At 68.2% G+C, this 53,297-nt stretch carries 56 protein-coding genes, 1 tRNA gene and 2 riboswitches; of the genes, 26 read left to right on the top strand and 31 right to left on the bottom strand.

Annotated elements, in window-relative coordinates:
• The coding region (locus N416_RS0120690) for an MBL fold metallo-hydrolase (RefSeq protein ID WP_024444000.1) at positions 1-1,072 on the bottom strand (1,072 nt) is incomplete at its 3' end.
• Between the two features lie 39 nt (positions 1,073-1,111).
• Positions 1,112-1,843 (bottom strand): enoyl-CoA hydratase, encoded by a 732-nt coding sequence (locus N416_RS0120685; RefSeq protein WP_024443999.1) that lies wholly within the window; start codon positions 1,841-1,843, stop codon positions 1,112-1,114.
• Between the two features lie 209 nt (positions 1,844-2,052).
• Between N416_RS0120685 and N416_RS0120680 the strand changes: the two genes are divergently transcribed.
• Positions 2,053-2,799 carry an SDR family oxidoreductase gene (locus N416_RS0120680; RefSeq protein ID WP_024443998.1) on the top strand — a complete coding sequence of 249 codons (747 nt, stop codon included), beginning with the start codon at positions 2,053-2,055 and terminating at the stop codon, positions 2,797-2,799.
• Between the two features lie 16 nt (positions 2,800-2,815).
• The gene (locus tag N416_RS0120675; RefSeq protein WP_024443997.1) at positions 2,816-4,309 is read left to right on the top strand and encodes a carboxyl transferase domain-containing protein; all 1,494 of its coding nucleotides are present in this window, start codon (positions 2,816-2,818) and stop codon (positions 4,307-4,309) included.
• On the opposite strand, the gene N416_RS0120670 is transcribed toward N416_RS0120675, so the two are convergent.
• The 3 genes from N416_RS0120670 to N416_RS0120660 all read right to left on the bottom strand — a co-directional run bounded on the left by N416_RS0120670 (position 4,306) and on the right by N416_RS0120660 (position 8,839).
• On the bottom strand, positions 4,306-5,160 hold the full coding sequence (locus N416_RS0120670) for a DMT family transporter (RefSeq protein WP_024443996.1): 855 nt from the start codon (positions 5,158-5,160) through the stop codon (positions 4,306-4,308). The genes N416_RS0120675 and N416_RS0120670 overlap by 4 nt on opposite strands.
• Before the next feature lie 194 nt (positions 5,161-5,354).
• Positions 5,355-7,118 (bottom strand): ABC transporter ATP-binding protein, encoded by a 1,764-nt coding sequence (locus tag N416_RS0120665; RefSeq protein WP_024443995.1) that lies wholly within the window; start codon positions 7,116-7,118, stop codon positions 5,355-5,357.
• Positions 7,115-8,839 (bottom strand): ABC transporter ATP-binding protein, encoded by a 1,725-nt coding sequence (locus tag N416_RS0120660; protein ID WP_036458845.1) that lies wholly within the window; start codon positions 8,837-8,839, stop codon positions 7,115-7,117. Before N416_RS0120660 ends, N416_RS0120665 begins: the two co-directional genes overlap by 4 nt.
• A 147-nt stretch (positions 8,840-8,986) precedes the next feature.
• On the opposite strand from N416_RS0120660, the gene N416_RS0120655 reads away from it, so the two are divergent.
• Positions 8,987-9,688, top strand: coding sequence for a response regulator transcription factor (locus N416_RS0120655; RefSeq protein WP_109413587.1), 702 nt, complete (start codon positions 8,987-8,989; stop codon positions 9,686-9,688).
• Positions 9,689-9,705: 17 nt separating this feature from the next.
• Positions 9,706-11,040 carry a HAMP domain-containing sensor histidine kinase gene (locus N416_RS0120650; protein ID WP_024443992.1) on the top strand — a complete coding sequence of 445 codons (1,335 nt, stop codon included), beginning with the start codon at positions 9,706-9,708 and terminating at the stop codon, positions 11,038-11,040.
• 19 nt (positions 11,041-11,059) lie between these two features.
• Here N416_RS0120650 and N416_RS0120645 read toward each other — a convergent pair whose 3' ends face one another.
• The 5 genes from N416_RS0120645 to pdxH form a co-directional block, all read right to left on the bottom strand.
• Positions 11,060-11,566: a BON domain-containing protein gene (locus N416_RS0120645; protein ID WP_024443991.1), complete on the bottom strand. Its 507-nt coding sequence runs from the start codon at positions 11,564-11,566 to the stop codon at positions 11,060-11,062.
• Positions 11,567-11,935 carry an FKBP-type peptidyl-prolyl cis-trans isomerase gene (locus N416_RS0120640; protein WP_024443990.1) on the bottom strand — a complete coding sequence of 123 codons (369 nt, stop codon included), beginning with the start codon at positions 11,933-11,935 and terminating at the stop codon, positions 11,567-11,569.
• A gap of 5 nt (positions 11,936-11,940) precedes the next feature.
• Complete coding sequence (locus tag N416_RS0120635) at positions 11,941-13,239, bottom strand: citrate synthase (RefSeq protein WP_024443989.1); 1,299 nt, start codon at positions 13,237-13,239, stop codon at positions 11,941-11,943.
• A gap of 108 nt (positions 13,240-13,347) precedes the next feature.
• Entirely contained in the window at positions 13,348-14,631 is a 1,284-nt protein-coding gene (locus N416_RS0120630) for an MFS transporter (protein WP_024443988.1), read from the bottom strand.
• A gap of 16 nt (positions 14,632-14,647) precedes the next feature.
• Positions 14,648-15,307 carry a pyridoxamine 5'-phosphate oxidase gene (gene pdxH, locus N416_RS0120625; RefSeq protein WP_024443987.1) on the bottom strand — a complete coding sequence of 220 codons (660 nt, stop codon included), beginning with the start codon at positions 15,305-15,307 and terminating at the stop codon, positions 14,648-14,650.
• 85 nt (positions 15,308-15,392) lie between these two features.
• Here pdxH and N416_RS0120620 point away from each other — a divergent pair, with 85 nt between their 5' ends.
• On the top strand, positions 15,393-16,508 hold the full coding sequence (locus N416_RS0120620; RefSeq protein ID WP_024443986.1) for a citrate synthase 2: 1,116 nt from the start codon (positions 15,393-15,395) through the stop codon (positions 16,506-16,508).
• Positions 16,509-16,516: 8 nt separating this feature from the next.
• On the opposite strand, the gene N416_RS0120615 is transcribed toward N416_RS0120620, so the two are convergent.
• Both N416_RS0120615 and N416_RS0120610 read right to left on the bottom strand, forming a co-directional pair.
• Positions 16,517-18,208 (bottom strand): FAD-dependent oxidoreductase, encoded by a 1,692-nt coding sequence (locus N416_RS0120615; RefSeq protein ID WP_024443985.1) that lies wholly within the window; start codon positions 18,206-18,208, stop codon positions 16,517-16,519.
• Positions 18,209-18,223: 15 nt separating this feature from the next.
• Positions 18,224-19,264 carry a diiron oxygenase gene (locus N416_RS0120610; protein WP_024443984.1) on the bottom strand — a complete coding sequence of 347 codons (1,041 nt, stop codon included), beginning with the start codon at positions 19,262-19,264 and terminating at the stop codon, positions 18,224-18,226.
• Between the two features lie 186 nt (positions 19,265-19,450).
• On the opposite strand from N416_RS0120610, the gene serC reads away from it, so the two are divergent.
• Positions 19,451-20,569, top strand: a complete 1,119-nt coding sequence (gene serC / locus N416_RS0120605) for a phosphoserine transaminase (protein ID WP_024443983.1) — start codon at positions 19,451-19,453, stop codon at positions 20,567-20,569.
• Between the two features lie 113 nt (positions 20,570-20,682).
• Complete coding sequence (sepH, locus tag N416_RS0120600) at positions 20,683-21,459, top strand: septation protein SepH (RefSeq protein ID WP_024443982.1); 777 nt, start codon at positions 20,683-20,685, stop codon at positions 21,457-21,459.
• On the opposite strand, the gene N416_RS0120595 is transcribed toward sepH, so the two are convergent.
• Positions 21,450-21,725: a DUF2537 domain-containing protein gene (locus tag N416_RS0120595; RefSeq protein ID WP_024443981.1), complete on the bottom strand. Its 276-nt coding sequence runs from the start codon at positions 21,723-21,725 to the stop codon at positions 21,450-21,452. The genes sepH and N416_RS0120595 overlap by 10 nt on opposite strands.
• Entirely contained in the window at positions 21,722-22,555 is an 834-nt protein-coding gene (locus tag N416_RS0120590; RefSeq protein ID WP_024443980.1) for an RNA methyltransferase, read from the bottom strand. Before N416_RS0120590 ends, N416_RS0120595 begins: the two co-directional genes overlap by 4 nt.
• Before the next feature lie 39 nt (positions 22,556-22,594).
• On the opposite strand from N416_RS0120590, the gene N416_RS0120585 reads away from it, so the two are divergent.
• Genes N416_RS0120585 through N416_RS0120575 form a run of 3 tightly spaced genes read left to right on the top strand, consistent with a single transcriptional unit; the run spans position 22,595 to position 23,989 of the window.
• Positions 22,595-22,864, top strand: a complete 270-nt coding sequence (locus N416_RS0120585) for a DUF2530 domain-containing protein (RefSeq protein WP_024443979.1) — start codon at positions 22,595-22,597, stop codon at positions 22,862-22,864.
• 32 nt (positions 22,865-22,896) lie between these two features.
• Positions 22,897-23,355, top strand: a complete 459-nt coding sequence (locus N416_RS0120580; protein ID WP_024443978.1) for an SRPBCC family protein — start codon at positions 22,897-22,899, stop codon at positions 23,353-23,355.
• Between the two features lie 58 nt (positions 23,356-23,413).
• Positions 23,414-23,989, top strand: coding sequence for a hypothetical protein (locus N416_RS0120575; protein WP_024443977.1), 576 nt, complete (start codon positions 23,414-23,416; stop codon positions 23,987-23,989).
• Here N416_RS0120575 and N416_RS22005 read toward each other — a convergent pair.
• Positions 23,986-25,095 carry a DUF3027 domain-containing protein gene (locus N416_RS22005; RefSeq protein WP_024443976.1) on the bottom strand — a complete coding sequence of 370 codons (1,110 nt, stop codon included), beginning with the start codon at positions 25,093-25,095 and terminating at the stop codon, positions 23,986-23,988. The genes N416_RS0120575 and N416_RS22005 overlap by 4 nt on opposite strands.
• A 223-nt stretch (positions 25,096-25,318) precedes the next feature.
• On the opposite strand from N416_RS22005, the gene N416_RS0120565 reads away from it, so the two are divergent.
• Positions 25,319-26,905: an MFS transporter gene (locus N416_RS0120565; RefSeq protein WP_036458817.1), complete on the top strand. Its 1,587-nt coding sequence runs from the start codon at positions 25,319-25,321 to the stop codon at positions 26,903-26,905.
• Between the two features lie 7 nt (positions 26,906-26,912).
• Positions 26,913-27,425 carry a DUF2771 domain-containing protein gene (locus N416_RS0120560; RefSeq protein WP_024443974.1) on the top strand — a complete coding sequence of 171 codons (513 nt, stop codon included), beginning with the start codon at positions 26,913-26,915 and terminating at the stop codon, positions 27,423-27,425.
• On the opposite strand, the gene N416_RS0120555 is transcribed toward N416_RS0120560, so the two are convergent.
• The 4 genes from N416_RS0120555 to N416_RS0120540 all read right to left on the bottom strand — a co-directional run bounded on the left by N416_RS0120555 (position 27,407) and on the right by N416_RS0120540 (position 30,478).
• A complete protein-coding gene (locus N416_RS0120555) occupies positions 27,407-28,423 on the bottom strand; it encodes a glutathione S-transferase family protein (RefSeq protein ID WP_024443973.1) in 1,017 nt (338 codons plus the stop codon). The two genes, N416_RS0120560 and N416_RS0120555, sit on opposite strands and share 19 nt — an antisense overlap.
• Positions 28,424-28,553: 130 nt before the next feature.
• Positions 28,554-29,204, bottom strand: a complete 651-nt coding sequence (locus tag N416_RS0120550) for a sterol desaturase family protein (RefSeq protein WP_024443972.1) — start codon at positions 29,202-29,204, stop codon at positions 28,554-28,556.
• Positions 29,201-29,923: a FadR/GntR family transcriptional regulator gene (locus N416_RS0120545; protein ID WP_024443971.1), complete on the bottom strand. Its 723-nt coding sequence runs from the start codon at positions 29,921-29,923 to the stop codon at positions 29,201-29,203. Before N416_RS0120545 ends, N416_RS0120550 begins: the two co-directional genes overlap by 4 nt.
• Positions 29,924-30,064: 141 nt before the next feature.
• Positions 30,065-30,478 (bottom strand): cold-shock protein, encoded by a 414-nt coding sequence (locus tag N416_RS0120540; protein WP_024443970.1) that lies wholly within the window; start codon positions 30,476-30,478, stop codon positions 30,065-30,067.
• 341 nt (positions 30,479-30,819) lie between these two features.
• Here N416_RS0120540 and moaA point away from each other — a divergent pair, with 341 nt between their 5' ends.
• The 3 genes from moaA to N416_RS0120525 all read left to right on the top strand — a co-directional run bounded on the left by moaA (position 30,820) and on the right by N416_RS0120525 (position 33,565).
• Positions 30,820-31,833 (top strand): GTP 3',8-cyclase MoaA, encoded by a 1,014-nt coding sequence (gene moaA / locus N416_RS0120535; RefSeq protein WP_046301185.1) that lies wholly within the window; start codon positions 30,820-30,822, stop codon positions 31,831-31,833.
• A gap of 3 nt (positions 31,834-31,836) precedes the next feature.
• Complete coding sequence (locus tag N416_RS0120530; protein ID WP_024443968.1) at positions 31,837-32,118, top strand: MoaD/ThiS family protein; 282 nt, start codon at positions 31,837-31,839, stop codon at positions 32,116-32,118.
• A gap of 302 nt (positions 32,119-32,420) precedes the next feature.
• A riboswitch (cyclic di-AMP (ydaO/yuaA leader) is annotated at positions 32,421-32,596 on the top strand.
• A gap of 9 nt (positions 32,597-32,605) precedes the next feature.
• A complete protein-coding gene (locus N416_RS0120525) occupies positions 32,606-33,565 on the top strand; it encodes a transglycosylase family protein (protein ID WP_024443967.1) in 960 nt (319 codons plus the stop codon).
• A gap of 62 nt (positions 33,566-33,627) precedes the next feature.
• Here the strand turns inward: N416_RS0120525 and N416_RS0120520 are convergent, their stop codons facing one another.
• Genes N416_RS0120520 through N416_RS0120505 form a run of 4 tightly spaced genes read right to left on the bottom strand, consistent with a single transcriptional unit; the run spans position 33,628 to position 35,210 of the window.
• Complete coding sequence (locus tag N416_RS0120520) at positions 33,628-34,065, bottom strand: molybdenum cofactor biosynthesis protein MoaE (protein ID WP_036458814.1); 438 nt, start codon at positions 34,063-34,065, stop codon at positions 33,628-33,630.
• On the bottom strand, positions 34,062-34,541 hold the full coding sequence (locus N416_RS0120515; RefSeq protein ID WP_024443965.1) for a molybdenum cofactor biosynthesis protein B: 480 nt from the start codon (positions 34,539-34,541) through the stop codon (positions 34,062-34,064). Before N416_RS0120515 ends, N416_RS0120520 begins: the two co-directional genes overlap by 4 nt.
• Positions 34,538-35,011: a cyclic pyranopterin monophosphate synthase MoaC gene (gene moaC, locus N416_RS0120510; protein ID WP_024443964.1), complete on the bottom strand. Its 474-nt coding sequence runs from the start codon at positions 35,009-35,011 to the stop codon at positions 34,538-34,540. The genes N416_RS0120515 and moaC overlap by 4 nt, the downstream gene beginning before the upstream one ends.
• 10 nt (positions 35,012-35,021) lie before the next feature.
• A complete protein-coding gene (locus N416_RS0120505) occupies positions 35,022-35,210 on the bottom strand; it encodes a hypothetical protein (RefSeq protein WP_024443963.1) in 189 nt (62 codons plus the stop codon).
• A gap of 62 nt (positions 35,211-35,272) precedes the next feature.
• On the opposite strand from N416_RS0120505, the gene N416_RS0120500 reads away from it, so the two are divergent.
• The 3 genes from N416_RS0120500 to N416_RS0120490 are packed head-to-tail and all read left to right on the top strand — an operon-like array spanning position 35,273 to position 39,747.
• Entirely contained in the window at positions 35,273-37,594 is a 2,322-nt protein-coding gene (locus tag N416_RS0120500; RefSeq protein ID WP_024443962.1) for a helicase-associated domain-containing protein, read from the top strand.
• Positions 37,595-37,633: 39 nt separating this feature from the next.
• Entirely contained in the window at positions 37,634-39,286 is a 1,653-nt protein-coding gene (locus N416_RS0120495) for a DNA repair helicase XPB (protein WP_024443961.1), read from the top strand.
• 35 nt (positions 39,287-39,321) lie between these two features.
• On the top strand, positions 39,322-39,747 hold the full coding sequence (locus N416_RS0120490; protein WP_024443960.1) for a pyridoxamine 5'-phosphate oxidase family protein: 426 nt from the start codon (positions 39,322-39,324) through the stop codon (positions 39,745-39,747).
• A gap of 15 nt (positions 39,748-39,762) precedes the next feature.
• Here the strand turns inward: N416_RS0120490 and N416_RS0120485 are convergent, their stop codons facing one another.
• Genes N416_RS0120485 through N416_RS0120475 form a run of 3 tightly spaced genes read right to left on the bottom strand, consistent with a single transcriptional unit; the run spans position 39,763 to position 43,419 of the window.
• Entirely contained in the window at positions 39,763-40,047 is a 285-nt protein-coding gene (locus N416_RS0120485; RefSeq protein ID WP_024443959.1) for a hypothetical protein, read from the bottom strand.
• A gap of 12 nt (positions 40,048-40,059) precedes the next feature.
• Entirely contained in the window at positions 40,060-42,192 is a 2,133-nt protein-coding gene (locus N416_RS0120480; RefSeq protein ID WP_024443958.1) for a 3-hydroxyacyl-CoA dehydrogenase NAD-binding domain-containing protein, read from the bottom strand.
• 15 nt (positions 42,193-42,207) lie between these two features.
• Complete coding sequence (locus N416_RS0120475; RefSeq protein WP_024443957.1) at positions 42,208-43,419, bottom strand: acetyl-CoA C-acetyltransferase; 1,212 nt, start codon at positions 43,417-43,419, stop codon at positions 42,208-42,210.
• A gap of 188 nt (positions 43,420-43,607) precedes the next feature.
• Here N416_RS0120475 and N416_RS0120470 point away from each other — a divergent pair, with 188 nt between their 5' ends.
• Positions 43,608-44,798, top strand: a complete 1,191-nt coding sequence (locus tag N416_RS0120470; protein ID WP_036458831.1) for a pyridoxal phosphate-dependent aminotransferase — start codon at positions 43,608-43,610, stop codon at positions 44,796-44,798.
• Here the strand turns inward: N416_RS0120470 and N416_RS0120465 are convergent.
• Positions 44,785-45,237, bottom strand: a complete 453-nt coding sequence (locus tag N416_RS0120465; protein WP_024443955.1) for an SRPBCC family protein — start codon at positions 45,235-45,237, stop codon at positions 44,785-44,787. The two genes, N416_RS0120470 and N416_RS0120465, sit on opposite strands and share 14 nt — an antisense overlap.
• A gap of 55 nt (positions 45,238-45,292) precedes the next feature.
• A complete protein-coding gene (locus N416_RS0120460) occupies positions 45,293-45,736 on the bottom strand; it encodes an SRPBCC family protein (RefSeq protein ID WP_024443954.1) in 444 nt (147 codons plus the stop codon).
• 94 nt (positions 45,737-45,830) lie between these two features.
• Between N416_RS0120460 and N416_RS0120455 the strand changes: the two genes are divergently transcribed.
• The gene (locus N416_RS0120455) at positions 45,831-46,163 is read left to right on the top strand and encodes a DUF732 domain-containing protein (protein ID WP_231384361.1); all 333 of its coding nucleotides are present in this window, start codon (positions 45,831-45,833) and stop codon (positions 46,161-46,163) included.
• A 3-nt stretch (positions 46,164-46,166) separates the two neighbouring features.
• On the opposite strand, the gene N416_RS23400 is transcribed toward N416_RS0120455, so the two are convergent.
• On the bottom strand, positions 46,167-46,973 hold the full coding sequence (locus N416_RS23400; protein ID WP_024443952.1) for a hypothetical protein: 807 nt from the start codon (positions 46,971-46,973) through the stop codon (positions 46,167-46,169).
• Between the two features lie 314 nt (positions 46,974-47,287).
• Here N416_RS23400 and N416_RS0120445 point away from each other — a divergent pair, with 314 nt between their 5' ends.
• Together N416_RS0120445 and N416_RS23635 are read left to right on the top strand one after the other, a co-directional pair.
• Positions 47,288-47,725, top strand: a complete 438-nt coding sequence (locus N416_RS0120445) for a DUF5994 family protein (protein WP_024443951.1) — start codon at positions 47,288-47,290, stop codon at positions 47,723-47,725.
• Between the two features lie 158 nt (positions 47,726-47,883).
• Positions 47,884-47,995, top strand: a riboswitch (SAM riboswitch).
• A gap of 45 nt (positions 47,996-48,040) precedes the next feature.
• Positions 48,041-48,196, top strand: a complete 156-nt coding sequence (locus N416_RS23635) for a hypothetical protein (RefSeq protein WP_164517862.1) — start codon at positions 48,041-48,043, stop codon at positions 48,194-48,196.
• A 63-nt stretch (positions 48,197-48,259) separates the two neighbouring features.
• Here the strand turns inward: N416_RS23635 and N416_RS0120435 are convergent.
• Positions 48,260-48,324, bottom strand: a tRNA-Phe gene (locus N416_RS0120435).
• Between the two features lie 561 nt (positions 48,325-48,885).
• On the opposite strand from N416_RS0120435, the gene N416_RS22290 reads away from it, so the two are divergent.
• The gene (locus tag N416_RS22290) at positions 48,886-49,944 is read left to right on the top strand and encodes a helitron helicase-like domain-containing protein (RefSeq protein WP_231384360.1); all 1,059 of its coding nucleotides are present in this window, start codon (positions 48,886-48,888) and stop codon (positions 49,942-49,944) included.
• A 52-nt stretch (positions 49,945-49,996) separates the two neighbouring features.
• On the opposite strand, the gene N416_RS0120425 is transcribed toward N416_RS22290, so the two are convergent.
• Complete coding sequence (locus tag N416_RS0120425) at positions 49,997-51,118, bottom strand: hypothetical protein (protein WP_155943417.1); 1,122 nt, start codon at positions 51,116-51,118, stop codon at positions 49,997-49,999.
• 111 nt (positions 51,119-51,229) lie between these two features.
• Between N416_RS0120425 and N416_RS0120420 the strand changes: the two genes are divergently transcribed.
• From N416_RS0120420 to N416_RS0120410, 3 genes are all read left to right on the top strand, one after another.
• The gene (locus N416_RS0120420; protein WP_155943416.1) at positions 51,230-52,003 is read left to right on the top strand and encodes a hypothetical protein; all 774 of its coding nucleotides are present in this window, start codon (positions 51,230-51,232) and stop codon (positions 52,001-52,003) included.
• A gap of 213 nt (positions 52,004-52,216) precedes the next feature.
• Complete coding sequence (locus N416_RS0120415) at positions 52,217-52,720, top strand: helix-turn-helix domain-containing protein (protein ID WP_024443947.1); 504 nt, start codon at positions 52,217-52,219, stop codon at positions 52,718-52,720.
• 30 nt (positions 52,721-52,750) lie between these two features.
• The coding region (locus tag N416_RS0120410; RefSeq protein ID WP_024443946.1) for a PIN domain-containing protein at positions 52,751-53,297 on the top strand (547 nt) is incomplete at its 3' end.

The following is a 53,297-nucleotide window of genomic DNA, read 5'->3' as shown; positions in this document are numbered from 1 at the left end:
TCACTGAACCGCCGGGCCGGGGTACTGCCGTTGCTATCCCCGCGGCGTCGGCGGCGACCAGCAACCGTTCCACCGGTTCGGCCCAGCGGTGCGGCGCCAACCGGAAGGTGCCCCAGTGGATCGGCACCAGCAGGCCCGACCCCGAACCATTCAGGTCGAGGTGCGCCTGCACCGCCTCCTCCGGGTTCATGTGGACGTCGGGCCAGGCGGTGTTGTAGGCACCGATCGGCAACAGCGTTGCGTCGAACGGTCCATGCTGGGCGCCGATCGTGCCGAAGCTGCTGGTGTATCCGCTGTCCCCACCGAAGTAGACCCGATGGTCGGGACCGGCGATCACCCACGACGCCCACAAGGTCTGGTTGCGGGTCAGGAATCGTCCGGAGAAATGTCGCGCCGGGGTACAGGTCACGGTGAGATCGCCCACCGTGGTGTTCTCGTCCCAGTCGAGTTCGATCACCCGCTCGGACGGGATGCCCCACGCCCGAAGGTGCGCACCGACGCCCAACGGGACGATGAACGGCGCCCGCTGGCTGCGGGCCAGCGCGGTGATGGTGTCGATGTCGAGGTGGTCGTAGTGATCGTGGCTGACCACGATCGCGTCGACGGCGGGCAGCGCCCCGAGACGTACCGGCGGAGGGTGCAGTCGTCGCGGCCCGACCGCGTCCGACGGCGAGCAGCGCTCGCTCCAGACCGGGTCGGTCAGCACCCGATAACCGTCGATCTCCACCAGTGCCGTCGCGTGCCCCAGCCAGGTGATCGCCAGCGGCTCGACGTCGGCGCTGAAATCGGGCACCTCGAGCGGGATCGGCACCGAGGGCAGTCGCCCGATGCGGTCGGCGAACAACTCGCGCACCATCAGCCGCTGTTGTTCGCGGTCCATGTTCACCATCGCGGCACGTTCGATGTTGTGGAAGATGCCGTCGCGGTAGTGCCTGGATCGGCTGGCCACCGCATTGATCGCGGTGGGTGCTGCACCCAACGCTGCGGGCGTGCCGCGCAGCGCACGAAGCGTCCAGCCGCCAGCGGCCAGCGACGCTGTGGCTCCCGCCAGTCGAAGTGCCCCACGCAGCATGACGACGAGTCTATGGTGGCGAGCCGCGGACTCCGCCGGTTAAGCGCCCTGGAACTTCGGCGGCCGCTTCTCCACCCGCGCCACCTGAGCCTCGATGACGTCCTGGCTTCCCCAGGCCTTGTCGAACAGCTCCTTGTGCACCGGCTGCTGCTCCTCGTAGGCGCCGTCGTCATTGAGCACCCGCTTGGCGTGCTGCAGGGCCAGCGGCGCCAGCCCGGCGATCTCGTGCGCCCAGGCCTGCGCGTCGGCAAGGGTGCCGATCCGGTTGGCCATCCCGGTCAGCAGCGCCGTGTCGGCGGGCAGCTTCTCCGCGGTCAGCATCATCGCTCGGGCCCGTCCGTAGCCGACCAGTGAAGTCAGTCGCCGGATGCTCCAGTTGTCCAGCGCCAGGCCGTACTTGGCGACCGGAAACTGGAAGAACGCCTCGGGAGCCACCACCCGCAGATCACAGACCATCGCCAGTTGCAGGCCGGCGCCGATCGCCGCGCCGTTGACGGCGCCGATCACCGGCACCGGGACGTCGGCGATGCTCTGGTGCAGCGCGACCAGCTTGTCGGGGTAGTCGGCGGCGAACGCGTCCCCGGACAGGTCCGCGCCGGCACAGAACACCGTGCCCTGCCCGGTCAGCACGATGGCCCGAACATCATGGGTAGCGGCGTCCACGATCGCCTCGCGCAGCTCGGTGACAAGCTGAGAGTTCAACGCATTGCGACGCTCGGGGCGCTGCAACTCGATAGTCGTGACGGCTTCATCGCGGGTAACACCGATCATGAGATGCCAGCCTATTCAAGCGTGTCGAGCGACGGTGGTCGGGTCTTCAACACCGCGCCTTGCACGGTCTGCAGCCGTGCGGACCCGGATCGAAACCCGCCATTCCCCACCCTAGTGATCCCGCTCACAATGGGAATCTCCCGCCGGCCGGCTTGCTTGACCTGATCAGGCTTAACCGATCAGTTCGAAATGACTTGGGGGCACCCGACATGAGCACAGCACCCCTCGCCGGACGGCGAGCACTGGTGACCGGAGGTTCGCGCGGTATCGGCGCGGGAATCGTGCGCCGGCTCGCTGCCGACGGCGCCGCAGTGGCGTTCACCTACGCCTCATCGGCCGTCGAGGCCGACAAGCTGGCCGCCGAACTGACCGCCGGCGGAGCCAAGGCAGTGGCCATCCAGGCCGACAGCGCCGATCCGGCGCAGGTCGGCGCCGCGGTCGAGCAGACCGTTGCCGACCTCGGCGGCCTGGACATCCTGGTCAACAACGCCGGCACCGTATACGTCGCGCCGATCGACCAATACCCGCAGGAGCAGTTCGACCGCCTGGTGGCGATCAACATCGGCGGGGTGTACTCGGCGATCCGCAGCGCGATCGGCCACCTCGGCGAGGGCTCGCGGATCATCAACATCGGCAGCATCAACGCCGACCGCGTCCCGGTGGGCGGGTTGGCCGTGTACGCGATGACCAAGGGCGCAGTCGCCTCGCTGACCCGGGGGCTGGCCCGCGAACTCGGTCCGCGCGGCATCACCGTCAACAACGTGCAGCCGGGCCCGATCGACACCGACTTGAACCCCGCGGCGGGCGAATTCGCCGACGCCATGCGGCAGATCATGGCGTTGAACCACTACGGGCACACCGACGACATCGCCGCGGTGGTGAGCTTCCTGGCCGGCCCGGAGTCCGGCTTCGTGACGGGAGCCAACTGGAACGTCGACGGCGGATACACCACTTGATGGTTAGCCTCATGCTGTGAGCCGGACCGGGGCCGACGAAGTGCGCGACGCGGTGCTGGACCGCGGTTCGTTCCTCAGTTGGGACGCTGCGCCGCTGGCCGTGCCGGTCAGTGAGAGTTATGCCGCCGAGCTGGCCGCGGCCCGGGCGGCCAGCGGCCGCGACGAGGCGGTCCTGACCGGCGAGGGCCGGATCAACGGTCGCCGGGTCGCGGTGATCGCCAGCGACTTCGACTTCCTGGCCGGCTCCATCGGGGTGGCGGCCGCCGAGCGGATCACCGCCGCGATCCAGCGGGCCACCGCCGAACGACTGCCCCTGCTGGCGTCGCCGAGTTCGGGCGGAACCCGGATGCAGGAGGGCACGGTCGCTTTCCTGCAGATGGTGAAGATCGCCGCCGCCGTCGAGCTGCACAAGCGCGCTCACCTGCCCTACCTGGTCTACCTGCGCCACCCCACCACCGGCGGGGTGTTCGCCTCCTGGGGCTCACTGGGGCACGTCACGCTGGCTGAACCGGGCGCACTGGTGGGTTTCCTGGGGCCGCGGGTCTACGAACAGCTCTACGGCGCCCCCTTCCCGGCGGGTGTCCAGACCGCTGAGAACCTACAGGCCTACGGAGTGATCGACGGCGTCATCCCGCTGAAGTGGCTACGGCGCACCTGCTCGCGGGCGCTGAAGGTAATGCTCGAGGATCCGGGACCGGCTCCGGCGACGGCGGCTTTGGACCCGGCTCCCGTGCCGGTTCCTGACATCCCGGCGTGGGACTCCGTATGCGCGTCGCGGCGTCCCGATCGGCCCGGCGTCGGGTTTCTGCTGCGGCACGGCGCCACCGAGCGGGTGTTCCTGTCGGGGACCGGCAGCACCGAACGCGGCGCCACGACCTTGCTGGCATTGGCGCGCTTCGGCGGCCAGCCCGCCGTGGTGTTGGGGCAGCTGCGGGGCGCAGATCGGCTGACCGATCCGGTTGCGCTTCGCGATGCCCGCCGCGGCATGGCGCTGGCCGCCGGCCTGCGGCTACCGCTGGTGTCGGTGATCGACACCCCGGGCCCGGCGCTGTCGGTGGAGGCCGAGCAGGGTGGACTAGCGGCCCAGATCGCGGCGTGCCTGGCCGAGCTGGTCACCCTGGAGGTGCCGACGGTGTCGGTGCTGCTGGGCCAGGGCAGTGGCGGGCCGGCGCTGGCGATGGTGCCCGCGGATCGGGTGCTGGCGGCGTTGCACGGCTGGCTGGCGCCGCTGCCGCCGGAGGGCGCCAGTGCCATCGTGTTCCGCGACATTGGCCACGCCCCGGAACTCTCCGCCGCGCAGGGCATCCGGTCGGCGGATCTGCAGGCCCACGGGATTGTGGATGTGATCGTGGCCGAGCACCCGGACGCCGCCGACGAGCCCATCGACTTCGCCAAGCGAATGTCGCGCGCCATCGCCGTCGAGCTGAACGCGCTGCGCGGGGTGCCCGCCGCGCAGCGGATGGCGGCCCGGTTGGAGCGCTACCGGCGGATCGGCTTGCCGAATCCCTAACCGGTGATCATCGCCACGGCCACCCCGGCCAGCACCATCCCCATCACCTGCCGCAAACGCACCCGCTCCCCCAGCAGGACGACTGCCAAGATCACCGTGGCGGCCGGGTACAGCGAGATCAGCACGCTGGCCAGCGACAGCAGCGCGAGCTTCAACGCGAACAGCATGGTGACGTTGGCGGCGGTGTCGAGCAGGGCGATCAGGAACGCCAACCGCAACGGGATGCCCCTCGGCACGCTGAGATTGCGGCTCATCGCCGCCACCGCGATCACCAGGATTGTGGCCGCGCCACGCGCGAACAACAGCGGCCAAAGCCCGGAATCGGACGGAGTGCGGTCCAGGAAGACGAAGTTCAACCCCAGGGCCACCCCCGAGGCGACCGTCAACCAGAGCACGCGGTGGCTGAGCCCCGGCCGATGGACACCGTCGTCGCCGGCGTGCCAGCTGATCAACACCACCGCACCCAATGCCACCGCGATACCGGCGCTGGCGAGCATGCCGGGCCGCTCCCCCAGCATCCGCCCGACGCACACCGGCACGCTGGCATCCACCACCGCAGCCAGGGGCGAAACCACCGAGATCGGACCGGCGGCCATGGCGGCATAGAACCACCAGATGCCCAGGGCCTGGCTGAGTCCACCGAGCATGCCCAAGACGACCGTGCTGGTGGTGATGTGCCCGCCGCCGATCAGCGCGAGCAAACCGAGCATCACCATCGAAACCGGGGTGGAAACCAATACCACTCGAAGCGCAGCAACCCGCCGCGACGCGACACCGCCCACGAAGTCGCTGATCCCGAAACTGGTGGCCGACGCCAACGCCAGTCCCTGCGCGGTAGGCGAGCCGATCACGCGGCTGCCTTGGCAGCCTCGGCAGTCGCGGCGCCCTTAACGTTCGATGTGACCATCACGGCGGAAAGCCTAAGTGCGCGGTGAACCCAGAACCCCCGGCGTTTGCGGGATCTTTGCAGCCGACGACCGATGTTTGCACGTCGCCGAATTTAAATTCTCGTGGATTTAACCCCGCGAGCGTTCGCGCCCGCAGGTCAACCCAGCGAACGCAACCACGCGTCGTGCAGGGCAGCGTAATGTCCCTCGGCGCGGATCAGCTCGGCCGGCGGCCCGTCCTCGACGATGTGTCCGCCCTCGATGACCAGCACCCGGTCGGCGATCTCGACGGTAGAGAGCCGGTGGGCGATCACCAGCGCGGTCCGTCGGGTCAGCAAGCTGCGCAGCGCCCTCTGCACCATCCGCTCGCCGGGGATGTCCAGCGAAGACGTCGCCTCGTCGAGAATCAGCACTGCCGGGTCGGCCAGGAAGGCGCGCGCGAACGCCACCAGCTGACGCTGACCGGCCGAGAGCCGCCCGCCCCGTTTGGCGACGTCGGTGTCGTACCCGTCGGGCAGGGCGGTGATGAACGCGTCGGCGCCCACGCTTGTGGCCGCGGCGGCCACCTCGGCGTCGGTCGCGTCGGGGCGGCCGAAGCGGATGTTGTCGGCGACGGTGCCGGTGAAGAGAAAGTTTTCCTGGGTCACCATCACCACGTGGCGCCGCAGCGCCGCCTGGGTGAACGCGCGCAGGTCGACGCCGTCCAGCATCACCGCTCCCGACGCCGGGTCGTAGAACCGGGCGATCAGCTTGGCGATGGTGGACTTGCCGGCGCCGGTGCTGCCGACCAGTGCCACGGTTTGGCCGGCCGGGATGTTCAGCGACAGGCCGGCCAGCACCGACTGGCCATCCCGGTAGCCGAAATGCACGTCGTGCAAAGCGATCCCGCCACGCACCTCACCAGGCATGGTCCGCGGACCAACCGGATCGGTGACGGCGGGCTTTTCGGCCAGCACTCCGGCCAGTTTCTGCAGCGCCGCGGTCGCCGAGGAGAAGATGTTGAGGAACTGGCTGATGTCCTGCATCGGATCGAAGAACATCCGTAGATAGAGCAGGAACGCGGTGAACGTCCCGATCGTCATGTGCCCGTGCAGAACTCGCCAGCCCCCGTAGAGCAGAACCACACCGGTGGTGAGATTGCCGACCAGCTTGATGCCGGGCGAGAAGATCGCGACCAGTTTGAAGGCCCGCTCGTTGACCGCACGGTAGCGGTCGGCGACCGCCGTGAAGATCTCCTGATTGCGGGCCTCACGCCGATAGGCCTGTACCGCCTTGATCCCGGTCATGGTCTCGGCGAACTGCACGATCACCCGCGCCGCATGCTCGCGAACCTCGGTGTAGGTCTTGGCGGACTCCTCTTGGAACCAACGCAGCAACACCACCAGCACCGGGAACGCGGTCAGACACATCAGGCCGAGCCGCCAGTCCAACATGATGAGCAACACCGCCGTACCCGCCATCGTAAGCGCGGCGCTGACCAGTCCGTCGAGCCCGGACTGCAGCATCTCTTGGATCGCATCGACGTCGTTCGTCAGCCGACTGACCACCCGCCCCGAGGTGTAGCGCTCGTGGAATTCCACGTCCAACAGCTGGAAATGGCGGAAGACCCGTCTGCGCAACTCCAGTAGCACCTGCTGGCCGATCTTGCCCGACCACTGCAGAAAGGCCATCCGGGTGCCGGCCTGGGTGAGCACAACCCCCGCGAGCGCAATCACGATCACACTCAGCTGCCGGGTCGAACCGTCCGCGGCGATCGGTGGAATTCCCCGGTCGATGCCACGCTGTGCCAGCAACGGAACCGCCAGCCGGGCAGCGTTTTCCACCAATACGGCCAATGCCAGCAACAACGCGACGCCGCGGTAGGGACGCAGCAGCGACCACAGCAGGGCCCGCGCCGCGGCCCGGCCCGGCTCGGCCGTCACCGGCGCGCCCAGTCGACGAGGTGTTCGGCGCCGTCGTCGAGCTCGTCGTCTGCCGCGAGCAGGTAGCGGTACCGCGGCACCGCGGCCAGCAGCTCAGCGTGGGTGCCGACCGCGGTGATGGTCCCGTCCTCGACCAGCGCCACCCGGTCGGCCAGCGCCACGGTGGACGCCCGATTGGCCACCACCAGCGCGGTGATCGGCTGCGGCCCGGTCGCCAGCGCCTGGCGCAGCGCATCGGTCACGGCGGCCTCGGTGTGCATATCCAGGGCCGACAGCGTGTCGTCGAGCACCAGGATCGTTGGCGCCGCGACCAGGGCCCGGGCCAGCGACAGTCGCTGCCGCTGCCCGCCCGACAGGCTCATGCCCTGCTCTCCGATGCGGGTGTCCAGCCCGGACGGCAGGTCGTAGACAAAGTCGGCCGACGCCACGGCCAGGGCGCGGGCCAGCTCCGCCTCGCTCGCATCGGGCCTCCCCAACCGCAGGTTCTCGGCCACCGACATCGAGAACAGGGTGGGGTCGTCGAAGGCTGTCACCACCGTCGAGCGCAGCGCCGCCAGTGTCAGCGCCCGGATGTCGCGGCCACCGATGAGGATCTGCCCCTCGGTGACGTCGTAGAGCCGGGACAGCAGCATCGCCAGCACCGACTTCCCCGAGCCGGTGGCGCCAACCAGGGCGACGGTCTCGCCCGGCTCGACAGTGAGATTGACCCCGCGCAGCACCCAGGGCGCACCCGGGCCGGCAGCATCCGCCTCGGCGGCAAACCGGAACCCGACGTCGCGCAACTCCAGGCGGCCCACCGGCGGCACCGGGTCGTGCCCGTCGGTGATCTCGAGGGGCGCGCGGAAGATCTCGGTGATCCGATCAGCGGCGGTCATCGCCTCGTGGGTGGCCGACAGCAGGAAGCCCAGCGCCGACAGCGGCCAGATCAGCGACAGCATCAGCGTGATGAATGCGACCAGGGTGCCCATCGTCACCAGGTGGTGGCCGGCGGCGTACGCGCCGAACCCGACCACGGAGATCAGGGTGAAGTTCGGGATCACCTCCAGCAGCGTCCAGAACTTCGACGACACCATCACCTTCTCGACGCCCAGGTCGCGCAGCCTGGTCGCTTGGGCGTCGAAGCCGGCGAACACGTAGTCCTCACGCCCGAACGCTTTGATGGTGCGCAGTCCTACCGCGGACTCCTCGACGACGGTGGCGACCTGGCCGGCCTGGTCCTGCGCTTGGCGCGTCAGCCGGGTGTACTGGCGCCGGAAGTGCTGGATGGCCAGCATCACGGGCACGATCGATGCGCACACCACCACACCCAGCGGCCAGTAGAGCACCAGCAGAATGACCGTCACCACGATGATCTGCACCGTGTTGAGCACCAGAAACACCACCACGAACGACAGGAAGCGGCGCACCGCGGACAGGTCGTTCATGATCCGCGACAACAGCTGGCCGGACTGCCAGCGGCCGTGAAAGGTCAGCGGCAGGACCTGCAGCCGGGCGTAGAGGTCCTTGCGGATGTCGGCTTCCACACCCATGGTGCCGTGCGCGATCAGCCAGCGCCGTACGAACCACAGCAGCGCCTCGAGCACGCCGAGCCCGGTCGCCGCCGTGCCCAGCGTCCACAGCCCGGGCTGGTCCCGGTGCAGTACCGGCCCGTCGATGACGGCCTTGGTCATCAGCGGGATCACCACGGCGGCGGCCAGGCAGAGCACGGCCACCGTCACCATGGTGATCCACCGCGCCCGGTAGGGGCGCAGGTAGGGCAGCAGGCTGCGCAGCGCGGACGCCGGTTTCACGGACTCGACCCTAGATCCAGAGCGCCGACCCGCAGCACATCCCGCGCTCAACGGCCATGTTCAGGCAAAATGGCGACCATGGACAATGCCGCTGCCTCTCCCCGGGTCTTGGTCGTCGACGACGACTCCGACGTGCTCGCCTCGCTGGAACGCGGACTGCGACTGTCCGGCTTCGAGGTGGCGACGGCGGCCGATGGCGCCGAAGCGTTGCGCAGCGCTAAGGAAGCCCGTCCCGACGCCATCGTGCTCGACATCAACATGCCCGTGCTCGACGGCGTGAGCGTGGTGACGGCACTGCGGGCCATGGGTGACGACGTGCCGGTCTGTGTGTTGTCCGCACGCAGTTCGGTCGACGACCGGGTGGCCGGCCTCGAGGCCGGTGCCGACGACTACCTGGTCAAGCCGTTCGTGCTGGCCGAGCTGGTGGCCCGGGTCCGGGCAATGCTGCGGCGGCGCGGGTCGGCGGCCAGCTCCTCCTCGGAAACCATCACGGTGGGTCCGCTGGAAGTCGACATCCCGGGCCGTCGCGCGCGGGTCAAGGGCGTCGACGTGGACTTGACCAAGCGGGAGTTCGACCTGCTCGCCGTTCTCGCCGAGCACAAGACCGCGGTGTTGTCGCGCGCTCAGCTGCTCGAGCTGGTCTGGGGCTACGACTTCGCCGCCGACACCAACGTCGTCGACGTGTTCATCGGCTACCTGCGGCGCAAGCTGGAAGCCGGCGGCGCTCCGCGGCTGCTGCACACCGTGCGCGGGGTCGGCTTCGTCCTGCGAACGCAGTGAGGACAAGCGTGAACGTCATGAAACTGCTGCGACGCATCTTCGCCAGAACACCGTCGCTGCGGACCCGGGTGATGCTCGCCACGGCGATCGGCACCGCGATCGTGACGGTCATCATCGGCGCCATCGTGTGGGTCGGTATCACCAACGACCGCAAGTATTGGCTGGACCGCCGGCTCGACGAGGCGGCCGGGCTGACCGTCCCGCTGATCGGCTTGGGTGAACTGCCCCGTTCGGCCGGCGCCACCGATGCGGTGATCACCCTGCGCCGGGCCAACCAAGTGACGTCGAACTCCTCGGTGGTGCTGCCGGAGCTCGAGCCGGGCTACGCCGACACCGAGATCGACGGCGTGAGCTACCGGGTGCGCACCGTCGACATTCCCGGACCCGGGCCACGGTCGCTCGCCGTCGGCGCCACCTACGAAGCCACCCTCGCCGACACCAACAACCTGCACCGCCGGGTGATCCTGCTCTGTACCGTCGCGATCGGCGCGGCCGCGCTGCTGGGCTGGCTGCTGACCGCGTTCGCGGTACGACCGCTGCGACGGCTGGCGCAGCAGGCGCGATCGATCGACGCCGGCGATGAACGGCCGGAGATCGAGGTGCGCGGCGCCACCGAGGCGGTGGAGATCGCCGAGGCGATGCGCGGCATGTTGCAACGGATCTGGAAGGAGCGCGACCGCACTCAAGAGGCACTGGCCTCCGCACGGGACTTCGCTGCGGTCTCCTCCCATGAGCTGCGCACCCCGTTGACCGCGATGCGCACCAATCTCGAAGTGCTGACCACCCTGGACCTGCCGGACGACCAGCGCAAGGAGGTGCTGCACGACGTCGTGCGCACCCAGACGCGGATCGAGGCGACGCTGTCGGCTCTGGAGCGGCTGGCGCAGGGCGAACTGTCGACCTCCGACGATCACGTACCGGTGGACATCACCGATCTGCTCGACCGGGCGGCCCACGACGCGATGCGGGTCTTCCCCGATTTGAACGTCTCGCTGGTGCCGTCACCGACCTGCATCATCGTCGGGCTGCCGGCCGGATTACGGCTGGCCGTGGACAACGCGATCGCCAACGCGGTCAAGCACGGCGGTGCGACTGAGGTGCAGCTGTCGGCAGTCACTTCACGCGAAGGCGTGGAGATCGCCATCGACGACAACGGCGGCGGGCTTCCCGAGGAAGAGCGCCGCATTGTTTTCGAGCGGTTCTCGCGTGGGTCGACCGCGTCGCATTCGGGGTCCGGACTCGGGCTGGCGCTGGTGGCACAGCAAGCCGAACTGCACGGCGGCACGGCGACTTTGGAAGACAGTCCGCTGGGCGGAGTGCGCCTGCTGCTGCGGCTCCCGCCGCCGCGCTGAACGCACTGCGCCCGGGTAATCAGCCGTTTGCGGTGGACTTCTGCCCGCCCTGGGAGCTGGTCGCAAGCTCGTTGACGATGTGGGCCGGAGCCCAGGCATCTTCGGCGGCGGCCTGCACGGCGGCCGCTTCGTCCGGCTTCGCCGCGGTCCCGCCCAGCGTCACGGTGTCGCCGGTGATCGCCACCGTGAAATCGCCGATGTCCGCGGCCGCCTCGAACACCGGGGCCGCGCCGGAGAAGTCGACGGGCACCGCTGTCGGCACCACCGCGAGATGGTCGATAACGGTGACCTCATCGCTCAAGGTCAAAACCGCGTCCAACAGCTCTCGTTTTGCCGCCGGATCGGCCACGTCTCCGGCCAGGGTGAATTCGCTGCCGTGACGGATCACCGACACCGGCACCGGTGCTGCCGGCACGGCGGCGGGCTGCGGGTCGGCGGCGGGTTGGTGCGCGCGTTCCAGTAGGCCGTAACCGATCGCAGCGAGCAGCGCCGTTGCCAGCGCCGCCCCGATCAGCCGGGCGCGCACTCAGCGGGTGCCGAGCAGGTCGATCACGAAGACCAGGGTCTTTCCGGCCAGCGGATGGCCGGTTCCATCGGGACCGTAGGCCAGCTCCGGTGGGATCACCAGCTGACGCCGGCCGCCCACCTTCATGCCCGGGATGCCGTCCTGCCACCCGGCGATCAGCCCGTCCAGCGGAAATTCCAGCGATTCCCCGCGGTTCCACGAGCTGTCGAACTCCGCGCCGCTGTCGTAGTCGACGCCGAGGTAGTGCACGTTGACGACCCCGCCGGGGACGGCCGCCGGGCCTTCCCCGACGACGATGTCCTCGATGACCAGCTCGGCGGGTGCCGGTCCGGTCGGAACGGTGATCTGTGGCTTGGCAGGGTCACCCATAGTGGTTACCGTCCGCCGATGCCGACGTAGTCACGCTCGGTGTAGCCCGTGTAGATCTGGCGGGGCCGGCCGATCTTGCTGTCGCCCTCGTCGTGCATCTCGCGCCAGTGCGCGATCCAGCCGGGGAGCCGGCCCAGCGCGAACAGCACCGTGAACATCTGGGCCGGGAAACCGATCGCCCGGTAGATCAGGCCGGTGTAGAAGTCGACGTTCGGGTAGAGCTTGCGCTCCACGAAGTAGTCATCGGTCAGCGCGGCCTCTTCGAGGTCCTTGGCGATGTTGAGCAGTTCGTCGTCACCGCCGAGCTTGCCGAGGATCTTGTCGGCCTGTTCCTTGACGATGCGCGCCCGCGGGTCGTAGTTCTTGTAGACCCGGTGGCCGAAGCCCATCAGCTTGACGCCGTCTTCGCGGTTCTTGACCTTGTGGACGAAGTCGGTGACGTTGCCGTTCTGCTGGTCGCGGATCTGCTCGAGCATCTCCAATACCGCCTGGTTGGCGCCACCGTGCAGCGGGCCCCACAGCGCATTGATGCCGCCGGAGATCGAGGTGAACAGGTTGGCCCGCGAGGAGCCCACCAGCCGCACCGTCGATGTCGAGCAGTTCTGCTCGTGGTCGGCGTGCAAGATGAACAGCATGTCCAGGGCCCGGACCACCTCGGGGTCGGCCTCATAGGGCTCGGCGGGCAGGCCGAAGGTCATCCGCAGGAAATTCTCCACCAGGCTCAGCGAGTTGTCCGGGTACAGGAACGGCTGGCCGGCCGACTTCTTGTAGGCGTAGGCGGCGATAGTGGGCAGCTTGCCCAGCAGCCGGATAGTCGACAGTTCCACCTGGTCGTTGTCCGACGGGTCCAGCGAGTCCTGGTAGTAGGCGCTCAAGGCGTTGACCACGCTCGACAGCACCGGCATCGGGTGGGCGTTACGCGGGAAGCCGTCGAAGAACCGCTTCAGGTCCTCGTGCAGCATGGTGTGCCGCTGAATCCGGCCGGTGAACGCGGCCAGCTGGTCGGAGGTGGGCAGCTCGCCGTAGATCAGCAGGTAGCTGACCTCGATGAAGGTGGACTTCTCGGCCAGCTGCTCGATCGGGTAACCGCGGTAGCGCAGGATGCCGGCGTCACCGTCGATGTAGGTGATGGCGCTCTTGACCGGCGAGGTGTTGGCGTAGCCATTGTCGAATGTGGTGTAGCCGGTCTTGGCGAGCAACGAACCGATGGCGAGAGCGTCGGACCCCTCGGTCGCCTCGACGATCGGCAGTTCTAGCTCGCCGCCCGGATACCGGAGAGTGGCGGTGTCATCGGTTGCGGCCACAAGGAACCCCTTTGCGCTATTCGGCTGACCAGATTGGGCGTGTATAGGAAAAGGTAGTCGGTTCCAGCCCAGCGCGCCCGCCCGGGGCCGAGGTATCCCGTATCGGCGTTACGGTGGCGGCAGCGGGTGCACATCGCCGGGCCGGCGATAGCGCAGGAAGGCGGGCGCTGCCAGGGCCGCAAGCATCACGCCCACCACCACCAGCGCCCCGCCACCGGCGGACGCCGCGGCCGTCCCCACCACCGCCCCGGCCGCGCCGTGCACCGCATCGGCGAGCCGTGGGCCACCGGCGACGATCACGGTGAACACCCCCTGCAGCCGGCCGCGGATCTCGTCGGAGGCGGCCTGCTGCAGCATCGTCGAGCGGAACGCCGCCGAGACCATGTCCGCGGCACCACCGACCGCCAGGAACACCAGCGCCACCCACAGCGCTCGGCCCGCGTGCCCGCCGCCATGCCCGACCGCAAATCCGAAACCGATCATGGCCACTCCCCAGACCACGATCGCGGCCACGACGGCCAGGCCCTGGCGGGTGATCCGCGGCAGCCACCCCGAGAACACCCCACCGAGCACCGCCCCGGCCGACATCGCCGCGGCCAGCAGCGCCATGGTCGTGCCGCCCTCGACCGGGCCGCCGAAGTCCGCGCTCGCGATCTGCGGGAACAGCGCTCTGGGCATGCCGAGGATCATCGCGATCAGGTCCACCACGAACGACATCAGCACCACGGTGTTGCCGGCCAGGTAACGGAACCCGTCAAGCACGGCCGTGATCCCGAAGCTGGACGGTCCGGCCCGCTCGATCGGGGGCATGGGCGTCAGCCGAAACGTCGCCCAGATCGGGAAGATGCACGTCGCCGCATCGATCAGATACAGGGTGGACAGATCTACCCAGCCGAGCAGTAGCCCGGCCAGCAGGGGCCCGACGATCGCCCCGAACTGCATGACGGTCATGTTCAGCGAATTGGCGGCGGGCAGGTCCTTGCCGGCCACCAGTCGAGGAATCGCCGCGGACCGGGTCGGGGCATTGACCGCATAGAACCCCTGCTGGACACCCAGCAGTACGAGCACCACCCACACGTTGTCGAGCGCGGCCGCGGCCTGAACCCACAACAGCAGGGAGGCCCCCGCCAGCCCGCAGGAGGCGATGATCAGCAGCTTGCGCCGGTCCATGGCATCGGCCCAGGCGCCGCCGAGCAAACCGAAGACGACCAGCGGCACCAGGGCGAACAGTCCCGACAGCCCGACGTAGGCCGAGCTGCGGGTCAGCGCATAGATCTGTACCGGCACCGCGAAGATGGTGAGGTTCGCCCCGATGACGGTCGGGATTCCGGCCACCCACAACCGCCGGAAGTCGGGGCTGCGCAGCGGGGTGGTGTCGGCGAAGATTCTCATCGCGGCGGCACCGGAGTCACGGCTGGAGTCGCTCCACCCGCCCGCCGGTCACCCGAATCCGGTTGTGCAACCGGCCTTCCCGGCCCTGCCAGAATTCCACCACCTCCGGGGCGATCCGATAGCCACGCCAGTTCGGCGGCGCGGGGATCGCCTCGGCACCAGAGAATTGGGCCGTCACGGCGTCCAGCTGCGCCAGCAGTGCGGCTCGCGACGCGATCGGCTGCGACTGCTGCGATGCGCAGAAACCCAGCTGCGACGCCCGCGGTCGGTGCACCCAGTACTCGGCGCTGACCGACTCGTCGAGCTGGGTGACCGGTCCGCGAATGTGGACTTGGCGGCCCAACTGGTACCAGGGAAAAGTGGCCGATGCGTACGGTGTCGACGCCAGCTCGGCAGCCTTGGCGGAGTCGGAGTCGGTGAAAAACGTCACACCGTTCTCGTCGAGGTTCTTGCACAGCACCGAGCGACTGACCGGACGGCCGGCTTCGACCGTCGCCAGCACCATGGCGTTGGGTTCGGAGATCCCTGCGCGCTCGGCGTCGCCGATCCAGTTGCGCAGCAGAACCTCCCAGCCCTCCTCGAGCCAGCCCGCGTCAAGGTCACCGCTGTTGTCCTTCTCCTGATATTCCACTCGCATCGCCGCCAGGTGCTCGTTGTCGGGGCCGGTCCTGTGCACCGCACAACGCTACGCCCCGCCGCAGACCAGCCGTCGTTACCGGCCGGTAGCAACGGCTGGGCACCGGGGTGGAAGAATCCAGGGCATGACTGCTGCGGTCCCGGAGAACTTTGTCGCCGGCCTGGAAGGCACCGTTGCCTTCACCACTGAAATCGCCGAACCGGACAAGGACGGCGGCGCACTGCGCTACCGCGGCGTGGACATCGAGGACCTGGCCGGCAAGGTCGGCTTCGGCGATGTGTGGGCCCTGTTGGTCGACGGCGACTTCAACCGCCCGCTGGCGCCCGCCGAGCCGCTGGAACTGCCGATTCGCACCGGTGACGTCCGGGTCGACGCCCAGGCCGGAGTGGCGATGCTGGCGCCGCAGTGGGGTTTTGAGCCGTTGCTGGACACCGACGACGCCACCGCGCGCGATCAGCTGGCCCGCGCGTCGGTGATGGTGCTGTCCTATGTCGCGCAGTCGGCCCGGGGCCAGGAGCTCGCGGTGTCGCAGCAGACGATCGACGGGTGCGCCACCATCACCGAGCGGTTCATGACCCGCTGGCGCGGCGAGCCCGACCCGCGGCACACCGAGGCGATCGACGCCTACTGGGTGTCGGCGGCCGAGCACGGCATGAACGCCTCGACGTTCACCGCCCGGGTGATCGCTTCCACCGGCGCCGACGTCGGCGCCGCGCTGTCCGGAGCGATCGGCGCGATGAGTGGCCCGCTGCACGGCGGCGCCCCGGCGCGGGTGATCCCGATGATCGCCGAGGCGGAGCGCACCGGTGACGCGCGCGCGGTGGTCAAGGGCATCCTGGACCGGCGCGAGAAGCTGATGGGCTTCGGACACCGGGTGTACCGCGCCGAAGACCCGCGCGCCCGAGTGCTGCGGGCCACCGCCAAGCGTCTGTCGGCCCCGCGTTTTGAGGTGGCAGCGGCACTGGAGCAGGCGGCGCTGGACGAGCTTCGGGAGCGTCGCCCCGACCGGGCCATCGAGACCAACGTGGAGTTCTGGGCGGCGGTGATCCTGGACTTCGCCGAGGTTCCCCCGGCGATGATGCCGGCGATGTTCACCTGTGGCCGTACCGCGGGCTGGTGCGCCCACATCATGGAGCAGAAGCGGCTGGGCAAGCTGGTGCGCCCGTCGGCGATCTACGTGGGGCCGGGGCCGCGCAGCGCGGAATCCGTTGCGGGCTGGGAGCACGTCACCAAGAGCTGACGGGCGGTTCAGCGCCGCCGCAGCGCACCGAGCAGGTTCTGCAACAGCGGCAGATCTGAGTGGTCCTTGACTTCGTCGAGCATGTCCGGCACCCGGGTGAACTTCACCCGCGGGCGGTCTTGGGCTTCGCCGCGGGCGATTTCGGCGTCGTTGATGGCCTTCCAGCCGGCCGCGTCGATGACGTCGGGCTGGTGGGCGTGCACCATCCGGGCGACTGCCCGCGGTCCGGCGATCGGCTCCGTCAGCAGGCCTGCGTTGTAGTCGGCGGCCAGCGTCTGGATGGTCTTGAGCGAGTCGGACTTGTTGGAGCCGATAAACCCGTTGGTACCGCGCTTGATCCAACCCGAGACGTACGCTCCCGGAACTCGCTCCCCGGTCGACGGGTCGATGACGCGGCCGCCCTCGTTCGGGACGACGCCGGCAGCGTCGTCGAACGGCAGGTCGGCGATGGGCGTTCCGTGGTAGCCGATCGAAGTCAACACCAGGCCGGCGTCGATGCGTCGCACCTGATCGGTTCCGGTGAGCGTGAACTCCACTGCGCTGCAACGGTCATCGCCGAGAACCCGGGCCGGGGTCAACTCGTAGGCGAATCGAATCCGGGGACGGGCGATCGGCGCCGAGGCATCGCCCAGCTTGCTCAATATCTCCAGTTTCTGCCGGGTCAAGGTGTCCTGAACGGTTGCCAGGTCCTCGCGCACCCGGGCATGGTCCTCGGCGTCGAGTACCACCTCGGCGGTCTGCGTCAGCCCCACCAACTCGGGCAGGGTGAACGCGGAGGAGGCCGGGCCGCGCCGGGCGACGATCACCACTTCGGAAACAGCCGAGTCCCGCAGCGCCGCCAGCGCGTAGTCGGCTATGTCGGTGCGGGCCAGCCGGTCGGGGTCGGCGGTGAGGACGCGTGCCACATCGAGAGCGACGTTGCCATTGCCTACGATCACCACCCGCTCGCAGCTGAGATCGACCGGTAGATCAGCGAATTCGGGATGTCCGTTGTACCAGCCGACGACCTCGGTTGCGGTGCCCGTTCCAGGCAGATCCATCCCGTCGATCTCGAGTCGCCGGTCGTGCAGGGCACCCGAGGCGTACAGCACGGCGTGGTGGTGCTGCAGCAGGTCCGCGTGGCTCAGGTGCTTGCCCACTTCGACGTTGAGGAAGAACTGGAATCCGCGGCGCGCGGAGATCTGGTCGAACAACCGGGTGGCCAGCTTGGTGCGCTGGTGATCCGGGGCGACGCCGGCCCGCACCAACCCGTACGGGGTGGGCAGCTTCTCGAAAACGTTCACCAGCACGCCCTGCTGGGTCAGTAGTTCGTCGGCTGCGTACATGGCCGCCGGGCCGGAGCCGACGATAGCCACAGTCAGCGGATATTTGCCGCGTTGATGCAGCTCGGCGGCCGGCAGGATGGGCGCCAGCTTGGAGGTCGGCGGGAGCTTCACCCCTTCAGGCCGTTCCGGGTAGAACGACCTGTTGATCTCCACGAACGGCAACTGTTCGGTCATCACCTTGGTGTGCGGGACGATCGCGTCGACCGGGCAGGCCCGCACGCAGGCTCCGCAGTCCACACACGCATCCGGGTCGATGTAGAGCATCTCCGACGTGGCGAACGCGGGCTCGTCCGGCGTGGGGTGGATGCAGTTGACCGGGCAGGCGAACACACACGACGCGTCGTTACAACACGCCTGGGTAATTACGTGCGGCATGACCTGTGGGTGTCGCTACGCGACCGAGGCGGCAACGGGCGTCAGATGCGCACGCTGCGGCTGGCTGCGGAACCGGGACGGCGCGCCGTGGATCCGGCAGATCCGCCACACCAACTTGGCGATCGGGTTCATCAGGCCGGTGTCGTGGCAGAGCATCCGGACATCGCCGAACATGTCCTGCAACATCTGTCGAGCCTCGGCCGACCGGAAGAAGATGTCCTTGCGGACCTCACGCGGAATGTCGAACTCGGTCCAGAACGCCTTGGGCGGCACCACGATCGCCGAGCACAGGATCCGCATCACGATCGGAACGTACAGCGAGAGCCAGAACCGCTTGCGACGGGGCAGGTTCGGAATGCGCTTGTGCAGGTATTCGTGCGCGAAGGAGATGTGCCGCGCCTCCTCGGCCACGTGAATGGCCATCACCCGTTCCATGATCGGGTGCAGGGTTTTGCCTTCGCGCAGGATGGCCTTCTGAATGTGGTCGATGGGCTCCTCGCCGGCGAGGATGCCGAACCAGAACGGGATCGGCAGCGGTCCGGCGACCAGCGGGATGAACGGCTGCACCCACTTGAGCAACCGCGGCATACCCGGCACGTCCGCGCCGATGTGGTTCACCATCTCCTGGAACATCATGGTGTGGTTGCACTCTTCCACCGCCTCGTGCAGGCAGTAGCGGTACTCGGGCGAGCCGTTGGGCACCCAGAACGCGTATTCCATCAAGCCGCGGATCAGGATGGACTCGAAGTGCAGCCCGACTTTGGCGACGTTGGCCTGGCGCCACATGCCGATCTTGATCTGGACGTCCTTCGGCTGGGCCTGGTACCACCAGTGCCGGCCGATCGGGTCGGTACCGGGCAGGATCCAGCGCGGGTCGTTTTCGGTGACCTTGAACTCGGGCGTGTCCCAGTCGATGTCGGTATACGGATTGAAGTTCCGTCGCACCGACCCTTCCGACAACGTGTTGAGGATCTCGACGTAGTTCGCGTCGTCGGTCACTTCCATGTTGGCTCGCCACCGGCGCACGATTCGGGTTCGAGCGGCTTTCTGAGCCATCGGGGACACCTCCACCAGTCGTTTACATTTGCTAGGCGTATGTACAACGGTACCGCAGGTACTGGGTACCCGTCCAGACTCCGAATCAACACTGTGGGCGTGACAGGTGTCGAGCACTTTGGGTGATCTACATCACAATAAACCTGCCCTGCGAGGCAGCGCCGCCCGCTGTCTACGCTAGAGCCCATGGCTGAGCAGCTCACGATCCCGGACAACATCAAGCCCGCTGACGGACGGTTCGGCTGCGGGCCGTCGAAAGTCCGCCCTGAGCAGTTGAACGCGCTGGTCACCACCGCGGCGCCACTGTTCGGCACCTCCCACCGTCAGGCGCCGGTCAAAGACTTGGTCGGCCGCGTCCGCTCCGGGTTGCGCGAACTGTTCTCGGTGCCGGACGGCTACGAAGTGGTCCTGGGCAACGGCGGGTCGACGGCTTTCTGGGACGCTGCGGCGTTCGGTCTGGTCGACAAGCGCTCACTGCACCTGACCTACGGCGAGTTCAGCGCGAAGTTCGCCTCGGCGGTGGCCAAGAACCCGTTCGTCGGCGACCCGATCGTCATCAAGGCCGACGCGGGCAGCGCCCCCGAGCCGCAGTCCGACCCGTCGGTCGACGTGATCGCCTGGGCGCACAACGAGACCTCGACCGGAGTGGCGGTGCCGGTGCGCCGGCCCAGCGGTTCCGGGGATGCCCTGGTCGTCATCGACGCGACCTCGGGGGCCGGCGGCCTGCCGGTCGACATCACCGAGGTCGATGCGTACTACTTCGCGCCGCAGAAGAACTTCGCCTCCGACGGCGGGCTGTGGCTCTCCATCATGAGCCCGGCCGCGCTGGCCCGCATCGAGACCATTGCCGCATCCGGCCGGTGGGTGCCGGAGTTCCTGTCCTTGCCGATCGCGGTGGACAACAGCACCAAGAACCAGACCTACAACACCCCGGCGATCGCCACCCTGGCGCTGTTGGCCGAACAGCTGGACTGGATGCTGGGCAACGGCGGACTGGACTGGGCGGTCAAGCGCACCGCGGACTCGTCGCAGCGGCTGTACTCGTGGGCCGAGGAGCGGTCCTTCACCACCCCGTTCGTCGCCGACCCGGCGTTGCGCTCGCAGGTCGTGGGCACCATCGACTTCGTCGACGAGGTGGATGCGGCCGCGGTGGCCAAGGTGCTCCGGGCCAACGGCATCGTCGACACCGAGCCCTATCGCAAGCTGGGCCGCAACCAGCTGCGGGTCGCGATGTTCCCGGCGGTGGAGCCCGACGACGTGAGCGCCCTGACCCAATGCGTGGACTGGGTGGTCGAACGCCTCTGAGCGAGGCTCTGAGCGCCTGTAATCAGATCGTTATAACGCCCGCGTGTCACGACGGGTGGGGTCGTTCACTGGACTAGAGTCCGCACGTAACCGGGCGTTCGCAAGGAGAAGTCATGCGGGAACTGAGGGCCATCGGCCTCGACGTCGACGGCAAGCACATCATCTGCGAGAGCGCCGGAGACGGCGAAGACCACACCGAGATGTTCCGGGTCCGTATCGATGACCGGTTGCGCGGCGCGGTCCGTGGGGAGGGACACCGGGTCGGACAGCATCCGGCCGATGCGGGCAGCAGCATGCTGCGTCCCAAAGACATCCAGGCGCGCATCCGTGCCGGGGCGTCGGTCGAGCAGGTGGCCGCCGCGGCCGGCGTGGACGTCGCCCGCGTGGAACGCTTCGCCCACCCGGTGCTGCTGGAGCGATCCCGTGCCGCGGAGCTCGCGACCGCTGCGCACCCGGTGCTGGCCGACGGCCCGGCAGTGCCGACCCTGCTGGAGGTCGTCACCTCCGCACTGGTGTCGCGGGGTTTGAGCTCCGACAGCAGCAACTGGGACGCGTGGCGCAACGACGACGGGCGCTGGACGGTGCAGCTGGCGTGGAAGGCCGGCCGCTCGGACAACGTCGCGCACTTCCTATTCAGTCCGGGTGCGCACGGCGGGACGGTGACCGCGGTCGATGACGCCGCCATGGAATTGATCGACCCGGGCTTCGGCCGCCCGCTGCGGCCGGTGGCCGCAGTGGCCGAGTTGGACTTCGAGACTCCGGCCGCCCCCGCGGTGGTCGAAGAGGAGCCGGTGCAGCAGCGGACGGGGACTCGCGCCCGCCGCAGCAAGCCCGAGGTCCCGGGCTGGGAGGACGTCCTGCTCGGGGTGCGCTCGACCGGTCAGCGCTGACCAGCCAGCGCCAGCAGCACGAGCCACGCGCCCGCTACGCCGATTCCGGCGCCCAAGGCCAACCATCGCAGCACGGGTGTGCGCCGCCAGCCCCACACCGTGGGCGCCAGCCCGCCCACCGCAATCAGATTGAGCGCCACCGCCAGCGCCGGGTGGACCCGCAGCAGGCCCAGGCTCAACACGGCGGTCGCGGTGCCGGTCACCGCCGCAACGAACCCCGCCACAGTCAGACCCGTCCCCCACGGCGTACTGGGGGCGGGCGTCATTCCGGCAGCCTAATGCGCTCGTAGAACGCCAGCGCGGCGGCGGTGGCGACGTTGAGCGAGTCGGTGCCCCGCGACATCGGGATGCGGACCCGGATGTCGCTGGCGCGCATCGCCCGCTCCGACAGGCCCGGACCCTCCGCACCGACCAGCACCGCGATCGGTTCGTCGCGCACCTTTGTCATCGCGCTCGACAACAGCTCCGCCCGCGGGTCCGGAGTCATCGCCAGCAGCCGGAAACCCTGCTCGCGCAGCATCGTCAGATCCCCGGGCCAGTCCGCCGAACGGGCGAACGGCACCAGCAGGGCATGCCCCATCGAGACCCGCACCGAGCGCCGGTAGAGCGGGTCGGCGCAGCCGCTGCCGAACACCACCGCGTCCACACCCAGCCCGGCACCGTTGCGGAAGATCGAACCGAGGTTCTCGTGGTCGTTGACGCCTTCGAGCACCGCGATCGTCCTGGCCCCGGCGACCAGATCACCCACCGACGGCTCCGACACCCGCGAGGCGGCGGCCAACACACCGCGGTTGAGGTGAAAGCCCACCACCTCGGCCATCACCTCGGCGGACACCCGGTAATACGGGACGTCCGGGGCATCAGGTGCGGTCAGGTCGAGCGCCAACTCGGTCAGCCGCCGATCGGTGCCCAGCAGCGCCCGTGGGATGAACCGCGATGCCAGCATCCGCTGCACCACCAGCACCCCTTCGGCGATCACCAGCCCCTTGCCGGTGGGCAGGTCCGGGCGACGATCGATGCTGTTCAGATCGCGGAAGTCATCCAGCCGGGAATCGCCGGGGTCGTCGATATCGACAACATCGACGCGCCTGGCCACTGCGGGAACTTTACCGGCGAGGCGCTAACGTCAACGGCGATGACCCCTCAGCACTCCCCGGAGCCCTCCCTTCAGCCGCCACCGCTGCCGACCGCGCTGCTGCGGGTCTGGCCCGTGATCGGCGCCGGCGCCGCCGGCTTCTGCTTGGCAACCCTCGCCGCGTTCACGGTGCCGGCGCTGGAAGGGTGGCGGCCGGTGAGCCTGGCGGGCCTGGCGACGGGCATGGTGGGCACCTCGGTCTTTCTGTGGCAGCGCGCGGCAGCACGACGCGGCGCGCGGGGAGCCCAAACCGGACTGGAACACGAATAGAGTTACGAACCGACAATTCGAGGAGGAATGCCATGGCAGCCCCGCTGTTGACGGCACAGGTCGACATCAATGCCCCGGTGGCCAAGGTCTGGGCACTGATCTCGGACTTCCGGCGGATGCCCGAGTGGAGCCCGCAGTGCCGGTGGATGAAGCCGCTCGGCGTGGTGCGCCCGGGCACCCGCACGATCAACTTCAACCGACGCGGACGGATGTACTGGCCCACCAGCTCTGTGATCACCGAGTACATCCCGGAGCGCAAGCTGGCCTTCCGCGTCACCGAGAACCACAGTGTGTGGAGCTACGAGCTCGAGCCGACCGCCACCGGCACGCGGGTCGTCGAGAGTCGGCACGTCGAGAACGGCAACACCACCGCGGTCTCCGCGTTTTTGGTGGGCAAGTTCATGGGCGGGACGCCGACCTTCGAACGCGAGCTGGTCGAGGGTATGAACGCTTCACTGAGCAAGATCAAGGCCGCCGCGGAGAACGCCTGACGCCCCCGTGGCGGCAGAGTAACGTCCCCTGAAACGGGCAGGATACTGGGAGGAATCCATGGAAACCGTGAAATCCGCAGTGCGACTGCCGAGCATCGCCATCGCGGCGACGGCCCTGGTGGCCGCCGGCCTGACCCCGGTGGCCGCGGCACCCGAAATCAGCACTCGCACCGTGGCCGCGGTGTCGGCCGAGGTGACGCTGGCCGCCAACACGGTCGTCGACAGTTTCGAAGCCCTCGCCGGACTCGCGCCTGTCGACATGTCCAGCCTTGCTGAGGAACTCAACGTCCCGGGCGATCTCGACCTGTCCGAAGTCCTGCCCGGCGCGGCCTATGCGTTGGACGTGCCCGGCGCTGCCGACGCGTTCGACATCGTCGGCCTGTTCAACGCGGAAGTGGCGGCCGCCGTAGGACTGTTCAACCGCTTTATCAGCCTGCCGTTCACGTTGTACAACGACTTCACGAACTTGTTCACCAGCCTGATCAACCTCGACTTCGGGATGGCCTTCAGTCAGGCGGCCACCATCCCGCTGGACATCTTCAACTACGTGGTCGGCCTACCGGGAGCGGTGCTCAACACCGCCTTCAACATGCTCTTCGTGCTCCCGGGCGAGTACCTGTTCAACTTCGGTTAGGACGTCTCCGGCTCGCCCGGTTCCTCGGATTCCCCTGGGGCGCCGAGGATGTCGGCAGACGCTTCGATAACAGTCTCTGCTGCGTCAGCTTCGGCGTCGGCTCCGGTTTCGACCGGTTCCGGCGCCGCTGCTGTTTCGGCGGGACTCTCGGCCGCTGCTTCGACGACGGCCTCAGCCGGCTCGGTCACGTCGGCAGCCGCCTCGGTCACGTCTTCAGCCGGCTCGGTCACGTCGGCAGCCGCCTCGGCCACGTCCTCAGCCGGCTCGGTCACATCCGCAGCCGCATCGGTCACCTCGTCAACCGGTTCGCTCACCTCGTCAACCGGTTCGGCGGCCGGGACCGTCGTGACATCGACGATCTCCAGCACACCGTCGTCGTAGGGCTCGTATACCGGGGAACCGGTGCCCGGAGGGGCCGGGGTGTCACTGTGCGCGCCGCAGCCGTACCGGTTGTCGACCACGTGTCCGTCGGCGGACATTTCGTTACCGCAGACGCCGAACACCGTGCCCAGCTCGCCGGCGAGCGGCAAATAGAAACCACAGTCGCGACAGACCCGCTTAGTGGACCGCGCCATCGCCGAATCCGGACCGTGCTCGCCGTCGTGCCAGCGCTGCGCCGCCTCGGCGCGGCCCACCGGACTCATCAGCCAGCGCCGGCCCAGGCCGATCTCGCCGGCCACCTCGTCGAGCTGGGGGTCGCCACTCGAGGTGTAACCGGGCACCAGCCGCGGATCGTCGGCGGGCGGCGCCAGCAGATCCCCCGGCCCCAGGTCGCCGGGACGCACCCGCTGGTCCCAGGGCACCCACTCCGGGGCCAGCAGGGCCGTGGGGCCGGGCACCAGCACAACCTCGCTGACCGTGGGCACCGTGGCGCCCGGGACCGCCGCGACGACGACAGCCCACTGCCAGCCCTGATAACCGGGCAGCACCGCACCGAACCGGTGCGTGGCGGCAGTCGGGTCTTCGTAATCGACCCCCAGGTGCTCGCCGACCGTGTCGGCGCCGCTGAACTCGGCGACGGCCGAGCGGGCGTGCTCGACTGCCTCGGCCAGCACCGTGGGCACGGCGATGGTCGCAGTGGCTGATTCTGCGCTGGGTCCGGTCACGCGGGTCCCTTCCGTTCAATGACGTCCCTATACTGCCGCAGCGCGGCTCCATCAGCCACATGCAGGCACGATCATGGCCTACGCGGTCGTGCGGCGGACATAGGGAAGAATCGCGGATGTGTCTGCACGGCGTCGTGATCTCCCCGAACCGGGCCGGCGAAGCCGTCCGTCACCGGTCCCCGGCCGAGGTGCGCGCAACGGTTCGGCCGGACAGCACCCCGGCATGGCCAACTACCCCAGTAACAACGCCGGTGACCAGCGGCAGCGCAAGCCCATGCCCAGCGAGAACCGGTACCTGCCCCCGCTGCGCGAACACACCGGCACGCCTCGTCGCCCCGAGACTCCAAGTGGTTCGAGCGCCGGCGATCGCGTCACGGTCACCCGAGCGGCCGCGGCGCGCAGTCGCGAAATGGGCTCGCGGATGTACGGGCTCGTACAACGGGCCGCCACCGCCGACGGCGCCGACAAATCTGGACTGACCGCACTGACCTGGCCCGTGGTGGCGAACTTCGCGGTGGACGCGGCGATGGCCGTCGCACTGGCCAACACCTTGTTCTTCGCGGCGGCCGCCGGCGAGAGCAAGGGCCGGGTGGCGCTGTATCTGCTGGTGACTATCGCGCCGTTCGCGGTGGTCGCGCCGCTGATCGGTCCCGCCCTGGATCGCGTCCAGCATGGCCGGCGCGCCGCGCTGGCCATGTCGTTCGCACTGCGAACCCTGTTGGCCCTGGTGCTGATCGCCAACTACGACGGTGTCGCGGGCACCTTCGGCTCCTGGGTGCTCTATCCGTGCGCCCTGGCGATGATGGTGCTGTCGAAATCGTTCACGGTGTTGCGCAGCGCCGTCACGCCACGGGTCATGCCGCCGTCGATCGACCTGGTGCGGGTCAATTCCCGACTGACAATGTTCGGTCTACTCGGCGGCACGATCGTCGGGGGCGGCGTAGCCGCGGCAGCCGAGTACATCTTCACCCGGCTGCTAGAGCTACCGGGGGCATTGTTGGTGCTCGTGGCGGTCTCGGTGGCCGGAGCAGTCCTGTCGATGCGGATCCCGCGATGGGTGGAAGTGACCGCCGGCGAAGTCCCCACCACCTTGAGATACCGCTTCGACGAACGGCCCCGAAGCTGGCCCGAACAGGTCCGGCGGGCCGGCGGGGCGCTGAGCCAGCCGCTGCGGCAACCGCTGGGCCGCAACATCATCGCCGCGCTGTGGGGCAACTGCACCATCAAGGCGATGGTCGGGTTCTTGTTCTTGTACCCGGCGTTCGTGGCCAAGCAGCACAACGCCGGCGGTTGGGTACAGCTGGGCATTCTCGGGTTGATCGGAGCGGCCGCCGGCCTGGGCAACTTCGCCGGAAACTTCACCAGCGCTCGACTGCAACTGGGACGCCCCGCGGTGCTGGTGGTGCGGTGCACCATGGCGGTGACGGCTGTCGCGCTGGCCGCAGCGGTGGCCGGGACCCTGGCGATGGCGGCGATCGCCGCGTTGGTGACGTCGGGGGCCAGTGCGATCTCGAAGGCGTCGTTGGACGCAGCGCTGCAGGACGACCTGCCCGAAGAGTCCCGGGCATCGGCATTCGGCCGCACCGAGTCCACCCTGCAACTGGCCTGGGTGTCGGGTGGTGCACTGGGCGTGTTGGTATATACCGACTTGTGGGTGGGCTTCACCGCGATCACCGCTCTGCTGATCCCGGGTCTGGCCCAGACCATCCTGTCGTTCCACGGCGACTCGTTGATTCCCGGGCTGGGGGGCAACCGGCCGGTGCTGATCGAGCAGGACGGCGCCCGCCTCGACCCGGCTAGACAGGGGTGATGTAGGAGTGAAACGCTCGACGGCCGTGCTGGTGGCCGCGTTGACGGTGGTGACCGCGGCGCTGGCCGGATTCGGCACCTGGTGGTTCACCCGGTCCGAGGAGCCGCTGCCGCCGCAGATCAGCGCGTACTCCAACGGCCATCTCACCCGCACTGGGCCGTACATGTACTGCAACGTGCTCAACCTCGATGAGTGCCTGCTGACCGAAGCGCAAGGCACGTTGGCGGTCGACTCGCGTCATCCGGTGCAGCTGTCGGTGGACGAGACCATCGGGCGAGCGCCGTGGCAACTATGGCGGCTCTACGACAACCCGGCCGACACCACTAAAGAGACATATCCGGCAGGCAGCACCCTGGCGGTCACCGTCCACACCGTGGATCCGCAGCGCGGTCTGCTGCGCGGGCTGGTGGTGCAGCTGCCCACCCTGGTCGTCGACGCCAGAACCGGCGAGCTGTTCACGGCATCGCACGCCGAGTGGGCGGTGGGAACACGCTGGAATAGTCAGACAAGCGCCGACTGAGCTCCGTGGCCAGCCGGCACCTGCTCGCCGTCCGGCACCGGCCCCGGCGGGGTTCCATCCCCGAATGGCCTGCCGCCCAGCGCTTCTCGGCCATGCGGCGACAACCAATTCGCCAGGTCCGGCCCGTCGGGGACGATCTTCGTCGGATTGATGTCGGCATGCACCATGTAGTAGTGCTGTTTGATCTGCACGAAGTCGGTGGTGTCGCCGAACCCGGGCGTTTGGAATAGATCCCGGGCGTAGGCCCACAGCACCGGCATCTCGGACAGCTTCTGCCGGTTGCATTTGAAATGTCCGTGATAGACCGGGTCGAACCGGGCCAAGGTGGTGAACAGTCGCACGTCGGCCTCGGTGATGGTGTCCCCGACCAGGTATCGCTGATCGGCCAGACGGACGCTGATCCAGTCCAGCGCGGTGAACAGTCGGTCGTAGGCGGCGTCGTAGGCCTCTTGGGTGCCGGCGAAGCCGCACCGGTAGACCCCGTTGTTGACCTCGGTGTAGATCCGCGCGGCCACCTCATCGATCTCCTCGCGCAGCGGTTCGGGGTACAGCTGCGGCGCCCCGTCGCGGTGATAGGCCGTCCACTCGGTGGAGAAGTCCAGGGTCATCTGGGCGAAGTCGTTGGTCACCACCGCCCCGGTGGGCACGTCGACCATCGCGGGAACGGTGATCCCCTTGGGATAGTCCGGGATGCGTTTGAAGTACGCGTCTTGCAGCCGTGGGATCTGCAGCACCGGGTCCACGCCACCGGGGTCCAGATCGAAGGTCCAGCTGCGCTGATCGTGGGTGGGTCCGCAAAACCCTATGGAGATAACCTTTTCCAGGCCGAGCAGCCGCCGCACGATGATGGTGCGATTGGCCCACGGGCAGGCCCGCGCGACGATCAGACGGTATCGGCCCGGTTCGACGGGATACCCATCACGGCCGTCGGCGGTGATCCGGGTGGAGATGTAATTGGTGTCGCGGGTGAAGTCGCCGCCGGCGAGGTAGCTGGCCATGACTACCAGAGTGCCACGTTCGGGCGATGCAGACGGCCCGCAGCGCCCGGCTGCCCAGTCCGGCTCACACCGGACTGTGCTGTGCCCAGGAGGTGCTCTCCCGGGCCGCGGCCGCCGGCGGCCCGGCCGGTCAGCCGGTTGCCGTCGGTGCGTGCAGGTTTCGTACCGTCGGCGAAGATTCCACCGTCCGCGGATCGGGGTAGGTGCCCAGCAGTCGATCGGCGGTGCCGGAGCTGGTCACGGTGAACCAGTAGTTCTCGTTCTTGAAGTGGTGGAACCGGTGGTTGCGCCACACGGCGCGGTAGATCGCATGGCGGGGCTTGTAATCGGTGTGGACCAGGTAGTGAATCCATTCGTAGAACACCAGGAAAGTCGCGATGGTGCCGACGAACGTCAGGCCTTTTCCGGTGTCGCTGAACGCGAGCAACACCAGCGGCGTCAGTACGATGATCCCGATCAGGCTGGGCCACGGAATGAAGATCAGCGGGATGTCACGCGGGTCGCGGTGATGCCGCCGATGGTCACGGGCCAGCCGGGAGTCGATCGTGACGCCCGCCAGAGTGCGCGGACGCCAGTGCAGGATTCCGGTGTGGATCAACCACTCTCCCACCGGCGAAAAGGCAACGAGCGCAACGGCGATGACCGCGTCACCTACCGACCAGCCGCCCACCGTCAGGCGAGCTGCCCACAGTGCGCCCGCCCAGGTGATGAGCATCCACGGGGTGGGGTGCCGGACAAACTCAGCGAAGGCCTCACCCAGCGTCAGCTGCTTGCGGGTCATTGCCGACCCTCCAACTGGTCGGCGAGCGCGCTGAACGCGGCGCTGCCCAGCTCCAACATCGCCGCAGCAGCCAGCCGCGCGGCATCCGCGTCCGCGGCGGCGATGGCATCGGAAAGCGCTCGGTAGTGCTCGATATCGTTGACCTCGGCAGCCATCACGTTGACGAGCGCGTCGAGCGCGGGCACGTACGCCTGGTTCAGCGTGTTGAACAGCAGCCGAAACGCGATGGAGTCGGCGCTGTCCACGATGAGCTCCCAGAAGCCCAGAGCGCGCCACATCCGTTGCACGGGTTCTGATTCGACTTCCAACTCGTCCACCATGGCGCGCAGCCGGGTGCGGGCGTCGTCGGTGGCGCGGGCCGCGGCAAGCGCAGCCACCTGAGGACCGATGATGGCGCGGGCCTCGACCAGGCTGGCCAAGGTGGCGCGGTCGACGTCGCCGCCGTGCACGAGCAGCAACGGCAACACGTCGAACCCGGCCTCGACACGGAAGTCGCGCACCACTGTGGAACCGCCCTGGCGGACCTGGATGAGGCGCGCCCGGTCTAGACGGCCCAGCGCCTCGCGGACCGCGGCACGCGATACGCCGAGCGCCTCGGACAGGGTTCGCTCACTCGGCAGGGTGTCGCCGGGGGTCCGGTCACCGGAGAGCACCTGGCCGGCGAGTTGGGCGAAGATCTCGTCCGGGATCGATTGCCGGGTGATCGGCTTGAGGGTCATACCGCGCAGCCTAGCACCAAATTGGCCGGAGGTCTGGTGGTCAGACCAGTTGGCTTGGCGACGGGAGGTCACTGCTGCGTTTTCACTACTCAGTCAGCGACGACCGCCACCCGCGGCGGGATCGTCAGCACCGGCCCGGGCTCAGGCGTCGAGCTCGCGCGCCACTGCCTTGACCACCTCGGAGATCTGCCGAGCGGTCTTGCGGTCGGGGTATTTGCCCTTGCGCAGCTCCGGCTGCACAGTGCCTTCCAGCAGGGTGATCATGTCCTCGACCATGCCGTGCAGCTCGTCGGGGGTGTGCCGGTGCTCGACAGCCGGCGCCGCCTCGCGTCGGGTCCGCGACAGGCTCGGCGGGGGGTCGATCAGCTTCACCGTCAGCGCCTGCGGCCCGCGACGTCCGGCGGCGACGCCGAACTCGACCCGCTGGCCTGCCTTGAGACCCTCCACGCCATCCGGCAGGGCCGAGGAGCGGACGTAGACGTCCTCACCTTCTTCCTGGGACAGGAAGCCGAAGCCCTTCGCGGCGTCGTACCACTTCACCTTGCCGGTCGGCACTGGTCTCACCTGCTTGTCTTGCTTGATGACGTATGTAAGGACATAAAGGAAGCGTCCCGCCTGCGCAGGACGCGTCAGCAGCCGATCCTACTCGGACGGAGACTCGCAAAACACCCAGGTTTCCTCGGTAGGCTGGTGCAGCCGCTAGAGGAGACAAGGACCGGACACCGAAGTCGATGTGGTCGCTCCCCGGCCGACCGAATCGGATTACGGATATGACGTTGAGGCAAGCGGGTCTGCGCACACCGCCACCGCATGCGGATGCTGCCGACGCGGACCACCAGGAGGCGGCCCGGAAGGCCGCCTTCCACGAAGCCGTGGAGCGCGCCGTCGCCGCGCAGATGCCGACGACCGGGCCGCTGGTGGACACCTTCGGGCGAGTGCACACAGATCTGCGGATATCGCTGACTGACCGCTGCAACCTGCGCTGTACCTACTGCATGCCGGCCGAGGGGCTGGACTGGATCCCCAGCCAGCACCTGTTGAGCGACGATGAACTGATTCGGCTGATGCGGATCGGGGTGGAGCACCTCGGCATCACCGACATCCGGTTCACCGGAGGCGAGCCGCTGCTGGCCCGCCATCTGGAAGGCGTGGTGGCCGGCGCCGCGGCCCTGCGCCCGCGGCCCGAGATCGCCTTGACCACCAACGGTCTGGGTCTGGCACGCCGGGCCGGCGCCCTGGTAGCCGCGGGACTGGACCGCATCAACGTGTCGCTGGACACCGTCGACCGCGCCCACTTCGCCGAGATCACCCGGCGTGACCGCCTGCCCGACGTGCTCGCCGGCCTGGGCGCGGCCGCACAGGCCGGGATGCGGCCGATCAAGGTCAATGCCGTGCTGGCTCCCAAGGTCACCGGCGACGACATCATCAACCTGCTGCGCTTCTGCCTGCTGCACGGCTACCACCTGCGGGTTATCGAAATGATGCCGTTGGACGCCGACCACAACTGGAACCGTGACGCCGGGCTCAGCGTCGAGCAACTGCTGGACAGGGTGCAGGCCCAGTTCACGCTGCGGCCCGATCCGAAGCCGCGCGGCTCCGCCCCGGCCGAACTCTGGCTGGTTGACGAGGGTCCGGAGACACCGGCGGGCACGTTCGGGATCATCGCTTCGGTTTCGCGGCCGTTCTGCGGAGACTGCGACCGGACCCGACTCACCGCCGACGGCCAGATTCGCAACTGCCTGTTCGCCACCGAGGAGCATGACTTGCGCGCCCTACTGCGAGACGGTTCCGATGACCACGCCATCGAGCAGGCGTGGCGGGCCGCGATGTGGACCAAGAAGGCCGGCCATGGCATCAACGATCCGGATTTCATCCAGCCGGACCGCCCGATGAGCGCGATCGGCGGCTGATCCATGACTCATCAGACCGATGTCACCGGTACCGGCGTCGCGGTGACGGTCCGCTACTTCGCCGCGGCGCGGGCCGCCGCCGGAGCCGAATCGGAGACCGTCAACGTGCCCGCCGGGGGCGGAGTGGCTGCCTTAACGCAAACCCTCGCTGCCCGTAACGAACGGCTGGCGGCGGTGCTGAGCCGGTGCTCCTACTTGCGCGACGGGGTCGCGGTGCGCGACCAGGAGGCGGCGTTGCGGCCCGGCGAAACAGTGGACGTACTGCCGCCGTTCGCCGGCGGTTAGCGAGGCTCGACGCAGGAGAGACGACGCTGGACCGCCGAATCAGACCCGGCGGAGAGCATGATCTGCGTCACATAACGAATTGATTACGAGCCGACAACAGCTTGATGGAGCAGGCTTTGACCTGCACAAACGCTAGTGATTCCTGGTGGTTTGGGAAGAAGCGGCGAGGAAAACACCCGGGAGCACCCTGGGTGACTCAGCGGGTAAGAGCGGTTACGGTACATCTCCGGGTGTATCGAAAATCTTCCGATCGATCCACCTTTCTTCACCCGTAGCGCCGAGCTCCATCCAACGGGCGAGGAAAACCACAAATACCTGATGGATGGAGGCGGGGGACCCACCGGGTCCGCCGAGAGCGGCCCTGAGGCCTTAACCGGCCTCTCGGGGTGAAGCCGAGACGCACCGTGTGCGTCAAGGCCGGGCAGTCCCCCCTGTCCGAACCCGACGCTGACCTCGCAGGCGTAGACAGAGAGGAATTCACCACCGTATGAGTGGACGGCATCGCAAGCCCACCCAATCGAACGTCAACATCGCCAAAATCGCTTTCACCGGAGCTGTGATCGGTGGCGGCAGCCTGGGCCTCGCCGGGACCGCAGCCGCGGCTACCGATGACGAGTGGGACCACGTAGCCCGGTGCGAATCCGGCAACAACTGGGGCATCAACACCGGTAACGGCTACCAGGGCGGGCTGCAGTTCTCGCCGAGCACCTGGAGCAGCCACGGTGGTGGCAAGTACGCCCCGTCGGCACACCTGGCCAGCCGCGAACAGCAGATCGCGGTCGCCGAGCACGTGCTGGCAACCCAAGGCCGTGGCGCCTGGCCGGTCTGCGGCCGCGGGCTGTCCGGCGCATCGCAGCGCGAGGTTCCGGCAACGCCGCCGGCCGACGCCCCGATCGACAACCCGGATGTCAACGGCGAGACCGTGGCCATGGACAACCCGATGGCTCCCCCGCCCGCCCCCGAGCCCGCACCGTGGTGGGCTCCGCAGGCACCCGAGGCTCCGGCTCCTGAGGAAGGCGCCGCACCGGCGGCTCCCGCAGGCTGGATGCCCCCGGCTCCCGAGGCTCCGGCACCCGAAGCACCGGCACCCGAGGCCCCGGCCCCGATCGCCGAGGACCTGCCGCCCGCTCCCGAGGCTCCCGCTCCGGAGGCCCCCGCACCGGAGGCCCCGGCACCCGAGGCCCCGGCACCCGAGGCTCCGGCCCCGATCGCCGAAGATGTCCCGCCGCCGGCCCCCGAGGCCCCGTGGTGGAACCCGGAGGCTCCGGCGCCCGAGGCCCCGGCGCCCGGCGACGAGGTCGCTCCGGCTCCCGGCCAGGACGGCAACCGCCAGGAAGCGGTCTCGGTCGGCTTCCACCAGCAGCTGTGGCAGGCCGTTCGGTCGGAGAACATCAGCGGCAACGACGCGCTGGACGCGTTCGCGCTGCAGCCCAGCCGGGTTATGTAGTCACAAGTTCGTACAAAAAGCGGGGGCCGGATAACCGGCCCCCGCTTTTTGTGTTCACACGATCAGGCCGAGCCGACCCACTCCTCGGTGTCGTCGGCGAAGAACTGGTGCTTCCATACCGGCAGCCGCGCCTTGATGGTGTCCACCAGCAACGCGCAGGCCTCGAAGGCTTCTCGGCGGTGATCGGCCGCCACGGCTGCCACCAGGGCGGCGTCACCGATGTGCAGCGCGCCGACCCGGTGGCTGGCGGCCAGCGCACGGACCCCTGCGGCCTGCGCGGCAACCTCGGCCAGCACTTCGGCCATCACCTGCTGCGCCGACGGGTGCGCGGAGTACTCCAGCCGGGTCACCTGCTGGCCGTGGTCGTGGTCGCGGATCATGCCGACGAATCCGACGATCGCCCCCGCGGCCCGGTGGCCTACCAGCTCCTCGTGTTCGGACAGCACGATGGGTTGCTCGGTGATCGCGGCCCGCAGAACCACCGCGGCGGAGGCGGTCATCGGTGGTCTCCGCCGGCGAGCTGGTCCAAGGCGTGATCCAGGACGTCGGCAAGCACGCCAAGCCCGTCACGCACCCCGCCGGACGACCCGGGCAGGTTGACCACCAGGCTGCGGCCGGCCACCCCGCACAGGCCACGAGACAGCACCGAGGTCGGCACCTTCGGCAGCCCGGACCGGCGAATCGCATCGGCGAGGCCGGGGATCTCGTAATCGAGCACCGTACGCGTCTGCGCCGGGGTGTCGTCCGTCGGTGAAATACCGGTTCCCCCGGAGGTGATGATCACGTCCGTCCCGTCGGCCACCGCGGCGCGCAGAGCGGCGCCGACCGGCTCGCCGTCCGGCACGACCTCCGGCTGCACGTCGGCGAAGCCGCGCTGCACCAGCCAGTCGGCGATGACCGGCCCGGTGCGGTCGGTGTACTCCCCGACCGATGCTCGGGTGGACGCGATGATGACGCGGGCGGTCCGGGCGCTCACGAGCGCTCCCAGGCGCCGGTACGGCCGCCGTCCTTGCTCAGCACCCGGATGTTGTCGATGACGGCGGCGCGGTCGACGGCCTTGATCATGTCGTAGAGGGTCAGGGCCGCCACGCTGACCGCGGTCAGTGCTTCCATCTCCACACCGGTGCGGTCCGTGGTGCGTACCGAGGCGGTGATGTCGATCTGTGACTCGCCGATGGTGAAGTCCACGTCGACGCCGGTCAGAGCCAGTTGGTGGCAGAGCGGAATCAGATCGCTGGTGCGTTTGGCGGCCATGATGCCCGCCACCCGGGCGGTGGCCAACGCGTCGCCCTTGGGCAGTCCGCCGGCCGAGATCAGCTGGATCACTTCGGCGGTGGTGCGCAGCACCCCGCCGGCGACCGCAACACGCTTGGTGGTCGCCTTGGCGCTGACGTCGACCATGTGGGCCGCACCCCGGTCGTCGAGATGTGAGAGCGGCCCGGTCATAGCGTCACCGCTACCGGTTGACGACGGTGACCGGATGCAGGTAGGGCAGCTCCTCGGACGGCAGCGGGAACACGAGGTCCCCGAACGGCGACAGTGCGCCAGTCCGATCGGTGCGCAGCTCGCTGACGGCCGGTTCGCCGTCGGTCTTCGGCCAACCGTTGTCGACGTACCGGTTCTTGTTGTCCTGGTTTCCAGCCACGGCACCATTCTGACAGGTCGCGATCGACGACGTTCACCGGTTGGGCCTTACGCTGGTCGTCGATGACCGAACGCGCCCGGGGTGTCCCACTGGGGTCGTGGCTGGCCGAGCTGCCCGACGAGGATCTGATCCGGCTTCTGAAGCTACGGCCCGACCTCGCCCAACCCCCGCCGGGCAGTATCGCCGCCCTGGCCGCGCGGGCCCAGGCTCGCCAGTCGGTTCGGGCTGCCACCGATGAGCTGGATTTTCTGCGGCTTGCCCTCCTCGATGCGCTGCTGGAATTGCATGCCGACGGCACCGGGGTGCCGGTCGCCGATCTGCTGGCCCTGATCGGCGCGCGCGCCCCCGCCGACGCGGTGGCCGAGGCACTGGCCGACCTGATCGAGCGGGGGCTGTGTTGGGGTTCGACAGAACCGAACGGAGTGTTGCGCGTGGTCGCCGAGGCGGGCGCGGGCCTGCCCTGGCATCCGGGTCAGGTGACCCGGGAAGAACCGGCGCAGGACGATGCGCACTTCGCTGCACTGCACGGCGCCATCGACGATCTGGACGCACCGCAACGTGACCTGCTGGACAAGTTGCTGACCGGCTCCCCGATCGGGCGCACCCGCGACGCCGCCCCCGACGCACCCCCGGAGCGTCCGGTGCCCCGGCTGCTGGCGGCCGGACTGCTGCGCCGCATCGACGACGAGACGGTGATCCTGCCGCGGCTCGTCGGGCAGATCCTGCGGGGCGAACAGCCGGGCCCGGTCGCGTTGCACGCGCCCGACCCTGTGGTGTCGCAGACCACCGCGGCCGATGTCGACGCGGCGGCGGCCGGCTCGGTGATCGACGTGTTGCGTGAACTCGACGTGATCCTGGCCAATCTGGGCGAAACGCCGGTGCCGGAGCTGCGCAGCGGCGGGCTGGGCGTGCGCGAGGTCAAGCGACTGGCCAAGACCACCGGGGTCGACGAGATCCGGCTGGGCCTGTTACTGGAGGTCGCGGCGACCGCCCGCCTGATCGCGGCCGACTTTCCCGATCCGGCGCGCGTCGATCAACGAGACTGGCCCGACGCCGACGGCCCGTACTGGGCGCCGACGGTGCTCGCCGACCGGTTCGCCGAGCAGTCCACCGCGGAACGCTGGCATCTGCTGGCCGCCACCTGGCTGGATCTGCCGGCCCGGCCGGGTCTGATCGGCAGCCGCGGCGCCGACGGCAAACCCCGGGCCGCGCTGTCCACCCCGCTGTTCTCCACCGCCGCCCCGCTGGATCGCCGGCTGCTGCTGGGCATGCTCGCCGAGCTGCCCGCGGGCGCCGGGGTTGACGCGGTGACCGCGTCGCAGGCGCTGATCTGGCGCCGGCCGCGTTGGGCCAGCCGGCTGCAGCCCGGCCCGGTGGGCGAGCTGCTCGACGAGGCGCACGCGCTGGGTGTGCTGGGCCGCGGCGCGCTGAGCTCTCCGGGACGGATCCTGCTGGCCGCCGGCGCCGACGGCGCTACGTCCGACGCCGATGATGCCGCCGCGGTGGCCGCCATGGCCAAGGCGTTGCCCGAGCCGATCGACCACTTCTTGGTGCAGGCCGACCTGACCGTGGTGGTGCCGGGCCCGCTGAAACGTGATCTCGCCGAGGAGCTGGCCGTCGTCGCGACCGTGGAATCGGCCGGCGCCGCAATGGTCTACCGGGTCTCCGAACAGACCATCCGGTCCGCCTTGGACGTGGGCCGCACCGGTGCCGGGCTGCGGGCGTTCTTCGAGAAGCACTCCAAGACTCCCGTGCCGCAAGGACTCAGCTATCTGATCGACGACGTCGCGCGCCGGCACGGGCAGCTGCGGATCGGGTTGGCGGCCTCCTTCGTGCGGTGCGAGGATCCCGCGCTGCTGGCCCAGGCGGTCGCCGTTCCGGCCGCCGAGGCGCTGGGGCTGCGGATGCTGGCCCCGACGGTGGCCGTGGCGCAGGCTCCGCTTGCCGACGTGTTGGCGGCGCTGCGCGACGCCGGTTTCGCCCCGGCCGCCGAGGATGCCACCGGAACGATCGTCGACATCCGGCCGCGCGGGTTGCGGGTGCACACCCCCGCGGAGCGTCGCGGGCACCGGCAGCACGCCGGTCCTGGCGAGGACAGCTTGACCGCGCTGGTCCGGGTGCTGCGCACGGTGACGTCGGCGCCGTTCGACAACATCCGGCTGGACCCGGTGACCGCGATGATCATGCTCAAGCGCGCCGCGCTGGAGCGAGCCACGGTGATGATCGGCTACGTCGACGCCGCCGGGGTGGCCACCCAGCGCGAAGTGGCCCCCACCCAAGTGCTGGGTGGGCGGCTGGTGGCGTTCGATTCCACGTCGGGGCAGATGAAAGATTTCGCGATCCACCGCATCACGTCGGTGTCGTCGGCGGGCGAAGACGCCTAGCGCTGAGCGAGGTGTCAGAGCTCTCCGGATAATGGGCGCATGAGCACCGACGGGCCGCTGATCGTCCAATCCGACAAGACCGTGCTGCTCGAGGTCGACCACGAACAGGCCGGTTCGGCGCGCGCTGCCATCGCGCCGTTCGCCGAACTCGAACGCGCCCCGGAGCATATCCACACCTACCGCATCACCCCGCTGGCGTTGTGGAACGCCCGCGCCGCCGGCCACGACGCCGAGCAGGTGGTCGACGCCTTGGTCAGCCATTCCCGGTACGCGGTGCCGCAGCCGCTGCTGGTCGACATCGTCGACACCATGGCGCGCTACGGGCGCCTGCAGCTGGTGAAGAGCCCGGTGCACGGCCTGACCCTGGTCAGCCTGGATCGCGCGGTGCTCGAGGAGGTGCTGCGCAACAAGAAGATCGCTCCGATGCTCGGCGCCCGCATCGACGACGACACCGTCGTGGTGCATCCCAGCGAGCGCGGCCGGGTCAAGCAGATGCTGCTCAAGATCGGGTGGCCGGCGGAGGATCTGGCGGGGTATGTCGACGGCGAGGCCCATCCGATCGACCTGGATCAGGACGGCTGGCAGCTGCGCGACTACCAGGAGATGGCCGCCGACTCGTTCTGGTCGGGTGGTTCGGGGGTGGTGGTGTTGCCCTGCGGTGCCGGCAAGACATTGGTCGGCGCGGCGGCGATGGCAAAGGCCAAGGCCACCACGCTGATCCTGGTCACCAACACCGTCGCGGGCCGGCAGTGGAAACGCGAACTGGTGGCGCGCACGTCGCTGACCGAAGAGGAGATCGGCGAGTATTCCGGTGAGCGCAAGGAGATCCGGCCGGTCACCATCGCCACCTATCAGGTGATCACCCGGCGCACCAAGGGCGAGTACCGGCACCTGGAACTGTTCGACAGTCGCGACTGGGGGCTGATCATCTACGACGAGGTGCACCTGCTGCCCGCGCCGGTGTTCCGGATGACCGCCGATCTGCAGTCCCGCCGCCGCCTCGGATTGACTGCGACGCTGATCCGCGAGGACGGCCGCGAAGGTGACGTGTTCTCGCTGATCGGGCCCAAGCGGTACGACGCACCGTGGAAGGACATCGAGGCGCAGGGCTGGATCGCCCCGGCCGAATGCATCGAGGTGCGGGTCACCATGACCGAGAGCGAGCGGATGAGCTACGCCGTCGCCGAACCCGAGGAGCGCTACAAGTTGTGCTCGACGGTGCACTCCAAGATCGCGGTGGTGCGCTCGATCCTCAAGCAGCATCCCGGCGAGCAGACCCTAGTGATCGGCGCCTATCTGGACCAGCTCGAAGAACTCGGCGAGCAGCTGAACGCGCCGGTGATCCAGGGATCGACGCGTACCGCCGAGCGCGAGAAGCTGTTCGACGCCTTCCGCCGGGGTGAGATCTCCACCCTGGTGGTCTCCAAGGTGGCCAACTTCTCCATCGACTTGCCCGAAGCCTCAGTGGCCGTGCAGGTCTCGGGCACCTTCGGATCGCGCCAGGAGGAGGCCCAGCGGCTGGGCCGGCTGTTGCGGCCCAAAGCCGATGGCGGCGGCGCGGTGTTCTATTCGGTGGTCGCTCGCGACAGTCTGGACGCCGAATACGCCGCACACCGGCAGCGGTTCCTGGCCGAGCAGGGCTACGGCTACATCATCCGCGACGCCGACGACCTGCTCGGTCCGGCGATCTGAGGAATCCCACGCCGATCGCGGCTAGCCTCGAAAACATGGCACTGTCCAAAGACGAACGCGAACAGTTTCTGGCCGAGCCCCACATCGCGGCGCTGTCGGTGAACGCCGGCGCCGGCCGGGGTCCGTTGACGGTGCCGATCTGGTATCAGTACGAACCCGGCGGGGAGCCCTGGGTGTTGACCGGGGCCGACTCGCGCAAGACGCAGCTCATCGAGGCCGCCGGCTGCTTCTCGCTCATGGTGGAGCGCACCGAGCCGACCGTGCGCTACGTCGCCGTCGACGGTGCCGTCAGCCGCATCGAGCCCGGCACCGACGACCAACACGCCGAGCTGGCCCACCGCTACCTTCCCCCCGACCGGGCCGAGAAGTTCCTCGAGTACGTACGGACCGAACTGGGCGAGTACGTGGCCATCTATCTGCGTCCCCAGCATTGGATTTCAGCCGACATGGGGGCGATCTGAGCCCGATTTCGCGGCTCAGCGCGCGCAGACGTCGGCGGGCAACAGCAGCAGCACCGGCCACAGCGCCACCGAGGTCACCGTCGCCACCTCGTAGACGCTGGACGGTGGTATGCCGTACTGCCGCTCGGCTTGGGCTTGGAGGCGTTCGACGCCGTCGGGGTGTAAGAACAGCCACACCACGCCGGCGATCACATAGACCAGGCCGAGCCACAGCGCCGACTCGATCAGCGCCCCAACGCTCACCCGGCGGTCGAGGAAACGCAGAATCCCCCGAAACCACGGGGCTTCGGGGGATTCCACGTTGTCACCTGATTACAGCAGCGATGCCGGCGGGTTGAACCGGTCGCCGTAGGTGGCGGCCAGTTCCTTGGCCCGCGCCACGAAGGCGGCCTTGCCGCCGGGGTAGCCGGTGATGAACTGCGCGGTGCCACCGGTCCAGGCCGGGAACCCGATGCCCATGATCGCGCCGATGTTGGCATCGGCGGTCGAGGTCAGCACGCCCTCGTCGAAGCACTTCTGGGTTTCCAGCACCTCGGCGAAGAGCATCCGGTCGATCATGTCCTGCAGCGGAGGGGTGGAGCTGCCCGAGTTGAACGTTTCCCGCAGGCCCGGCCACAGACCGCTGCGCTTGCCGTCGACGTACTCGTAGAAGCCGGCACCCTTCAGCCGCGACGGACGACCGATCTCGATCATCTTGTCGACGACCTCTTCGTTGCGGGTCCGCTCCAAGGTGCCACCGGCCGCCTCGACACCCTCGCGGGTGGCGATGGCGATCTTCTGCATCAGCTCCAGGTTGAGCTCGTCGCAGAGCTGCAGCGGGGCCGCCGGGTAGCCGGCCTGCAGACCGGCCTGCTCGATGCTGGCCGGCTCCACGCCCTCGCCGAGCATCATCAGCGCCTCATTGACGAAGGTGCCGATCACCCGCGAGGTGTAGAAGCCGCGGCTGTCGTTGACCACGATCGGGGTCTTCTTGATCGCCAGCACATAGTCGAACACCCGGGCCAGCGCCTCGTCGGAGGTCTTCTCGCCCTTGATGATCTCCACCAGCGGCATCTTGTCGACCGGGGAGAAGAAGTGGATCCCGATGAAGTCCTCCTGGCGCTTCACGCCGGTCGCCAGACCGGTGATCGGCAGCGTGGAGGTGTTCGATCCCAGCAGCGCGTTGGGCTCGACGATGTCCTCGATCTCCTGGAACACCTTGTGCTTGAGGTCCTGGCTCTCGAACACGGCCTCGATCACGAAGTCGACGCCGGCCAGGTCCTGCGGGTCGGCGGTCGGGGTGATCTTGTCCAGCAACGCCTGCGACTTCTCGGCGGTGGTGCGACCCCGCTCGAGCGCCTTGGCTTCCAGCTTCTCCGAGTAGCCCTTGCCGCGCTGGGCCGCCTCGAGGGAGACGTCCTTGAGCACCACGTCGTAGCCGGCCTTGGCCGACACGTAGGCGATGCCGGCGCCCATCATTCCGGCACCAAGCACACCGATCTTGCGGATCGGGGTCTGCGCGATGCCCTCGGGCCGGCTGCCGCCGCCGTTGATGTGCTGCAGGTCGAAGAAGAACGCCTGGATCATGTTCTTGGCGACGTTGCCGGTGACCAGCGAGATGAAGTAGCGGGTCTCGATGCGGCTGGCGGTGTCGAAGTCCACCTGCGCGCCCTCGATCGCGGCGGCCAGGATCGCCCGCGGCGCGGGCATGTTGGCCCCCTTGACCTGCTTGCGCAGCAGGGCCGGGAACGACGGCAAGATCGCCGCCAGCGCCGGGCTGGCCGGGGTACCGCCGGGCATCTTGTAACCCTTGGCATCCCACGGCTGCACACCGGCGTCGGGGTTGGCCTTGATCCACGCCTTGGCGGCGGGCACCAGCTCCTCGACGGTGGGCAGCACCTCGTCGACCAGGCCGATCTCCTTGGCCTTGGCCGGCTTGAAGCGGGTGCCTTGGGCCAGCACGTTCATGAAGGCGTTCTGGATGCCCAGCATGCGCACCGTGCGGGCGACACCGCCGCCGCCGGGCAGCAGGCCCAGGGTGACCTCGGGCAGGCCGAGCTGGCTGCCCTTGGCGTCGGCCGCGATCCTCCTGTGACACGCCAGCGCGATCTCCAGGCCACCGCCGAGAGCGGCGCCGTTGATGGCGGCCACGACCGGCTTGCCCAGGGTCTCCAGGGCGCGCAGGTCGGCCTTGATGCCCTCGCACTGGTCGAAGACGGCCTGGGCGTCGGCCGGGCCGACGTGGATCATCGCCTTGAGGTCACCGCCGGCGAAGAAGGTCTTCTTCGCGCTGGTGATGACGACACCGGTGACCGAATCCTTCTCCTCGATCAAGCGCTGCACCGCGTTGTGCATGGACTCGCGGTAGTGCTCATTCATGACGTTGGCCGACCCGGTCGGGTCATCCAGGGTCAGCGTGACGATGCCGTCGGCGTCCTTGTCCCACTTGATGGTGTTCTCTGCCATTTTTTACAAACCCTCTCAGACGCGCTCGATGATGGTGGCCACGCCCATGCCGCCGCCGATGCACAGCGTGATCAGGGCACGCTTGGCGCCGCGACGCTCAAGCTCGTCGACCATGGTTCCGGTGATCATGGCGCCGGTGGCGCCCAGCGGGTGACCCATCGCGATGGCGCCACCGTTGACGTTGAGCTTCTCGTTGGGGATGTTGAGGTCCTTCTGGAACTTCAGCACCACCGAGGCGAACGCCTCGTTGAGCTCGAACAGGTCGATGTCATCGACGGTCAGCCCGGCCCGGTCCAGTGCCTTGACGGTGGCCGGGGTGGGGCCGGTGAGCATGATGGTCGCGTCGGCGCCGGTGGTGGCGGTGGCCACGATGCGGGCGCGCGGGGTCAGGCCCTGCGAAGCGCCGGCCTTCTCGCTACCGATCATCAGCAGGGCGGCACCGTCGACGATGCCGGAGCTGTTGCCGCCGGTGTGGACGTGGTTGATGCCCTCGACCCAGTGGTACTTCTGCAGCGCCACATCGTCGAAGCCGCCCATCGCGCCGATGCCGTCGAAGGCAGTGCGCAGCTTGCCCAGGCCTTCCAGGGTGGTGTCGGGGCGCATGTGCTCGTCGTGGTCCAGGATGAGCAGACCGTTCTGGTCACGCACCGGGATGACGGACTTGGCGAAGTAGCCGCCCGACCAGGCCGCGGCCGCACGCTGCTGGCTCTGCAACGCGTAGTTGTCCACGTCCTCGCGCGAGAAGCCCTCGATGGTGGCGATCAGGTCGGCACCGATGCCCTGCGGGGCGATGTAGTTGTCGTAGGTGAAGGGCACGTCGGAGAACATCGCGCCGCCGTCGGAGCCCATCGGCACCCGGCTCATCGACTCCACCCCGCCGGCCAGCACCAGGTCATCCCAGCCGGAGCGCACCTTCTGCGCGGCGACGTTGACGGCCTCGAGTCCGGAGGCGCAGAACCGGTTGAGCTGCACGCCGCCGACGGTGTCGGGCAGGCCCGCGGCCAGCACCGCGGTGCGGGCGATGTCGCCGCCCTGGTCACCTACGGGCGAGACGCAGCCCAGCACGACGTCGCTGATCAGGCTCTCGTCCAGGTCGGGGTGGCGGGTGCGCAGTTCTTCGATGAGGCCGACGACCAGGCTGATCGGCTTGACCTCGTTCAGCGCGCCGCCGCGCTGCTTGCCGCGCGGGGTGCGAATGGCCTCGTAGATGAAGGCTTCTTCGGACATGGGCGATTCCTCTTCAGTATTGGTATTCGATGCGGATCGACTGCGTCTTGGTCGGAGCGTAGTCCCCGAATTCCCAGCCTAACAGGGTGGCCTATCAACCGGATGGTTGGTCCGTCTGGAGGTCTGTTTCCGGCCGCTCCCCGGACCTCGTCGCCTGCGCTTTAGGCTCGGGTCCCATGACGGCGCGGATGGTCTCACGACTGGAGCCCTATGCCACCACGATCTTCGCCGAGATGTCGGCGCTGGCCGCACGGATCGGCGCGGTCAACCTCGGCCAGGGCTTCCCGGACGAGGACGGGCCGCCGGCCATGCTCGAGGCCGCCCGGGCCGCGATCACCGACGGCGTCAACCAATACCCGCCCGGGCCCGGCATCGCCGCCCTGCGCGAAGCCATCGCCGGGCAGCGCGCCCGCAAGTACGGGATCGACTACGACCCCGACACCGAAGTCCTGGTGACGGTAGGGGCTACCGAGGCCATCGCCGCCGCGGTGCTCGGGCTGGTGGAGCCGGGTTCCGACGTGGTGCTGCTCGAACCGTTCTACGACTCCTATTCCCCGGTGGTCGCCATGGCCGGGGCACGACGGGTCAGCGTGTCACTGGTGCCCGACGGGCGGGGGTTCGCCCTGGATGCCGACGCGTTGCGCCGCGCCATCACCCCGGCGACTCGAGCGCTGATCGTCAACTCACCGCATAATCCGACCGGCACCGTGTTCACCGAGTCCGAATTGGCCGAGATCGCGCGCATCGCGGTGGCCGCCGATCTGCTGGTGATCTCCGACGAGGTCTATGAGCACCTGGTCTTCGCCGGACGGACCCATCGGCCGCTGGCCGCCTTCGACGGAATGGCGGAGCGCACTATCACCATCTCGAGTGCGGCGAAGATGTTCAACTGCACCGGCTGGAAGATCGGGTGGGCGTGCGGACCGGCGGAACTGTTGGCCGGAGTGCGGGCCGCCAAGCAGTACCTGAGCTATGTCAGCGGTGCGCCGTTTCAGCCGGCGGTGGCACTGGCGCTGAACACCGAGGACGCCTGGGTGGCGGCGTTGCGAGCGACCATGCAGGCCCGCCGCGACCGGTTGACCGACGGCCTGCGGCGCATCGGATTCGAGGTGCACGACAGCTTCGGCACCTATTTCCTGTGCGCCGATCCCCGCCCGCTGGGCTATGCCGACAGCACGGCGTTCTGCGCCGAGCTGCCACATCGGGCCGGGGTGGCCGCTATCCCGCTGTCGGCGTTCTGCGTGCCCGGTTCGGAAGCGACCGCCCCCGACGTCTGGAATCACTTGGTGCGCTTCACCTTCGTCAAACGTGAGGACACCATCGACGAGGCGATCCGGCGGCTGGAGACGCTGCGCGACGGGCCCGCTACTGCTCGGTAGTGGCGTCGTCTCCCATGATTTGCTGACGCAGCCGTTCGGTGGCGATGCTCAGCACCAGCCTGCTGGCGCGCCGCACGATGAAGTCCGGGATCGGCCCGGACGGCTCGACGGTGATATCGAAGCGCACCCTCGTGCTGTCGGGACCTTCGCGGGTCAGGGTGTATTCAACGTGCTGGGCGCGCTGCTGGGCCGTCGCCTTGGCATCCCAAACCATCCAGTCCGGACCCCAGTGGTATTCCAGGAGCTCCTTGTCCACCAAGCCCAGAATCTTGATGGTGGCCAGCACGTGATGGGGACGGCCGTCCTCATACTTGTCGAGGACTTCGATCCGCTTGTGCACCGGCGACCACGACGCCAACTCGGACACATCAGCGAGCGCGTCGAGGATTTTCTCCGGCGGCGCGTCAATCACAATTTCCCGCGATGCTCGAACAGCCACTAGATCGAGCCTAACGCCGCGCCCTGCCGGAGGCGGGATTTCATCGCAGGTGGTGTCAGCGACTCTTCTTGAGCTTCAGCACCTGGTCGCGCAGACCGTCGGTGGCGGTCTTCATGCCGCCTTTGAGCGTGCTCTTGAGCAGGAACCCCGGAATCGGGATCGACGGGTCGACGTCCATGTCGAACCGCACCTTGGTCTTGTCACCCTGCGGCGTCAAGGTGTACTTGGCGTCTTGCGCCTTGAGCTGACCGGCCGACACCAGGGTCCAGCCGACGCTGTCGTCGGTCCAGGTGTACTCGACGACCTGCTCATCGGTGAGGCCCGCTGCCTTGATCTTCATCCGCACCCGGCGCGGGCGACCGTCATCGTAGGTGTCGAGCACCTCAGCGCTCTGGTACTGCGGTGACCAGGTCGGAACAGACTCGACGTCGGCGAGAACGTCGAAGATCTCCTCGGCGCTCGCTTCGATGACCACCTCGCGGGAATCCTTGACTGCCATGGCTGGCACCCTAACCAGGCGGGCGGTGATGCGTGGGGATTTGGGCCCTCCGAGAGTCGCCCCCTCGCCGGGCGGCGGTGGCACGATGGAGGTCATGCATGTGACCGTCCGGATTGCCGCTCCCCTGCTGGCCGCCGCGGCACTGACCGCCGCACCGGCCGCCCACGCCGATGACGCGAGCTATCTGGCCCGGGTCAATGCCGCCCCGGTGGCGATCCCGGTCGCCGATCACGTCAAGGTGACCTCCGGGCACTACATCTGCGCCCAGTTGCGGATGTACGGCCACACCGGGACCTACCGCTCCGGCATCTCGCCGGGTGATCTGGTGCGGCAGCTGACCAACACCTTCTATTACAGCCCCGAAGCCGCGGACGTTCAGATCCAGGCGGCGCAGGCCGAGATCTGCCCGGAGACGTTGCGGCCCTGAGGCTTAGCCGAGGCCGAACCCGGCGCCCGGGCCGCCCTTGGCGTTGAGGTCATCGAGGATCGCCTTGAACATCACGATCCCCGGCCCCGACTGGTCCAGCGGCGCGGTCGGGAAGCTTCCGTCGCGGACCATGGAAATCAGCAGATTGTCGATGGTGATCGGCGACCCGTCGTCACCGGGCTTCCACCAATCCTCACCGGCGGTGTCCACGCCGGCAGGCCCCAGCTCGTAGCAGTTGAGGCCGGTGCCGCGGCCGAGCTTGCAGGCCTGCTTGGGGGCAGCAGGTTCTGGGGCAGCAGGTTCTGCGCCGGCGGGTTCCGGGCTCGCCGGTTCTGGGCCCGCGGGTTCGGGGCTCGCGGGCTCTGGGCTCGCGGGCTCTGGGCTCGCGGGCTCTGGGTTGACCGGTTCCGGGGCAGCCGGTTTCGGTTCGACGGGTCCGAGGCCGAAGATCCCAAAGCCCTCGTAGTCGCCGATCGGCTTCACCTTGACCGCGTCGAACTCGATCACCGCGTAACCCAGTCCCTCGTCGGCGGCCACCACCGTGCCCACGGCACCGTGGTCTTCGGCTCCCTCGACGACCACGGACGAACCCGGCCCCCCGCAGTTCGCGGCGGTGAAGCCGATCAGCCGGCCGGCGCTGTCGTGACCCATCGCGGTCAGCGTGCACAGCGTGTCGTCGTGCAGGACGATCGCGGCGCCGCCGCCGAGCTGGATCTTGTCACTTACGGCCGCGGCGGTCGGCAGCCCGGCGGCGGTGAGCAACGCGGCGATGACGATCGAGGACGCGCGTCGAGTCGAGTCACGGTGCACAGCGGGCCAGTCTAGGGGGCTGCACTTATCCGCTATCCGCATTTCGCCTCGCAATCCAGGCTTTTGCCGAACTGTCTCCGAAACGATGCCGGCGGCGTACGGTCGAAGGCGAGCTGCCTCACTTGTCAGCGGTGGTCCACCCAGAATCGACCCGGGCGATCCCGCCGGGCAATTGCGATTCCTCCGCCTACCTGCACCCGCGGGCCAGACGACTCCGACTGTGACGGAACCGCCCGTGGATTGTGAGATTTGGTGCGACACTTAGACATACCCAGCTCCATGGCTGGCGGGAGACCCCAAAGGCGGCGGGAGCAATGATCCACCCGCTCGGCGGCGCACGCCAATCCCGCCCTACCCGGGTCACGGTTGCTCGCGAGCTCGGCCGCGCCATAGACGGTGCCTGGTGGCCGCACGCGGACCGCATCACCAACGAATTGCCGAGTCTGATGGCCATCCTGACTCCCCTGCTCGGAGACATAACCACCATCAACGTCAACTGGCCCGCGCTGCAACGTCCTCCTGACCTGAACTGGCCGGGGTGGGAGGGCAAACGCCAGCACGTCATGACCGTCAGCGGCACGCAGGGCTGCGTCAACCTGCTGGTCATCTCCTACGCGACCCACAGCGCACTCGCCTTGATGGTGATGCGCTGCGCCGCAGGCCTACCGATAGCCGCTGCGGACCGCGACAAACCCGCATGCTTGACGGCGGGATCAGTCTTGCGGCACGCCAGGCAACAACTCTCTGCCTGAGACGACTGACACCGCGGTGTCCCGCCGCTGATGCATCACGCGTTCGCCGCCGGCCCGGGTACACCGAAGCGAGGTGGCGCCAGGCCGAGACGATCCCGGTGGGCATCTCCCACCGCCGTATCAGGGTGCTGTCGGTGCACCTCGGTACCCTGGAGTGGCTTCATGAGATGGCGTCGCCAAGCTCCGACTGGACGGCACGCCAACCCCACGCTCGTGGGTGGCTCGGATGACGAAGCGGCCCACACCAGCCGGTGTCGGCAAGAGCGCCTCCCCTCGGGCGAGGCCGGTGAACAACAGCGACAGGAGCCGAAGCTGATGAGCGCGGAGCAGGGCTGGATCGGCGAGCCGCCGCCAACCAAGGAGCGGAAGCTGCACAGGTCTCGGGCGAGCGCGGCCCGCGACTGGGTCGAGGCCGAGCAACGCCGCCGTCAAGAGGCCGGAGACACCCGGCCGGTGACGGTCGCTTGGTGAGATGACCCGCGACGAATAAATGACAAGTCACGTTGAACGCCAAGGCCAAAACCGCCTCTGAAGTGGCCAGGGCCGGGATCGAACCGGCGACCTTCCGCTTTTCAGGCGGGCAGAATAGCCACTGACCTGCGGTTTATCTGCTTCTGTGCGTCGTATGCGCCGCATTGAGCAGGGCTGACGTACTCACGCTGTCCGGCGAACGGACATAAACCGGACACGGTGCTTGCACTCCCGACCAGGGATTCCCGGACCGCCCATTACTTCGTGATGCGCGCAGCGGGCTCCCGGGGAGCAGGTACCGGATGCCCAAAATCACCGGATCGACCGGCGGGCACGACACCCACGACGGCGCAGCGGTCCACCGGTTGGCCAGCCACCACCCGAACGGCCAGTCGGAACACGGCCGGAGCCGCGGACGCCGGGAGGCCGCGAGCGCCCGAGGCCGCCAGGCCGCAGGACGCGACAGCCGGCCAGGAGGCGGGAGCGGCGTAGGCCGTGATCCGGCTGGGACACCCGGGCTTGTTATATGTCCCAAAAGTGTCCGCGACGACGCCGAGTCCGGTGACGACGCGAGCTGGTCGGCCTCCGACGCTCTGCGGCTGCGGTTCCCGAGCCCCGAGATGGTCGCCTCGGCGGCGGCACTGTTCGAGCCGGCGCCACCGTGGGCAGACGGCAGCGACCGGCTCGGCGTGGAACCGGAGTCCGGTCGATTTCGGATCACCGTCGGCCCCGGTGTGATCCGCTTGAGCTGGACGAACCCGGTCCGCGCTGAAAGATCATCTCAGCGCGAAGTCGACCGGCACCGGTTCGACGTGGCGGTCGAAGAAGACCGCATCAAATCCGGTCGGGACGAACCTGGCCTACCTGGCCGTTCGATCACCGAATGGTCCCGGAAGTCGCGTGCTGCAATGTGTCGCACCTTCGCTGAACTCGACTACAGCCCGCTGGTGGAATCCGGGCGGGTACCAGCGATGATCACCCTGACCTACCCCAGCGCCTGGGAGGCCGTCGCCCCGGATGGCGCCAGTGTGAAGCGACACATGGTGTTATGGCGCAAGCGCTTTCAACGCGAGTACGGCGAACCGGCCCGCTACATCTGGAAGCTGGAGTTTCAGCGGCGCGGCGCGCCACACATCCATATGTGGATGGCACCGCCGATGTCACCAGGCAGGTCAGGTCGTGGCTTCGCTCAGTGGCTGTCCGATACATGGGCGCAAGTCGTCGACCACCCCGACCCGGAGCAGAAAGCACGGCACCGCCTGGCCGGCACCGCCATCGACGTGCGCAACGGACTGCGAGCCTGCGACCCCAAACGTCTGGCCATCTACTTCACTAAGCATTCATCGCCAAACATGGACGGCAACAAGGAATACCAGCATATCGTGCCGGAACTGTGGCGACAGCCGGGTCACGGGCCCGGCCGGTTCTGGGGTGTCCACGGGCTACATCGGGCAACCGCGGTCGTCGAAGTGGCCCAGGATGCGTACCTGGCCGCCCGCCGGATCATCCGGCGCTGGTCACGGTCCCAAGCCGTATACGGCGACGTCACCCAGCGGTTCCCCACCTCAGTTGTGCCGCGGACGGCCCACCGCGTCGTCGTGCGCTTGGACAGCACGACCGGCAAGGTACACCACCGAAAAGTCCGCAGACGACGGCCTCTGTGTGATCAGGGCGCACTTGCTGGTGGGTACGCGCTTGTGAACGACGGGCTGACGTTCGCTTCTCAACTTGCTCGTGCGCTTGCGTGAATCCGCCTGCCTCCGCCCTATCTTCGATCTGCGACGTCCAGTTCAGCCGCGTTCATATGTCCCCGAGCGCGGCAGCGAGCAACACGGCGAACCCGAAGTAGAGGTGGCTCAGCCCTACGATGGATAGCAGGGCCGCGTACTTGTAGTAGGCCTCGTGGAACGGATCGGCCATGAGGTCGTCCAGCTGTGCCCTGGCATCACCGAAGTGCAACGAGTCGCCGTAGTTGAACGTCCGGATCAGGGTGTCGGGTATGACGTTGCCATAGCTGAGTGGATTGTCCGGCGTGGCATTGGCCGCCTTGAGTGCCGTCAACGTGTGGAGCGTGTGGTTCATCAGTTTTGCGCGCGCTTCTTTCCATTGCAGCACAATGTTTTTAGCCGCGTCTCGCTGGTCGTCGGGTAGTGCTTTCATTGCCTTGAAGAGGGCGTTGTGTGCGCTGGTGAAGCAAGCAGTCTCTCCATCGTTGTGCAGCTGTCGGAAGATCGCCGATGCACCCAAGAAACTCTCGTCGCTCGGGTAGTCGGACACCTGGAGATGCCACTCGCCGTCCTCGGCGTCCTTGTAGCTCTTCAGCCTCGTGTCGTCGTTGATGATGCTGAACTTGGCGAGCCGGAGGCAGACCTCGATGAAGCGCAGAACGCTGTCGCGGTCGTCGCCCTGGATACTCAACTGCGGGAAGGCACTGGGGTCCGGCAGCCCGAAAACGTAATCCAATTTCTCCCAGTAGTGCCGGAAACCTTTGGCACCGTCCTTGCCGAACTTCTGAAGCGGCGGCTCGAACGTCAGCTCGCGGGGATGGATGGTGTCCTCGACTGGCTTCATGTCGAGCGTCAACTTCTCGCTAGTGATGTTGAGCGTGCGCTGGGTGATCTTGAACAGGAAGTGGATCGACGGTGCACCGGGCGGCGCACCATCGTCCGGCGGCCACTCCATCGATACGTACTGGGACTCGGACACTTTGCGCGGCGTCAGCGGCCCTTCCGGGCTTTCGGGGTCGGGCGGCTGGGGTGGTCCCATCCACCGCGATTGCTGCCCCTCAGCTGCGCTGGCTTGTTTGGGCTCGCGTCGGGGTTTTGCTTCGCGCGGGGCGGCGTCCGCCGTTCGCCGGCGTTGCGCTTCTGCGCGTTGTTTCTCTCGCTGCTTGAAGCGCTTCCTGTCACCCTTCTTGCCCACCGATCAAAAGGTACGCGGCCGGACCGACAACCCCGGCAACCCCGATAGGGTCGTAGTGGCGAGAATCGGCGTTTTCTCGGCCGCCGCGAAGTTGGAACATACGCTGGTGGAATGTCGATTGACGTCCTCGACCCGGGGCCGAAGCACTGGCCGGGCATGGACCAACAGCAGGCCGTCGAGTTCTTCGCAGCCACGCAGGACGGCACAGCCATCGACGGCTGGCACTGGCTCATCGAATGGTCGACGACGTCTTTCTACATCAAGTCGCTGAACCCAGCGATGGAGCAGGCCAAGGTGAGTCTGCACGGACCGGACCCGAAACATCCGGGCAAGCAGCACCTCCGTTTCGACCTTGTGTCCGACGCGAAGCTGGTCGAGAAGTCGAAGCGCGCTGGCGGCCGGTGGCTCGACGGCTCCATGTTGCCCGCGTACTTCACCGGGCGCCAGGTCCGCGCCGACGCCGCTCTCGTGGTGCGCTACGCGGTGGAGTACGACGCGTTCGCCGTCGGTGACCCGCCGGCCGGCGGGTCACGTTGGCCCAAGGAAAAGGCAACGTTCAAAGCGGTGCTGCCCGTCCCGAAAGAGGGCCACGTCATCCACGTCGACATCTACCTGAGCGTCGACCAGCCGTACTGGCCGGACGAGGCCAGCTTGCGTGACAAGCAGGCTGGCATGGGTCCGATCACCAATGGCGCGGGCATGCATCTGACGGCCATCGTGGTCAGCCGTGGCGGCGAGGAGATTCCGAACCCCTGCGGCGACACCCGCGGAGTTGCGCCGGTCGATCAATGCTTTCGCGGCCTCGCCGCTGGCATCGACGACGACGGAGTGCTGTGGCTGTGCGACAAGCTGATTCCGATTGTGGGAAACGAAGCGGGCGGCTGACATCCCTGGGCCGGGGACAAGGGCGGCGCAATGTCCGTGGATTCGCGTGCAGTCGACCTGAAGAGCGTGATCCACGAGGTCTACGGCGCAAAGGATGCGCTGCTGAAACCCGTAGGTGCCACCCGCGTCCAGCAGACCGTCATCTTTCGTAACTTTCGCAACTGCGCTACGCTGGGTGAAGTTACGAGGGTGGGACGAAAGGAAGTGAGACCCATGAGCACCGCCTCCGCGGAGATTGTCAGCCCGGTTCCAGCCGATGCCGATGGGCTTGCTAGCGTCCTCAGCTTCATCGAGGCACACGAGGCTCGGCACGGGGCCTCTCCTGAGCCCGCCTTCTTCCTGTCCGGCGCGGGCGAACACGACCGCGTCGAACTGACCGAGCAGCTTCACGAGGTTCTCAAGCGCGTCGTCCACGCCCTCAGCCACGGCCAGTCGATAAGCATCCTGACTCGCGACCAGGAAATCTCCACCCAGCAGGCCGCCGAGATCCTCGGCCTGAGCCGCCCCACGGTGGTTCGCCTCATCCAGGACGGCGAGTTGCACGCGCACGTGCCAGGCGCAGTCCGGCGCAAGCTCCGGCTTGCCGATGTCCTTGCCTACCGCGAGGAGCTTCGCGCCCGGCGTAACCGGTTTATCACCGAGAGCTCGGCAGAGTTTGCGGATGCCGGCGCCGACGAGGTCGCCGAGTTGCTCACCGAGGCGAAACGCAAGCGTTGACCGTCCGCGGCGTCTGAAAGACTCGCCTCCGTGTATCGCGCTGTCCTCGACACCTGTGCCCTTGTGCCGAGCCTTCAGCGTGACTTCTTGCTGCAGCTGGCCACCGAGGAGGCGTACGCGCCGCTGTGGGGGTCTGGGATCCTCTTCGAGCTGGACTACGTACTCGCCCGCCTGCACGACAAGCGCGGGATCAGTGATAGCGCCAGTCGCCGGCAGCACCTTTTCGACCAGCTGAAGCAGGTGTTTCCGGGCTCCGAGGTCCACGCACCCAAAGACCGCGAGTACAGCTACGGCCTCAACGATCCCGATGACGGCCACGTCGCCCACGCGGCGATCATTGGCAAAGCCGACGCGATCGTCACCGATGATCGACGTGCCGGGTTCAGCTCAGCACCCGTGCTCGTGGAGGCCGACATCGAGACCGTGCATCCCCATCAATTCGCCACCAACACCGTCTCAGCACACCCGCGCGCTGGAGTGCGGGCGTTGCGAGAGATGTCGAACCGCCGGACCAACCCGCCGCAGACACCGGAGCAGATCCTTGAGCTGCTGGTGACAGTGATGGCGCTCGCTGAAA

The organism is Mycobacterium sp. UM_WGJ (genome assembly GCF_000455125.1).
Lineage (GTDB): Bacteria > Actinomycetota > Actinomycetes > Mycobacteriales > Mycobacteriaceae > Mycobacterium.
This window is presented reverse-complemented; position numbering and strand designations above follow the sequence as displayed.

What these genes read in the sequence shown, in the direction of transcription:
- N416_RS0120595 (WP_024443981.1), bottom strand. Translation starts at nt 21,725, where the DNA reads ATGACGCCCGCCCCCAGTACGCCGTGGGGGACGGGTCTGACTGTGGCG.
- N416_RS0120660 (WP_036458845.1), bottom strand. Translation starts at nt 8,839, where the DNA reads ATGGTGACGGTGGCCGTGCTCTGCCTGGCCGCCGCCGTGGTGATCCCG.
- N416_RS0120490 (WP_024443960.1), top strand. Translation starts at nt 39,322, where the DNA reads ATGGCACTGTCCAAAGACGAACGCGAACAGTTTCTGGCCGAGCCCCAC.
- moaC (WP_024443964.1), bottom strand. Translation starts at nt 35,011, where the DNA reads ATGACCGGGCCGCTCTCACATCTCGACGACCGGGGTGCGGCCCACATG.
- N416_RS0120530 (WP_024443968.1), top strand. Translation starts at nt 31,837, where the DNA reads ATGACTCATCAGACCGATGTCACCGGTACCGGCGTCGCGGTGACGGTC.
- N416_RS0120615 (WP_024443985.1), bottom strand. Translation starts at nt 18,208, where the DNA reads ATGCCGCACGTAATTACCCAGGCGTGTTGTAACGACGCGTCGTGTGTG.
- N416_RS0120620 (WP_024443986.1), top strand. Translation starts at nt 15,393, where the DNA reads ATGACTGCTGCGGTCCCGGAGAACTTTGTCGCCGGCCTGGAAGGCACC.
- N416_RS0120495 (WP_024443961.1), top strand. Translation starts at nt 37,634, where the DNA reads ATGAGCACCGACGGGCCGCTGATCGTCCAATCCGACAAGACCGTGCTG.
- moaA (WP_046301185.1), top strand. Translation starts at nt 30,820, where the DNA reads ATGCCGACGACCGGGCCGCTGGTGGACACCTTCGGGCGAGTGCACACA.
- N416_RS0120445 (WP_024443951.1), top strand. Translation starts at nt 47,288, where the DNA reads ATGATCCACCCGCTCGGCGGCGCACGCCAATCCCGCCCTACCCGGGTC.
- N416_RS0120520 (WP_036458814.1), bottom strand. Translation starts at nt 34,065, where the DNA reads ATGACCGCCTCCGCCGCGGTGGTTCTGCGGGCCGCGATCACCGAGCAA.
- N416_RS0120685 (WP_024443999.1), bottom strand. Translation starts at nt 1,843, where the DNA reads ATGATCGGTGTTACCCGCGATGAAGCCGTCACGACTATCGAGTTGCAG.
- N416_RS0120455 (WP_231384361.1), top strand. Translation starts at nt 45,831, where the DNA reads ATGCATGTGACCGTCCGGATTGCCGCTCCCCTGCTGGCCGCCGCGGCA.
- N416_RS0120500 (WP_024443962.1), top strand. Translation starts at nt 35,273, where the DNA reads ATGACCGAACGCGCCCGGGGTGTCCCACTGGGGTCGTGGCTGGCCGAG.
- N416_RS23635 (WP_164517862.1), top strand. Translation starts at nt 48,041, where the DNA reads ATGAGCGCGGAGCAGGGCTGGATCGGCGAGCCGCCGCCAACCAAGGAG.
- N416_RS0120415 (WP_024443947.1), top strand. Translation starts at nt 52,217, where the DNA reads ATGAGCACCGCCTCCGCGGAGATTGTCAGCCCGGTTCCAGCCGATGCC.
- N416_RS0120650 (WP_024443992.1), top strand. Translation starts at nt 9,706, where the DNA reads ATGAAACTGCTGCGACGCATCTTCGCCAGAACACCGTCGCTGCGGACC.
- N416_RS0120480 (WP_024443958.1), bottom strand. Translation starts at nt 42,192, where the DNA reads ATGGCAGAGAACACCATCAAGTGGGACAAGGACGCCGACGGCATCGTC.
- N416_RS0120525 (WP_024443967.1), top strand. Translation starts at nt 32,606, where the DNA reads ATGAGTGGACGGCATCGCAAGCCCACCCAATCGAACGTCAACATCGCC.
- N416_RS0120550 (WP_024443972.1), bottom strand. Translation starts at nt 29,204, where the DNA reads ATGACCCGCAAGCAGCTGACGCTGGGTGAGGCCTTCGCTGAGTTTGTC.
- N416_RS0120575 (WP_024443977.1), top strand. Translation starts at nt 23,414, where the DNA reads ATGGAAACCGTGAAATCCGCAGTGCGACTGCCGAGCATCGCCATCGCG.
- serC (WP_024443983.1), top strand. Translation starts at nt 19,451, where the DNA reads ATGGCTGAGCAGCTCACGATCCCGGACAACATCAAGCCCGCTGACGGA.
- N416_RS0120460 (WP_024443954.1), bottom strand. Translation starts at nt 45,736, where the DNA reads ATGGCAGTCAAGGATTCCCGCGAGGTGGTCATCGAAGCGAGCGCCGAG.
- N416_RS0120640 (WP_024443990.1), bottom strand. Translation starts at nt 11,935, where the DNA reads ATGGGTGACCCTGCCAAGCCACAGATCACCGTTCCGACCGGACCGGCA.
- N416_RS0120585 (WP_024443979.1), top strand. Translation starts at nt 22,595, where the DNA reads ATGACCCCTCAGCACTCCCCGGAGCCCTCCCTTCAGCCGCCACCGCTG.
- N416_RS0120610 (WP_024443984.1), bottom strand. Translation starts at nt 19,264, where the DNA reads ATGGCTCAGAAAGCCGCTCGAACCCGAATCGTGCGCCGGTGGCGAGCC.
- N416_RS0120470 (WP_036458831.1), top strand. Translation starts at nt 43,608, where the DNA reads ATGGTCTCACGACTGGAGCCCTATGCCACCACGATCTTCGCCGAGATG.
- N416_RS0120545 (WP_024443971.1), bottom strand. Translation starts at nt 29,923, where the DNA reads ATGACCCTCAAGCCGATCACCCGGCAATCGATCCCGGACGAGATCTTC.
- N416_RS0120420 (WP_155943416.1), top strand. Translation starts at nt 51,230, where the DNA reads ATGTCGATTGACGTCCTCGACCCGGGGCCGAAGCACTGGCCGGGCATG.
- sepH (WP_024443982.1), top strand. Translation starts at nt 20,683, where the DNA reads ATGCGGGAACTGAGGGCCATCGGCCTCGACGTCGACGGCAAGCACATC.
- N416_RS0120655 (WP_109413587.1), top strand. Translation starts at nt 8,987, where the DNA reads ATGGACAATGCCGCTGCCTCTCCCCGGGTCTTGGTCGTCGACGACGAC.
- N416_RS0120630 (WP_024443988.1), bottom strand. Translation starts at nt 14,631, where the DNA reads ATGAGAATCTTCGCCGACACCACCCCGCTGCGCAGCCCCGACTTCCGG.
- N416_RS0120555 (WP_024443973.1), bottom strand. Translation starts at nt 28,423, where the DNA reads ATGGCCAGCTACCTCGCCGGCGGCGACTTCACCCGCGACACCAATTAC.
- N416_RS0120680 (WP_024443998.1), top strand. Translation starts at nt 2,053, where the DNA reads ATGAGCACAGCACCCCTCGCCGGACGGCGAGCACTGGTGACCGGAGGT.
- N416_RS0120565 (WP_036458817.1), top strand. Translation starts at nt 25,319, where the DNA reads ATGGCCAACTACCCCAGTAACAACGCCGGTGACCAGCGGCAGCGCAAG.
- N416_RS0120580 (WP_024443978.1), top strand. Translation starts at nt 22,897, where the DNA reads ATGGCAGCCCCGCTGTTGACGGCACAGGTCGACATCAATGCCCCGGTG.
- N416_RS0120475 (WP_024443957.1), bottom strand. Translation starts at nt 43,419, where the DNA reads ATGTCCGAAGAAGCCTTCATCTACGAGGCCATTCGCACCCCGCGCGGC.